60 protein-coding genes and 1 tRNA gene (2 of these 61 only partly in view) are annotated in these 55,549 nt (G+C 64.5%); 23 read left to right on the top strand and 38 right to left on the bottom strand.

Going from position 1 to position 55,549, the window contains the following annotated elements:
* From glp to LC092_RS05520, 5 genes are all read right to left on the bottom strand, one after another.
* Nucleotides 1-689, bottom strand: the 5' portion of a protein-coding gene (gene glp, locus LC092_RS05540; protein WP_224805449.1) for a gephyrin-like molybdotransferase Glp. 523 nt of this gene lie to the left of the window's left edge; only the first 689 of its 1,212 coding nucleotides appear in the window; the start codon lies at nt 687-689; the stop codon falls past the left edge of the window.
* Nucleotides 686-1,174: a cyclic pyranopterin monophosphate synthase MoaC gene (gene moaC / locus LC092_RS05535; RefSeq protein WP_224805448.1), complete on the bottom strand. Its 489-nt coding sequence runs from the start codon at nt 1,172-1,174 to the stop codon at nt 686-688. Before moaC ends, glp begins: the two co-directional genes overlap by 4 nt.
* A 33-nt stretch (nt 1,175-1,207) precedes the next feature.
* Complete coding sequence (gene trpC, locus LC092_RS05530) at nt 1,208-2,017, bottom strand: indole-3-glycerol phosphate synthase TrpC (RefSeq protein ID WP_224805447.1); 810 nt, start codon at nt 2,015-2,017, stop codon at nt 1,208-1,210.
* Nucleotides 2,010-3,038, bottom strand: a complete 1,029-nt coding sequence (trpD, locus tag LC092_RS05525; RefSeq protein WP_224805446.1) for an anthranilate phosphoribosyltransferase — start codon at nt 3,036-3,038, stop codon at nt 2,010-2,012. The genes trpC and trpD overlap by 8 nt, the downstream gene beginning before the upstream one ends.
* A 92-nt stretch (nt 3,039-3,130) precedes the next feature.
* Complete coding sequence (locus LC092_RS05520) at nt 3,131-5,023, bottom strand: SurA N-terminal domain-containing protein (protein WP_224805445.1); 1,893 nt, start codon at nt 5,021-5,023, stop codon at nt 3,131-3,133.
* Nucleotides 5,024-5,256: 233 nt separating this feature from the next.
* On the opposite strand from LC092_RS05520, the gene tpiA reads away from it, so the two are divergent.
* From tpiA to LC092_RS05490, 6 genes are all read left to right on the top strand, one after another.
* Nucleotides 5,257-6,012, top strand: coding sequence for a triose-phosphate isomerase (gene tpiA, locus LC092_RS05515; protein WP_224805444.1), 756 nt, complete (start codon nt 5,257-5,259; stop codon nt 6,010-6,012).
* Nucleotides 6,013-6,112: 100 nt separating this feature from the next.
* The gene (secG, locus tag LC092_RS05510; protein ID WP_224805443.1) at nt 6,113-6,487 is read left to right on the top strand and encodes a preprotein translocase subunit SecG; all 375 of its coding nucleotides are present in this window, start codon (nt 6,113-6,115) and stop codon (nt 6,485-6,487) included.
* Between the two features lie 120 nt (nt 6,488-6,607).
* Nucleotides 6,608-8,236 (top strand): CTP synthase, encoded by a 1,629-nt coding sequence (locus LC092_RS05505; RefSeq protein WP_224805442.1) that lies wholly within the window; start codon nt 6,608-6,610, stop codon nt 8,234-8,236.
* 76 nt (nt 8,237-8,312) lie between these two features.
* A complete protein-coding gene (locus LC092_RS05500; RefSeq protein ID WP_224805441.1) occupies nt 8,313-9,176 on the top strand; it encodes a VOC family protein in 864 nt (287 codons plus the stop codon).
* Nucleotides 9,177-9,250: 74 nt separating this feature from the next.
* Nucleotides 9,251-10,417 carry an efflux RND transporter periplasmic adaptor subunit gene (locus LC092_RS05495; RefSeq protein WP_224805440.1) on the top strand — a complete coding sequence of 389 codons (1,167 nt, stop codon included), beginning with the start codon at nt 9,251-9,253 and terminating at the stop codon, nt 10,415-10,417.
* A 5-nt stretch (nt 10,418-10,422) separates the two neighbouring features.
* On the top strand, nt 10,423-13,605 hold the full coding sequence (locus LC092_RS05490) for an efflux RND transporter permease subunit (protein WP_224805439.1): 3,183 nt from the start codon (nt 10,423-10,425) through the stop codon (nt 13,603-13,605).
* A gap of 435 nt (nt 13,606-14,040) precedes the next feature.
* Here the strand turns inward: LC092_RS05490 and LC092_RS05485 are convergent, their stop codons facing one another.
* From LC092_RS05485 to LC092_RS05385, 21 genes are all read right to left on the bottom strand, one after another.
* A complete protein-coding gene (locus tag LC092_RS05485) occupies nt 14,041-14,367 on the bottom strand; it encodes a hypothetical protein (RefSeq protein ID WP_224805438.1) in 327 nt (108 codons plus the stop codon).
* Nucleotides 14,367-14,897, bottom strand: coding sequence for a 3TM-type holin (locus LC092_RS05480; protein WP_224805437.1), 531 nt, complete (start codon nt 14,895-14,897; stop codon nt 14,367-14,369). The genes LC092_RS05485 and LC092_RS05480 overlap by 1 nt, the downstream gene beginning before the upstream one ends.
* Before the next feature lie 9 nt (nt 14,898-14,906).
* Nucleotides 14,907-15,743 carry a glycoside hydrolase family 108 protein gene (locus LC092_RS05475; protein ID WP_224805436.1) on the bottom strand — a complete coding sequence of 279 codons (837 nt, stop codon included), beginning with the start codon at nt 15,741-15,743 and terminating at the stop codon, nt 14,907-14,909.
* Nucleotides 15,744-15,757: 14 nt separating this feature from the next.
* The gene (locus LC092_RS05470; protein ID WP_224805435.1) at nt 15,758-18,220 is read right to left on the bottom strand and encodes a sialidase family protein; all 2,463 of its coding nucleotides are present in this window, start codon (nt 18,218-18,220) and stop codon (nt 15,758-15,760) included.
* Nucleotides 18,221-18,295: 75 nt separating this feature from the next.
* On the bottom strand, nt 18,296-18,667 hold the full coding sequence (locus LC092_RS05465; RefSeq protein ID WP_224805434.1) for a hypothetical protein: 372 nt from the start codon (nt 18,665-18,667) through the stop codon (nt 18,296-18,298).
* A complete protein-coding gene (locus tag LC092_RS05460) occupies nt 18,621-21,179 on the bottom strand; it encodes a hypothetical protein (protein WP_224805433.1) in 2,559 nt (852 codons plus the stop codon). Before LC092_RS05460 ends, LC092_RS05465 begins: the two co-directional genes overlap by 47 nt.
* A 4-nt stretch (nt 21,180-21,183) precedes the next feature.
* Nucleotides 21,184-23,574: a hypothetical protein gene (locus LC092_RS05455; RefSeq protein ID WP_224805432.1), complete on the bottom strand. Its 2,391-nt coding sequence runs from the start codon at nt 23,572-23,574 to the stop codon at nt 21,184-21,186.
* Nucleotides 23,571-26,333: a transglycosylase SLT domain-containing protein gene (locus LC092_RS05450; RefSeq protein ID WP_224805431.1), complete on the bottom strand. Its 2,763-nt coding sequence runs from the start codon at nt 26,331-26,333 to the stop codon at nt 23,571-23,573. Before LC092_RS05450 ends, LC092_RS05455 begins: the two co-directional genes overlap by 4 nt.
* 3 nt (nt 26,334-26,336) lie before the next feature.
* Nucleotides 26,337-26,930: a hypothetical protein gene (locus LC092_RS05445; protein ID WP_224805430.1), complete on the bottom strand. Its 594-nt coding sequence runs from the start codon at nt 26,928-26,930 to the stop codon at nt 26,337-26,339.
* Complete coding sequence (locus LC092_RS05440; RefSeq protein WP_224805429.1) at nt 26,930-29,062, bottom strand: hypothetical protein; 2,133 nt, start codon at nt 29,060-29,062, stop codon at nt 26,930-26,932. The genes LC092_RS05445 and LC092_RS05440 overlap by 1 nt, the downstream gene beginning before the upstream one ends.
* 3 nt (nt 29,063-29,065) lie before the next feature.
* Nucleotides 29,066-29,710 carry a hypothetical protein gene (locus LC092_RS05435; RefSeq protein WP_224805428.1) on the bottom strand — a complete coding sequence of 215 codons (645 nt, stop codon included), beginning with the start codon at nt 29,708-29,710 and terminating at the stop codon, nt 29,066-29,068.
* Between the two features lie 68 nt (nt 29,711-29,778).
* Nucleotides 29,779-30,219 carry a hypothetical protein gene (locus LC092_RS05430; RefSeq protein ID WP_224805427.1) on the bottom strand — a complete coding sequence of 147 codons (441 nt, stop codon included), beginning with the start codon at nt 30,217-30,219 and terminating at the stop codon, nt 29,779-29,781.
* Nucleotides 30,220-30,278: 59 nt separating this feature from the next.
* The gene (locus LC092_RS05425) at nt 30,279-31,229 is read right to left on the bottom strand and encodes a phage capsid protein (RefSeq protein WP_224805426.1); all 951 of its coding nucleotides are present in this window, start codon (nt 31,227-31,229) and stop codon (nt 30,279-30,281) included.
* A 166-nt stretch (nt 31,230-31,395) separates the two neighbouring features.
* Complete coding sequence (locus LC092_RS05420; protein WP_224805425.1) at nt 31,396-32,313, bottom strand: hypothetical protein; 918 nt, start codon at nt 32,311-32,313, stop codon at nt 31,396-31,398.
* On the bottom strand, nt 32,313-32,669 hold the full coding sequence (locus LC092_RS05415; protein WP_224805424.1) for a hypothetical protein: 357 nt from the start codon (nt 32,667-32,669) through the stop codon (nt 32,313-32,315). The genes LC092_RS05420 and LC092_RS05415 overlap by 1 nt, the downstream gene beginning before the upstream one ends.
* Entirely contained in the window at nt 32,666-34,273 is a 1,608-nt protein-coding gene (locus LC092_RS05410; protein ID WP_224805423.1) for a portal protein, read from the bottom strand. Before LC092_RS05410 ends, LC092_RS05415 begins: the two co-directional genes overlap by 4 nt.
* 8 nt (nt 34,274-34,281) lie before the next feature.
* Nucleotides 34,282-34,503 carry a hypothetical protein gene (locus LC092_RS05405; protein ID WP_224805422.1) on the bottom strand — a complete coding sequence of 74 codons (222 nt, stop codon included), beginning with the start codon at nt 34,501-34,503 and terminating at the stop codon, nt 34,282-34,284.
* Nucleotides 34,503-34,898, bottom strand: a complete 396-nt coding sequence (locus LC092_RS05400; RefSeq protein ID WP_224805421.1) for a hypothetical protein — start codon at nt 34,896-34,898, stop codon at nt 34,503-34,505. The genes LC092_RS05405 and LC092_RS05400 overlap by 1 nt, the downstream gene beginning before the upstream one ends.
* Complete coding sequence (locus LC092_RS05395; protein ID WP_224805420.1) at nt 34,895-36,475, bottom strand: hypothetical protein; 1,581 nt, start codon at nt 36,473-36,475, stop codon at nt 34,895-34,897. The genes LC092_RS05400 and LC092_RS05395 overlap by 4 nt, the downstream gene beginning before the upstream one ends.
* Before the next feature lie 383 nt (nt 36,476-36,858).
* On the bottom strand, nt 36,859-37,527 hold the full coding sequence (locus LC092_RS05390) for a hypothetical protein (protein ID WP_224805419.1): 669 nt from the start codon (nt 37,525-37,527) through the stop codon (nt 36,859-36,861).
* Nucleotides 37,528-37,879: 352 nt separating this feature from the next.
* Entirely contained in the window at nt 37,880-38,143 is a 264-nt protein-coding gene (locus LC092_RS05385) for a hypothetical protein (protein WP_224805418.1), read from the bottom strand.
* On the opposite strand from LC092_RS05385, the gene LC092_RS05380 reads away from it, so the two are divergent.
* From LC092_RS05380 to LC092_RS05370, 3 genes are all read left to right on the top strand, one after another.
* Complete coding sequence (locus tag LC092_RS05380) at nt 38,142-39,008, top strand: DUF932 domain-containing protein (protein WP_224805417.1); 867 nt, start codon at nt 38,142-38,144, stop codon at nt 39,006-39,008. The genes LC092_RS05385 and LC092_RS05380 overlap by 2 nt on opposite strands.
* Before the next feature lie 90 nt (nt 39,009-39,098).
* Nucleotides 39,099-40,145: a methyltransferase gene (locus tag LC092_RS05375; RefSeq protein ID WP_224805416.1), complete on the top strand. Its 1,047-nt coding sequence runs from the start codon at nt 39,099-39,101 to the stop codon at nt 40,143-40,145.
* A gap of 2 nt (nt 40,146-40,147) precedes the next feature.
* Nucleotides 40,148-40,405, top strand: coding sequence for a helix-turn-helix domain-containing protein (locus tag LC092_RS05370; RefSeq protein ID WP_224805415.1), 258 nt, complete (start codon nt 40,148-40,150; stop codon nt 40,403-40,405).
* Between the two features lie 300 nt (nt 40,406-40,705).
* Here the strand turns inward: LC092_RS05370 and LC092_RS05365 are convergent, their stop codons facing one another.
* The 11 genes from LC092_RS05365 to LC092_RS05315 all read right to left on the bottom strand — a co-directional run bounded on the left by LC092_RS05365 (nt 40,706) and on the right by LC092_RS05315 (nt 47,732).
* Nucleotides 40,706-42,553, bottom strand: a complete 1,848-nt coding sequence (locus tag LC092_RS05365; protein ID WP_224805414.1) for a hypothetical protein — start codon at nt 42,551-42,553, stop codon at nt 40,706-40,708.
* A gap of 74 nt (nt 42,554-42,627) precedes the next feature.
* Nucleotides 42,628-43,068 (bottom strand): hypothetical protein, encoded by a 441-nt coding sequence (locus tag LC092_RS05360; RefSeq protein ID WP_224805413.1) that lies wholly within the window; start codon nt 43,066-43,068, stop codon nt 42,628-42,630.
* 113 nt (nt 43,069-43,181) lie between these two features.
* Nucleotides 43,182-44,306, bottom strand: coding sequence for a toprim domain-containing protein (locus tag LC092_RS05355; protein WP_224805412.1), 1,125 nt, complete (start codon nt 44,304-44,306; stop codon nt 43,182-43,184).
* Between the two features lie 3 nt (nt 44,307-44,309).
* On the bottom strand, nt 44,310-44,543 hold the full coding sequence (locus LC092_RS05350) for a hypothetical protein (protein ID WP_224805411.1): 234 nt from the start codon (nt 44,541-44,543) through the stop codon (nt 44,310-44,312).
* Nucleotides 44,540-44,899: a hypothetical protein gene (locus LC092_RS05345; RefSeq protein WP_224805410.1), complete on the bottom strand. Its 360-nt coding sequence runs from the start codon at nt 44,897-44,899 to the stop codon at nt 44,540-44,542. Before LC092_RS05345 ends, LC092_RS05350 begins: the two co-directional genes overlap by 4 nt.
* Nucleotides 44,896-45,630, bottom strand: coding sequence for a hypothetical protein (locus tag LC092_RS05340; protein WP_224805409.1), 735 nt, complete (start codon nt 45,628-45,630; stop codon nt 44,896-44,898). Before LC092_RS05340 ends, LC092_RS05345 begins: the two co-directional genes overlap by 4 nt.
* A complete protein-coding gene (locus LC092_RS05335; RefSeq protein WP_224805408.1) occupies nt 45,627-46,001 on the bottom strand; it encodes a helix-turn-helix domain-containing protein in 375 nt (124 codons plus the stop codon). The genes LC092_RS05340 and LC092_RS05335 overlap by 4 nt, the downstream gene beginning before the upstream one ends.
* Nucleotides 45,994-46,785: a DUF6551 family protein gene (locus LC092_RS05330; RefSeq protein ID WP_224805407.1), complete on the bottom strand. Its 792-nt coding sequence runs from the start codon at nt 46,783-46,785 to the stop codon at nt 45,994-45,996. The genes LC092_RS05335 and LC092_RS05330 overlap by 8 nt, the downstream gene beginning before the upstream one ends.
* Nucleotides 46,786-46,805: 20 nt before the next feature.
* Nucleotides 46,806-47,003, bottom strand: coding sequence for a hypothetical protein (locus LC092_RS05325; protein ID WP_224805406.1), 198 nt, complete (start codon nt 47,001-47,003; stop codon nt 46,806-46,808).
* Nucleotides 46,987-47,541, bottom strand: a complete 555-nt coding sequence (locus LC092_RS05320; RefSeq protein ID WP_224805405.1) for a hypothetical protein — start codon at nt 47,539-47,541, stop codon at nt 46,987-46,989. The genes LC092_RS05325 and LC092_RS05320 overlap by 17 nt, the downstream gene beginning before the upstream one ends.
* Nucleotides 47,538-47,732 (bottom strand): helix-turn-helix domain-containing protein, encoded by a 195-nt coding sequence (locus LC092_RS05315; RefSeq protein ID WP_224805404.1) that lies wholly within the window; start codon nt 47,730-47,732, stop codon nt 47,538-47,540. The genes LC092_RS05320 and LC092_RS05315 overlap by 4 nt, the downstream gene beginning before the upstream one ends.
* 85 nt (nt 47,733-47,817) lie before the next feature.
* Between LC092_RS05315 and LC092_RS05310 the strand changes: the two genes are divergently transcribed.
* The 11 genes from LC092_RS05310 (at nt 47,818) to LC092_RS05260 (ending at nt 52,879) form a co-directional block, all read left to right on the top strand.
* Nucleotides 47,818-48,459 (top strand): LexA family transcriptional regulator, encoded by a 642-nt coding sequence (locus tag LC092_RS05310; protein ID WP_224805403.1) that lies wholly within the window; start codon nt 47,818-47,820, stop codon nt 48,457-48,459.
* A gap of 319 nt (nt 48,460-48,778) precedes the next feature.
* On the top strand, nt 48,779-49,096 hold the full coding sequence (locus tag LC092_RS05305; protein WP_224805402.1) for a hypothetical protein: 318 nt from the start codon (nt 48,779-48,781) through the stop codon (nt 49,094-49,096).
* Nucleotides 49,093-49,470 (top strand): hypothetical protein, encoded by a 378-nt coding sequence (locus tag LC092_RS05300; RefSeq protein WP_224805401.1) that lies wholly within the window; start codon nt 49,093-49,095, stop codon nt 49,468-49,470. The genes LC092_RS05305 and LC092_RS05300 overlap by 4 nt, the downstream gene beginning before the upstream one ends.
* Complete coding sequence (locus LC092_RS05295; protein ID WP_224805400.1) at nt 49,467-49,769, top strand: hypothetical protein; 303 nt, start codon at nt 49,467-49,469, stop codon at nt 49,767-49,769. Before LC092_RS05300 ends, LC092_RS05295 begins: the two co-directional genes overlap by 4 nt.
* The gene (locus LC092_RS05290) at nt 49,766-50,068 is read left to right on the top strand and encodes a hypothetical protein (protein WP_224805399.1); all 303 of its coding nucleotides are present in this window, start codon (nt 49,766-49,768) and stop codon (nt 50,066-50,068) included. Before LC092_RS05295 ends, LC092_RS05290 begins: the two co-directional genes overlap by 4 nt.
* Entirely contained in the window at nt 50,065-50,226 is a 162-nt protein-coding gene (locus LC092_RS05285; protein WP_224805398.1) for a hypothetical protein, read from the top strand. The genes LC092_RS05290 and LC092_RS05285 overlap by 4 nt, the downstream gene beginning before the upstream one ends.
* Before the next feature lie 73 nt (nt 50,227-50,299).
* On the top strand, nt 50,300-50,656 hold the full coding sequence (locus tag LC092_RS05280; protein ID WP_224805397.1) for a hypothetical protein: 357 nt from the start codon (nt 50,300-50,302) through the stop codon (nt 50,654-50,656).
* The gene (locus LC092_RS05275; protein WP_224805396.1) at nt 50,656-50,808 is read left to right on the top strand and encodes a hypothetical protein; all 153 of its coding nucleotides are present in this window, start codon (nt 50,656-50,658) and stop codon (nt 50,806-50,808) included. The genes LC092_RS05280 and LC092_RS05275 overlap by 1 nt, the downstream gene beginning before the upstream one ends.
* Nucleotides 50,805-51,074, top strand: a complete 270-nt coding sequence (locus LC092_RS05270) for a DUF2312 domain-containing protein (protein WP_224805395.1) — start codon at nt 50,805-50,807, stop codon at nt 51,072-51,074. The genes LC092_RS05275 and LC092_RS05270 overlap by 4 nt, the downstream gene beginning before the upstream one ends.
* A 1-nt stretch (nt 51,075) precedes the next feature.
* Nucleotides 51,076-51,534: a hypothetical protein gene (locus LC092_RS05265; protein ID WP_224805394.1), complete on the top strand. Its 459-nt coding sequence runs from the start codon at nt 51,076-51,078 to the stop codon at nt 51,532-51,534.
* A 1-nt stretch (nt 51,535) separates the two neighbouring features.
* On the top strand, nt 51,536-52,879 hold the full coding sequence (locus LC092_RS05260; protein WP_224805393.1) for a hypothetical protein: 1,344 nt from the start codon (nt 51,536-51,538) through the stop codon (nt 52,877-52,879).
* A 132-nt stretch (nt 52,880-53,011) separates the two neighbouring features.
* Here LC092_RS05260 and LC092_RS05255 read toward each other — a convergent pair.
* A tRNA-Lys gene (locus tag LC092_RS05255) sits at nt 53,012-53,087 on the bottom strand.
* 307 nt (nt 53,088-53,394) lie between these two features.
* Between LC092_RS05255 and LC092_RS05250 the strand changes: the two genes are divergently transcribed.
* From LC092_RS05250 to LC092_RS05240, 3 genes are all read left to right on the top strand, one after another.
* Nucleotides 53,395-53,715, top strand: coding sequence for a hypothetical protein (locus LC092_RS05250; protein ID WP_224805392.1), 321 nt, complete (start codon nt 53,395-53,397; stop codon nt 53,713-53,715).
* 386 nt (nt 53,716-54,101) lie between these two features.
* The gene (locus tag LC092_RS05245) at nt 54,102-55,064 is read left to right on the top strand and encodes a TAXI family TRAP transporter solute-binding subunit (RefSeq protein ID WP_412103531.1); all 963 of its coding nucleotides are present in this window, start codon (nt 54,102-54,104) and stop codon (nt 55,062-55,064) included.
* 144 nt (nt 55,065-55,208) lie between these two features.
* Nucleotides 55,209-55,549: the beginning of a TRAP transporter permease gene (locus LC092_RS05240; protein WP_224805390.1), read on the top strand. The gene runs 2,491 nt beyond the window's last position; only the first 341 of its 2,832 coding nucleotides appear in the window; its start codon is at nt 55,209-55,211; its stop codon lies beyond the right edge, outside the window.

Raw genomic sequence — 55,549 nt, 5'->3', positions numbered from 1 at the left:
GCATCGGCTCGATCCTCGGCGATGCCGAGCTGGATCGCGGTCCCGCCATGATCCTCGACGAGCGCCCCGACGCCGATGTGGTTGGAGGCGATGATCTGGTCGGGGCCGGGATCGCCGCCGGGCGGGACCAGTTCGTCGCCGGTCGCAAGGATGGCGACGCGCGGACGGCGGTAGACCGGAAGCGCCGCGTGGTTCATGGCGGCTGCCAGCGCGAGATCCGCGAACCCGAGCGTTTGCCCGGCCGCAAGGAGTGTGTCCCCTTCATGGAAGTCGAGCCCGGCCGGCCGGACGTATCGGCCGTGTTCGGCGGTTTCCAGCGCCGTGATCTCACCGCCGTCGGCGAAGCGTTCGGCGTTTTCCTGAATGAGGATCGTGTCCGCGCCCCGGGGAAGCGGCGCGCCGGTGAAGATTCGCACGGCCTCGCCTGGCCCCACCGCGCCGGAAAAGCCGTGGCCGGCCGGCGCTTCGCCGATCACCCGCAGCCGGGCGGGCACGCTGGCAATGTCGGCGGCGCGCACCGCATAGCCGTCCATGGCGGATGCGGAAAACGGCGGCTGCGTGCGGTTGGCTCGAATGTCGGCGGCCAGGGTGCGGCCGTTCGCGTCGTCCAGAGGGACCGTCTCGGCCTCGAGCGGCGTCACGCCGTCGAGCAGCCGGGCGAGTGCCTCGTCGACGGAAATCAGTGTCATGCCGCGGTCCAGTCGCCGGATTTTCCGCCCGACTTGGACAGAACGCGCACCCCCTCGATCACCATGCCGCGGTCGACCGCCTTGGCCATGTCGTAGATCGTGAGGCAGGCAAGCGAGCAGGCGGTCAGCGCCTCCATCTCGACGCCGGTCTGGCCGGCAAGCTTGGCGAATGCGGTGACCTTCAGTCCCGGCAGGCCTGCGTCGGCCTCGATGTCGACGGCCACCTTGGACAGGGCGAGGGGATGGCACAGCGGGATGAGCTCATGGGTGCGCTTCGCCGCCATGATGCCGGCGATCCGCGCCGTCGCGAGCACGTCGCCCTTCTTGGCGTTGCCGGAGAGGATCATCTCCAGCGTTTCCGGCTTCATCCGGACATAGCCCTCGGCTGTTGCCTCGCGCGTGGTGACGTCCTTGGCGGAGACGTCGACCATATTGGCGGCGCCGGTCTCGTCCAGATGCGTCAGTCTTGCATCGGTGGTTGTCATGGTGCGTCCTGCTCTGCCGGGCGTCAGGCCGGTTCAGTGGGCAATGGCCGGCGTCGGCGAGAGCAATGCACGCGTTGCCGCCGCGACATCCGCCTGTCGCATCAGGCTCTCGCCGATCAGGAAGGTGGAGATCCCGCAGGATGACATGCGCGACAGGTCTGCCGGGGTGAACAGGCCCGATTCGCCGATGACCAGCCGGTCGGAGGGGATCTGCGGCGCCAGTTCCTCGCTGGTTTCCAGCCGTGTCTCGAAGGTCTTCAGGTTGCGGTTGTTGATCCCGATCATGGGCGAGGCGAGCCGAAGCGCGCGCTGCAACTCGTCTGCGTCGTGAACCTCCAGCAACACGTCCATGCCGAGGTCGAAAGCGGTCGCCTCGAGGGTTGCTGCCGTCTCGTCGTCCAGCGCCGCCATGATGATCAGGATGCAATCCGCCCCCCAGGCGCGCGCCTCGAAGACCTGATAGGGATCGTAGAGGAAGTCCTTGCGCAATACCGGCAGGCCGCAGGCGTCGCGCGCGGCGCCCAGATATTCCGGCGCGCCCTGAAACGACGGACCGTCGGTCAAGACGGAGAGGCAGGCGGCGCCGCCCTCTTCATAGGCGCGGGCGAGCGCCGGCGGATCGAAGTCGGCGCGGATCAGTCCCTTGGAGGGGCTCGCCTTCTTGATCTCGGCGATCAGGCCAAAGTCGCCCGTCGTCCGGCGGGCCTGAAGCGCCTTGAAAAACCCGCGCGGGGCAGGGGCGGCGGCCGCCTGGCGCTCGATCTCCGCCTGCCGGATCTTTGCCTTGGCGGCCGCGATTTCCTCGCGCTTGTAGACCTCGATGCGGGCCAGAATGTCAGCCATTGCCATGTCCCTCGTTGGAGAGCCGGACCAGGTGGTTCAACCGCTCCAGCGCCGCGCCGCTGTCGATCGACTGGGCGGCCTGCGCCACGCCCTCGCCAAGCGAGGACGCGTGTCCGGCGACCAGAAGGGTCGCGCCGGCATTCATCAACACCGTATCGCGATAGGCATTCCTGGCGCCTTCGAGCACGGCTTTCAGCGCTTCGGCGTTTTCCTTCGCCTCACCGCCCTTCAGGTCTTCCGGGCGGGACAGCGGCAGGCCGACGTCCTGCGGCGAGATCTCGAAACTGCGGACCTTGCCGTTCTCCAGCGCCGAGACGCTGGTCGGGCCGGTGGTGGTGATCTCGTCCAGCCCGTCGGAGCCATGCACCACCCAGGCGGCCTCGGAGCCGAGCGATGCCAGCACATGGGCGATGGGCTCCACCCAGCGCTTGGCGAAGACGCCGACCATCTGCCGTTTGACGCCCGCCGGATTGGACAGCGGGCCGAGCAGGTTGAAGATCGTGCGCGTGCCGAGCTCGGCACGGGCCGGTCCGACGTGCTTCATCGCGGAATGATGGTTGGGGGCGAACATGAAGCCGAGGCCCACATCATGGATGCAGCGGCTGATCTGCTCGGGCTTGATCTCGATGTTGATCCCGAGCGCCATCAGGACATCGGCGGCGCCGGATTTCGACGACAGCGACCGGTTGCCGTGTTTGGCGACCGGAACGCCGCAGCCGGCGACCACGAAGGCGGAACAGGTGGAGATGTTGTAGCTTCCCGACGCGTCGCCGCCGGTGCCCACCACGTCCACGGCGTTTGCCGGCGCGTCCACGGGCAGCATTTTCGCCCGCATGGTGGCGACGGCGCCGGCGATCTCGTCGATGCTTTCGCCCCGAACCCTGAGGGCCATCAGGAAGCCGCCGATCTGGGACGGGGTCGCTGCGCCCGACATGATGATGTCGAACGCCTCGCGGGCCTCGTCGCGCGAGAGTGGCGTGCCGTCGGCTGCCTTCGCAATCAGGCTCTTCAGATTGCTCACTGGCTCGTCCTTTCAAAGTCGCCCGTCATCGGGGCGAGGGCCGGAAGATCGTCCTATCCGCCGGCCGTCGTTCCGTGCGCGGGCCGGGCGGCTTAGCCGCCGCCCTGACCGATCACAAGGTTGATGTTCGCCTGGTTCACACTGACGCCGAGGGTCGCCTGGCGTTCACTGACGTATTCGCCGAGCACCGAGTTCTGCAGCGCTTCGCCGAGGCGGTCGTCGAGGGCTGCGATCTCGCCGTCCTCGCGGAAGAACGCCGGCGAATTGACCGCCTCGACCTTGAACACGATCCGGGCGCCGTCACTGTCACGCGTCGCCATTCCCGTCGTACCGACGGGGCCGGAGAAGACGCCCTCGATGGCAGCCGCTGAGAAGACGTCGGTCTGCGCGTTGCGGCGCAAGCCGTCCGCCGTTCCGACGTCCAGTCCGCGCTCTTGCGCAACGACGTCGAGCGTCTTGCCGTCCTTGACCTCGGACAGGATTTCGCCGGCCATCGTGTCGAGGCGCTCTGACCGCTGCTGCGCCGTCCAGGCGGCGACGACATCCTCGCGGACCTCGTCCAGCGTGCGGTCGCGGGCCGGGACCACGTCTGTCACCTCGAACCAGACGAACCCGGTGCGCCCGAGCTGCAGCGGATCGGTCTCGATGCCGACATCGCTCTCGAACGTATCGGAAATGAGGTCGGCGGTATCGGGAAGGTCGACCGTGGTTCCGTCCATCGCCTTGCCGGCGGTGTCGAAGGCCGGCGGCGTGTCGAGGGTCAGGGAGAACCGCTCGGCGACCTCGGTCAGCGTCGCGCCGCCGGCGCGGGCATCCTCGATCTCGTCGTGCAGGTCCAGAACCTCGCGCTCGGCCAGCCGCAGCGCGATTTCCTGGCGCAGCGTGTCGGCGACCTCCTCGTAAGGGGTCTTTCGCGCGGGCGTGATCTCCGCGATCTTCAGCACCACCGGCGAGAAGCGGCCGTCGACAATGTCGGAGACCTGGCCTTCTTCGAGGGCGAAGGCGGCGTCGGCGATTGCGGGGTCGATCAGGTCGGCGCGCTTCATCGAGCCGAGATCGATCGCCTCGATGGTCGTGCCGCGCTCCGCGACGATGTCCTCGAAGCTCTTGCCCTCGGCGAGCGCCTGACGCACCGCGTCCGCATCCTCGTCGGACGCGAGCGTCAGCTGCAGGATGCGACGTTCCTCGACCTCGCCGAAGCGGTCGCCTGCCGCTTCATACTCGCGCTTGACGTCGTCCTCGCTGACCTCGCCCGGGCGCGCGAGGCGGTCGGGTGTCATCTGCAGGACGGCGATCTTGCGATATTCCGGCGCGCGGAAGGCGGCGAGATTGTCCTCGAAATAGGTGGTCAGCTCCTCGTCGCCCGGCGGAGGGATCTCGCCGGCGGCCGCCTGGTCGAGCACGATGTATTTGGCGCTGCGCTCTTCCTTGGCGTGCTGGTTGAAGGCTTCGAGCATCGGCTGCGGCGTGGTCAGCCCGCCGCTGATCGCCTCGGCGATCTGCAGCCGCTCCTCCAGCGCCCGGCGCTCCTCGACGAACTGGTCCTCGGTCAGACCGTTGGCCTGGAGGATCTGGACGAGGCGGTTGCGGTCGAACCCGCCGCCCGGCGCCTGGAAGGCCGGGGCCGACTGGATCAGCCGAACCAGCTCTTCATCCGTGACGCCGAGATTGAGATCTTCGGCGGTCTGGTTCAGCGCCGCTTCCGCGATGAGCCGGCCAAGCACCTGTCCGGGGACCCCGAGCGATGCGCCCTCGATCGTCGAAAGCGGGCGGCCGATGCTGCGGCCGATCCGGTCGAGTTCGCGGCGGTAGGCCGTGTCGAAGGCCTCGATGGAGACTTTCTGGTCGCCGACCGATGCCACGCGATCGCCCCCGACGTTGAGCAAATCGCCCGATATGCCCCAGATCGCGAAGCTGATCACGAGCAGGCCAATCAGGAGTTTTGAAATCCAGGACTTTGCGCCAGCGCGCAGAGTATCGAGCATTGCGGAATCCGTCGGTTCAAGGGCGAACAATTAAGAGTGCGGTCACAAGGCCGCATCCGGAGCGGGCGGATCATAGAGACGACGGCGGCGGCGGGCAAGGCGGCGCAACCGGACACGCCACCATCTTGATCAATTGCGGAATTCTGTTAGCACCGGACGTGAATGGCCGGTCGCGCGCCGACGGAAATGCCGGGGAAAGTCGCCGGTCAACCAGAATGAAGACGGGGTCCCGAATGTCGAACGTTTCAAAACCGCTCGTTGCCGGCAACTGGAAGATGAACGGTCTCGGCGCCGCGCTGTACGAACTGATCCGCATCGCCGACGACGTGCGCGCCGGCACGGGATCCGTCGAGGTGGCGATCTGTCCGCCGGCGACGATGATCGCGGCGGCGGTCACGAAGGTCTTCGGCAGCGGCGTGCAGATCGGCGGACAGGACTGCCATGTTGCGGCAAGCGGTGCCCATACCGGCGACATTTCGGCGGAAATGCTGAAGGATGCCGGCGCATCCTACGTCATCGTCGGCCATTCGGAACGCCGCGCCGACCACGGCGAGGACGACGCGACGGTCAACGCCAAGGCACGGGCCGCCTGGCGCGCGGGGCTGACGGCCATCGTCTGCGTTGGCGAGACCGAAGGCGAGCGCAAGGCCGGGGAGGCGCTTGCCGTCGTCGGTCGCCAGCTCGCACAGTCGGTGCCGGACGGCGCGACGCCGGAGGCGCTCGTCGTTGCCTATGAACCCGTCTGGGCGATCGGGACCGGCCTGACGCCGACGGCGGAAGATGTCGCCGAGATGCACGCCTTCATGCGCCGCGAGCTCATCGACCGTTTCGGCGATAGCTTTGCGGCGGTTCGTCTTCTTTACGGCGGATCGGTGAAGGCGGCCAATGCGGCTGAGCTGCTGGCGATCGCCGACGTCGATGGCGCGCTCGTCGGCGGCGCCAGCCTGAAAGCCGACGATTTCCTGCCGATTGTCGCCGCCGCCGGGTAAGGTTTTCACTTCCCGGCGCGCCGATCGCCATCAAGGGTGGAAACCCGGCGCGCCTTGGTGTAGAACCCGGCTCAAATCCGTTCTCAAAGACTGGTCCTCGATGGAAACCGTTATCATCGTCATTCACCTGATGGTCGTGCTCGCGCTCGTCCTCGTCGTTCTTCTGCAGCGCTCCGAAGGCGGCGCGCTCGGCATGGGCGGCGGTGGCGGCGGCGGAATGACCTCGGCTCGCGGCAGCGCCAACATCCTGACACGCGCCACGGCTGCGCTTGCCGTGGTGTTCTTCGCCACGTCGCTCACCCTCGCGATCATCGCCAAGAACGGCGAGCGCCCGGCCTCGATCCTCGATGCCGTGCCCGGCGCGCCGACCGCGCCTGCCGGCGACGGTGGCGAGGGCTCCGGCGGCAACGGCATTCTGGACCAGATCAGGCCCGCTCCGGTGCCCGACGGCCCGCAGGTCCCGCCCGCTCAATAGGGCGGCGCGGCACCTTTTCGCCCCTTCGCATGCCCCGCGACGAACTCGCGGGGCATTTTCTTGTGTGTTAAATACCGACGGGCGTTCGAATCAGCGCTCGCGGCGATATGGTATTTGTCCATGGCGCGATACATCTTCATCACCGGCGGCGTGGTGTCCTCACTGGGCAAGGGGCTTGCGTCTGCGGCTCTCGGTGCTCTCCTTCAGGCCCGTGGCTATCGGGTTCGTCTCAGAAAGCTCGATCCCTATCTCAACGTGGATCCGGGCACGATGAGCCCGTATCAGCACGGCGAGTGCTTCGTCACCGACGACGGAGCGGAGACGGACCTCGATCTCGGCCATTACGAGCGCTTTACCGGTCGTCCGGCAAACAAGCGCGACAACATCACCACCGGCCGAATCTATCAGAACATCATCGCCAAGGAGCGGCGCGGCGACTATCTGGGCGGCACGGTCCAGGTGATTCCGCACGTCACCGATGCGATCAAGGCCTTCGTCCTCGACGGCAACGAGGACTACGATTTCGTGCTGTGCGAGATCGGCGGCACGGTCGGCGACATCGAGGCGCTTCCGTTCTTCGAGGCGATTCGCCAGCTCGGCAACGAGCTGCCGCGCGGGCATGCGGTCTATATCCACCTGACGCTGATGCCCTTCATCGCCTCCGCAGGCGAACTCAAGACCAAGCCGACGCAGCATTCGGTCAAGGAACTGCGCTCCATCGGCATCCAGCCGGACATCCTGATGGTCCGCTGCGACCGCAAGATCCCGGAAAGCGAGCGCCGCAAGCTGTCGCTGTTCTGCAACGTGCGCGAAGGCGCGGTGATCCCGGCCTATGACGTGAAGTCGATCTACAACGTTCCGATCGCCTATCACGAGGAAGGGCTGGACGAGGAAGTGCTCGCCGCTTTCGGCATCACCGGCGCGCCCGCGCTCGACCTCTCCCGCTGGACCGAGATTTCGGAAAATCTCGCCAATCCGGAAGGCGAGGTGACCATCGCGATCATCGGCAAGTACACGGTGCTCAAGGATGCCTACAAGTCGCTGATCGAGGCCCTGGTCCACGGCGGCATCGCCAACCATGTGCGGGTCAACATCGAGTGGATCGAATCGGAGATCTTCGAAAAGGAAGATCCCGCACCCTGGCTTGAGAACGTGCATGGCATTCTGGTGCCGGGCGGCTTCGGCGAGCGCGGCGCGGAAGGCAAGATCGCGGCCGCGAAATTCGCCCGCACTCATGACGTTCCCTATTTCGGCATTTGCTTCGGCATGCAGATGGCGGTGATCGAGGCGGCCAGAAACCTGGCCGGTATCACGGATGCCAACTCTACGGAGTTCGGCGACACGCCCGAGCCCGTCGTCGGCCTGATGACCGAATGGGCGCGCGGCAACACGCTTGAAGTACGCCAGGAGGACGGCGAGCTTGGCGGGACGATGCGGCTGGGCGCCTATCCGGCGACGCTCAAGCCCGGGTCGCGCATCGCGGAGATCTACGAAAGCGAGTCGATTTCCGAACGCCATCGCCATCGCTACGAGGTGAACATCGCCTATCGCGAGCGCCTCGAGGCCGCCGGGCTGACCTTTGCCGGCACGTCGCCGGACGGGGAGTTGCCCGAAACCGTCGAGATCACCGGCCATCCCTGGTACATCGGCGTGCAATACCACCCGGAACTCAAGTCCCGGCCGTTCGAGCCGCACCCGCTGTTCGCCTCCTTTGTCGCGGCGGCGGTCGAGCAGAGCCGATTGGTGTAGTCTTCCCCGGCCGGGAGCCGTCCGAACGCCGACTGGCGACGCATTGAACCGGCAGCACAACAACAAGAGGGGCGCCATGACAGCACGCGGATTCGACCATCTGGTCTGGGCCGTCGAGGACCTTGATGCGGTGGCCGCCGGGCTCGAGGCGCTCGGCTTCACGGTGACGCCGCGCGCGCGTCACCCCTGGGGGACGGAAAACCGTCTGGTGCAGCTCGACGGGTTCTTTCTGGAATTGCTCGCCATTGGCGACGGAGCCGATATTCCGGAGGCGACCGGCGACGTTTTTTCGTTCGGGGCCTTCAACCGCGACTTCTTGAAAGAGCGTCAGGGCGGATCCATGCTCGTGCTGGAGAGCAAGGATCCGGCAGCGGACCGCGCGGCATTCGAGCATGCCGGGCTCCCGGTGTTCGCACCGTTTTCCTTCGAACGCGAACAGGCGCTGCCCGATGGCGGCACGCGCAAGGTCGGCTTCGACCTGACCTTCGCCCGGGATCCGGGGGATGCCGGCAACGGCTTTTTCACCTGCTTTCATCGCTTTCCGGAAAATTTCTGGTCGGCGGCCTACCAGAGCCATCGCAACGGGGTGCGGGCCCTCAAGAGCGTGGTGGTCGTCTGCGAGGAGCCGGCGATGCACCATATCTTCTATTCCGCCTTTACCGGCGAACGGGAAATGCGCGCGACAAGCCTCGGCATCACCATCACGACGCCGCGCGGCGAGCTCAAGCTGATGCCGCCGAGCGCCTACGAACGGCTCTTCGGCGAAACGGTTACGCTGGTGAACGCTCAACCGCGCATCAGCGCGGTGGTGTTTTCCGGCGGCGACCGTGCAAAGATTGAGGCGGACTGCCGCAAGGCGGGGCTGGAGACCCGGTCATCGCCCGAGGGGCTGGTCGTGCCGTCTTCTGCAACCGCGGGATTGTCGCTTGTTTTTCCGTGACATTGCTGTGTAACGTTTTTCGACCATTTTCACTTCTGCGCTCGGTTTGCGAGCGGGGAGACAGACAGGTTTTCATGGAGATCTTCACGATGGCGGCAGCCGGAAACTGGATGCGACCTCTGGCGATTGCCATCGGGCTTTCGGGCGTGCTCGCGGCTTGCAGCCCATCGGAGGAGTCCTCCGCGCCGGCCGCCGCTCCACCATCGGTGACCGTGGCGGCGGCAGTTCAACAGGAAATCCGGCAATCCGCCACTTTCGTCGGTCAGATCGAGGCGGTCGACAACGTCAACCTGATCTCCCGCGTGTCCGGGTTTCTGGACAGCAAGGAAGTCCGGGACGGCGCGACCGCCAAGGCCGGGGAACTGCTCTTCACCATCGAACGGGCGCCCTATGAGGCAGCCCTTGCATCGGCGAAGGCGGAAGCGGCCCGGGCGGAAGCGGAGGCCGCCCTCAAGACCGCCGACCTCGAACGCGACAAGGACCTTTACGAAAAGGGGCATGTCTCCAAGGCCAAGTATCAGGCGACGCTGGCGGCCAAGGAACAGGCCGAGGCGGCGGTCGATGCGGCCAATGCCGCGGTGACGCAGGCGGATCTCAACCTTGCCTATACCGAGATTCACGCGCCCTTCGATGGCCAGCTCGGAAAGACCAATTTCAGCGTTGGCGATGTCGTCGGTCCGTCGTCCGGCCCGATTGCCCGACTGGTGCGCACCGCGCCGATGTACGTCAGCTTCTCGATCAGCGAGAGGGATTACCTGGAGGCCGTTCGCGGAAACGGCAGCGCCCCGCAAAACCTGGACGAGATCGGCAAGCACCCGGACATCCACATCGTATTGCCGAACGGCCAGAAGTATGGCGAGGACGGCGAGATCGTGTTCATCGACAATGCCGTTGATCCGGCGACCGGGACAATCGCCATTCGCGGACAGTTTCCCAACGCCGACCGTCTTCTCGTTGCCGGAACCTTCGTCACGGTCGTGATCGAGGCGGGAGACAGCGCCGAGGAAGTCGTGATTCCCCAGTCGGCGGTGCAGCGGGACCAGACCGGCCCCTTCGTGCTTGTCATCGGCAGCCAGGAGAACGTGGAGCAGCGTCGCGTCGAGCTGGGAGAGCAGGTCGACACGAAGTTCGTCGTGAAGAAGGGCCTTCAGGAAGGTGAACGAGTGATCACGGAGGGGCTGCAGAAGGTTCGTCCGGGTGTTCCGGTCAATGCCGTCCTTGCCGACGACAAGTCGGAGTAGGCCAGATGTTCTCCCGCATTTTCATCTATCGGCCGAAATTCGCGCTGGTCATTTCGCTGGTCATCACGATCGCCGGCGTGCTCGGCTACCTTGCCCTCCCGGTCGAGCAGTTCCCCAACATCACGCCGCCTGTGGTCAACGTCTCGGCAAGCTACAGCGGTGCCAACGCTCAGGTTCTGGAAGAGACGGTGGCTGCGCCGATCGAGGCACAGGTGAACGGCGTCGACAACATGATCTACATGTCGTCGAACAGCAGCAACAACGGCAGCTATTCGCTGAATGTCACCTTCGCCGTCGGCACGGATCCGGACATGGCGACAGTCAATGTGCAGAACCGGGTGAGCCAGGCGACGAGTCAGTTGCCGAGCGAAGTCACGGCCAACGGCGTGACCGTGGAAAAGGCCAGCACCAACATGCTGCTGGTAGTCACACTGTTTTCCGACAGCGACGACCATGACGAGGTCTTCCTGTCGAACTATGCCTCGATCTACCTGAAGGACGCGCTGGCGCGCGTGCCGGGGGTGGGCAAGGCCGAGGTGATGACCGATTTCGCCTACGGCATGCGCATCTGGCTTGACCCCGATCGGATGGCGAGCCTGGGCATGACGCCGTCGGACTTCATCTCGGCGGTGCGCGACCAGAACCTTCAGGTCGCCGCTGGCCAGATCGGCGCGCCGCCGGTGCCGGACGGTCAGCAGTTCCAGTACACGGTGACCGCCAAGGGACGGTTGAGCACGCCGGAGGAGTTCGAGAAGATCGTCCTGCGTACCGGCGCGGATGGCGCTGTCGTGCGCATCGGCGACGTCGCGCGGGTGGAACTCGGGTCGCAGATCTACTCCGCGAACGGGCGGTTCAACGGCCGCCCGTCGACGGTGCTCGCGATCTACCAGGCGCCGGGTGCAAACGCGCTTGCGGTCGCCGAGGGGGTATTGTCGCGTCTGGACGACCTCTCGAAGGCCTTTCCCGAGGACATGCATTACGAGGTTCCCTTCAACACGACGGACTTTGTCGAGAAGTCGCTGCAAGACGTGATCTCGACGCTGATCCTGACGTTTACCCTCGTCGTTGCGGTCGTGTTCATGTTCCTTGGCAACTGGCGCGCGACGCTTATTCCGCTTGTTGCCATTCCGGTTTCGCTGATCGGTACCTTCGCGATCCTGCTCGCCGCCGGCATGTCGCTCAACACGATCTCGCTGTTCGCGCTGGTGCTTGCGATCGGCATCGTCGTCGACGACGCGATCATCGTGGTGGAGAATGTCGAACGCATCATGGCGGACGAGGGGCTTCCGCCCAAGGAAGCGACCGCCAAGGCGATGGGCCAGATCACCACGCCGGTGATCGCAACCACGCTCGTGTTGCTCGCCGTCTTCGTGCCGACGATGTTCATGCCCGGTATCACCGGGCGTCTCTATTCGCAGTTCGCGACCACGATTTCGGTCGCGGTGGTGATTTCCTCGATCAACGCCCTGACGCTGTCGCCGGCGCTCTGCGGGCTGATCCTCAAGCCGCGAAACGGTCCGCCGACCGGTGTCTTCGCCTTGTTCGAAAGCGTCATCGACCGGTTTCGCAACGGTTATGTCGGGGTCGTGTCCCGCTTGCTGCCACGTTCCTTCATCGGCGTCGCTGCCGTGGCGCTTGCCATCGGGCTGATCGCGCTTCTCGGCGGTCGCCTGCCGAAGGGTTTCCTTCCGCTTGAGGACCAAGGCTACCTGATGGTCGACGTGCAGTTGCCCGACGGTGCGGCTCTGCCGCGGACCACAGCGCTGACCAAGGACATCGAGGGGCGGCTCGAGGCGATCGACGGCATTGCGGACGTTGTGACCGTCAACGGCTTCTCGATCCTGAATTCCGGTCTTGCTCCCAACACGGCATTGCTGATCGTCACGCTGACGCCCTGGGACGACCGGCAGTCACCCGAGTTGAGCGCAGACGGTATTCTCGCGAAGCTCTGGCGTGAATTTTCGACCGTTTCGGGTGCCAACATCATCGCCTTCAACGCTCCGCCGATTCCCGGTCTCGGGACCACCGGCGGCGTGGAAATGAAGGTCCAGCAAACAGGTGGCGGTACGCCGCAGGATCTCGCCTCGGCGGTGGGTTCGATGGTTTATTCGGCGAACCAGCGTCCTGCGATCGCGCAGGCCTATTCGACGTTCCGCGCCAATGTTCCACAACTGTTCGTGGATCTCGATCGCAACAAGGCGAAACTGCTCAAGGTTGGTGTCGGCGATGTCTTCTTGACGCTGCAGGCCTATCTCGGATCCTACTATATCAATGACTTCAACCTGTTCGGACGTGTCTACAAGGTCATGATTCAAGCGGAGGGCGCCTATAGGGACAGGCCCGATGACATCGGCCGTCTCTATGTGCGCTCGTCCGACGGACACATGGTCCCGCTGCGTACGCTGGCGACGGTGGAGAACACCCTCGGCCCGCAGATCCTCAGCCGCTACAACATGTTCCGCGCGGCTTCGCTCAACGCGGAACCGGGGGCCGGAACATCGACCGGCGTCGTGATGGCGCAACTTGAAGCCGCCGCGCAGGAAGCCTTGCCCGCCGGCTACAAGTACGAATGGACCGGCTCGGCCCTGCAGCAGCAGGGCACGGGGGCCATCGTGATCTTTGTCCTGCTGCTCGCCATCCTGTTCGCCTATCTTTTCCTTGTCGCGCAGTATGAAAGCTGGACGATGCCGGTGGCGATCCTGATGTCGGTGACCGTCGCGCTTCTCGGCGCGTTTGTCGCCGTGCTGGTGACCGGGCGCGATGTCAATCTCTACACCCAGATCGGCATGATCATGCTGGTCGGCCTCGGCGCCAAGAATGCCATCCTGATCGTCGAGTTCGCGATGGAGGAACGCGCGTCGGGAAAATCGATCATCGAGGCGGCCCGGGGGGCAGCCCACTTGCGCTTCCGCGCCGTGATGATGACGGCGCTGTCCTTCCTCCTTGGCGTGGTGCCGCTTCTGGTCGCCGATGGCGCGGGCGCGGCCAGCCAGCAGGCGATCGGCTACGCAGTCTTCGGCGGCATGTTGTTCGCGACGGTCTTCGGCGTGGTGATGATCCCGGTCCTCTATGTGGTGATGCAGGTCCTGCGCGAGCGGGTGAAGGGCATCTACAAGGGCGCGGATGTGGCCGGCGAGCCGGTGGCGCGGGGCGGCGGTCCGGCGGCGGGCGACGCCGCAAGGGCCTGACCAGGGGCATGACCGGCGTCACGATCCCGGGGACACAAGGCGGGGGCGAGTTCTTGTCCCGCTCCCGCCGTTCGACCTCAGGTGCGGCGCGTGCCGCTGACGCGCGTGCCGCCGATACTCGCTCAGACAAATGAGCCAGACTCAAACGGATGAACCACAACCGGTCGATCGCTGGTGCAGCGGGGCGTGTGGCGTTCTGCGATGGCTGGCAAGGGGACAGGGGCGTGGGCCGGATGCATCACGGACGCGCGCGGTCTGTATGGCTGGCCGCTTTACGGTCAACCGTCCAAAGGATCCGGATGTATCAGGCTTGAAAGTGGTGAGCCGACAGGGGCTCGAACCCTGGACCTACTGATTAAAAGTTATTGAATGTATTAATTATATCAATAACTTACAGAATTTTCTTTTCATAATCACACGCATTCTCGCGTGTGATTACGGCGGCTTGGTGATCGCCGCAAGCAGAGCGTCGAAGCGGCGGGTCGTCTCCTTTCCCTGTTCGCGGATATCGTGTCGCAGGCTCTCCAGCGTCTTGTCGACGCGCTGCAAGTGATCGTCGAGATCGGTCCTGCGCACCATGTCCTCGCGGACGCGGTTGATCCGGTCATGCAGTTTCTCGTCACCGTCCTGGATCATGCGTGTCGACTTCTCGTCGCCGTCTTGCACCATGCGCGTCAGTTGACGGTCGCGCGCGATGATGCCGCCGATCATCACGACAAGCGCCATTGCGCTACCGACAATCCAGGACAGGTTCGCGTCCATTACCGCGTTGCTCCCTCGATCTTCTCGCGCGTGCGGCCCCAGGCATAGACGCCCAGCACACCGGCGCCCGTGCCGTAGAAGGCAATAAGAAGCCCGCTGACGGACGCGACGGCGTTGATGGCCTGCACATCGGAATTCCACACGGCGCGCGTCACGGCCAGCGCCAGCGCCAGGAAGGCCACTCCGTAGAGGATGCCGAACAGCGGGCGCCAGATCCGCGTAAGCAGGCCGGGCGCGGTCTGTTCGGCGCGCATGGTCTGGTTGACCTCGGCCAGCATGACGGCCCAGTCCTCGCGGCGCTCGACTTCGACACGGCCGATTGCCTCCACTGTGCGGGCCGGGTCCTTGTCATAGGCGGTGGCGATTGCGTCGACGGTCGGCTTGGTGCCGATCTCGCGCGCCAGGCTGTCGATGACGACATCGGCGACGGCGCCGCCCGTGCGGCCGCCGACGCTTTCCGCCAGGCGCTTGAGCAGGGGGGCACCGGCGGCGGCGAGGATCGGGACGAGGGCGGCAAGGGTGAGCGACATGAAAGCCTCCTAGAGCGCGTCGATGAAGTCGGAAACGGCCGAGCGGTAGGCGCGGCCGCGCGCGGTGTTGATGCTCCAGCGGTGCAACAGCCACAGCGCCACGGCCCCGGCCGCGACAGCGCCGCCGATCCAGAGCCACGGCGCGAGCTGGTCGAGCATCGCGGGATCGGCCACGGCCGACGGTTCGCCGGTGGCCTGCGTGCCGCAACCGCCGCTTGCGGCCGTGCTGCCGGCGGCACTGCGTCCGTCGCGCTTTGCGACCTTTTCGGCGCGGGATGCCTCGTCCTGCATGGCGCGGCGCAGACCGGCACCGGCATCGGCATCCTTGAGCGCCATCGCCACGGATCGCGCCTCGACATCGGCAACGCGGCGAGTCCAGCCGCGACCGAAGGTCGACCAGTGGCGCAGACGTTGCAGGAACCCCATGCGGATCGCGCACATGCGCTTCACGGCCGCAGGCTTGTTCGGATGATCGCGCGCCTTGCCGACCGTCTCGTGCCCGGCCTGTCCGTCGACCCGCGCGCCAACGGCCTGTTGCAGCCACTTAACGCCGCGCGACGGGCCGCTGTTCACGGCCGCGTCGAACGTGCAGTAGTCGAGCCCGGCCGGCAGGGCATCGGCGGCCACGGCGTTCCAGTATTGCGTGCGGTAGATGTGGGCGACTTCCTCGTCGGTGATGAACCGCACGGATCGCGTGGGCAGCCCCATGCGCCGCCGCCAGCCGTCATAGACCCGCTGCGTCACGCCCTTGTTCGTCGCGCCACCGGGATCGTCCGGATGGTTGACGTACCCGCCTTCGTGCCCGAGCGTCCACGGGAGACAATGCTTGAAATTTGCTGAGGTCATTTCCGTGTCCTTGGCTACGGTGCGAGGCCGATGAACTTCCCGGTGAAGTAGGTGGCAACGGAACTCGTAACCGTCTTGTCGCCTGCGCCCGCTACTTGAACCCAAGCCGTCACGACGTCCCCAGCTGCCAGGTAAATCGACACGTTTGCCTGCCCCGTGTGTGAAGTCGTGCCGGATGAACTGCCGTAGTGGATTGCGATGTCGCCGATGGAGCCGCCGGCCGGCTGGCGGCGGATCTTGGTGATCAGCAACTCGCCGTCCACAATTCCGCCGGTGATGCCGATTGCCACACTGAGATCGTAGTAACCTGACCGGCAAATGAGGATGCCGTTGTCCGCCGACACGTATTCGATGCCGTGCAGATATCCGGCACCAAAGGAAGCAAAGGCAATCTTGGTCAAAGCCGAGCTTGCGATGCCCGTTTGCGCCGATGACAATCCGATACGCCACATTGGAGGCGCTTCGACGATGCGGCGGTAGTTGAAGTGACCCATATGAAGCGCGCTACGACTGTCGTCTCCGCTCACCTCGTCGTTTGTCACGAAAACCATGTGGCCGTCGCCGATGTCGACAACGTCGGGATAGGCGTTGATTAACGACCCCTGAAGACTGATCGGCCGGGGGAATGCGCTCGCCCCCAAGGCAAGCAGGTCACGAGGCCGCGCGAATGTAACCTTGAGCGCATCGGCACTCTTGTCGGAGAGAAAAAGAAGGACCCATGGATCACCCTTGCTGTCGGTCACCACGCGCAGGAGCGGAGCGATATTAGCCCCGGAAACCGATACAGGAACGATCTCAGCCGCCGACCAAGATCCTTGACCGTCCTCAGAGATGTAGAACTGTATGTCGTCGTCGTTGCGGCCCGCCGCGAACCAGAGCAGTGGGTTCACGGCGTCCATAGACGTTTCCGTCGTGCCATCGACACCCGAAGCGCTGATCGGCGCGCGGGACAGATCGGCCTCGCTGCTCCAGTTTTCACCTGCATCAAAGGTCGTGTACTGCCCGACCATGTAGGTGCCCGCGCCGGTCTGATAGTAAGCGGTCACAGAGATTTCCCAATCACCCACCGAGGCAGGAGAGGGATGCACCCGCAAGCCACCGTAGAGCCGTGCGTAGTCGTAGTTGATCGTGTCGATGATCAGCGGCGAGGACCAGGCGCTTTCGCCCGGTTCACGGTAAGTCGATCTGAAGGTTGTCGGGCCGTCTCCGCCGCTGTCGTCAGGCGTTTGCGTGTAGACCAGCAAAAGACGCCCACTTGGCGCCATGCACAAATACGGATCACGAAGATCAAATCCGTCCGGGTTTGCCAGAACCTCGACATTGGCAGGAGATGCGTATCCGGCCCCTGACTTGGAGATAGTCAAGAGCCGGATCGTGCCGTCGGCATCAACTCCATTATCGACAATGCCGTGTGTGGTCGCATCCCGATACGCCACGTAGACAGTTTGGCTAACCCGGTCATACGCGATAGACGCAAAGCCACGGTGCCCGTCGTTATTGTCAAGCAGCTCCTGATGCCACGTATCACCGGTCGCGTCCCAATAGGGGAGGACCGGTCGCGGGGGCGCAATGAATACGTCGTCTCCCAGCTTCGGGAGCGTGACAGAGGCGCCCGCGATCTGTGCTGTGTTGACCGTACCGTCGGCAAGGTTTCGCGTCTTGCGGAGCCATCGGCCGGTTCCGCCTTCGTCGGTAGCGAGAACCGTATCGCCGTCGGCGGTTGCCGTGCTTGCGGCGTCCCAGACGAAGATCCCGCCCGTCGCATCGTCGACCGCGACTGCGGACACGCCATCGGCAAGATCGGCCTTCGCCACGGCTGCAAGCGCCGCCAACGTGGCGACGTTGAAGGACACTGCGAGGTCGGCCCGTACCTCCGCCGCCGTCTGCGCTTCCCACACTTTGTTGTCCGCAGACCGGCGCGGATAGGTATTCGCGACGGCCTCCGCATCGGCCGTGCCTGGCACCATTGCAATCGGCTTTCCGTCAGCGTCGAAGCCGAGGACGCGCGTTGCGCGACCCGCAACGGGCGGAATCGCCGGGAGACTTTCCCCGTCCGGCGCGCGCAGGGTTCGCGCACGATCCGCGTCGCGCAAGCTGGCGTCGGCGCGCGTTTCCTGCAGGACGATCCCATGCTTGGAAACCTCCTTTTCCAGCTCCACGAGATCGAGGCCGATGCCCTTGGCCAAGCCGACGGACCGTTCGTGTAAACGCGAGCCGCGCACGCGGAACGTCGACGTCACCGGGTGGATGGCGTCGAAGGTGACGGAGAAGGTGTCGAGTGCAGCGGCGGAGCTCTTGGTGACCGTGACGGCCGAGGTGGCTGACCATTCCGCATCGCCCGCGTGTTTCAGCTCGACGACGACATCCACCGTATCGAAGATCTTGAAGTCGAACGGCCCGAAGGTGATGCTCGCGCCATCGAATGCGAGCGTGCCCGTCGAACGGATTTCACGCGGAAGCGGGAAGGGTTGTGCCATCGGGCCGGCCTCTCATGATCGTCGTGACCATGATGATGAAGCCGGCCGGACGGCCTTAAGTGTCAGGAGCCGGTGTCAACTAAGTGCTCTCGATGCTTCAAGCAGGAAGAATGCAAGCTCTTTCTGAGCTGCATAAAGGACCATTCCCAGATAAAAGCCCGCAACCACCCCAGCTGTTACGGCAGCAGGTCGCCGCAATCGACCAGTTGCGTTGTTGTTGGGGCCGTATAAAACTCGAAACACCAAAATGCCCCCGCAGACCGGCAACGCCAGTAAGCCTATCGTGACAGCAATCATCAACAACGTGGCGACGAACTTCGCCGGATAGGCAAATAGTAGATCGAAGAGCCAACCGGACATATCTACGCCTTTTTGCAGCGCTGGAGGTGATTGACCTCTTTCACGGAACAGGCGCGATTTCCGGCGCGCGATCTGGCGCTGTGTCACCAGGCTCCCACCAGTATTCTTGCCCGGTGCGCCGCTTGAGGTTGGATTTGCGGGCGGAAAAGCTCTTCGCGGCGCCGGGATCGACCGCCCACTGCAACTGGTCGAGCACCAGCCGGCGATAGGCCCCGCGCGTTGCCCACCAGGACGACAGCACCGGCGTATAGCGGCCGGCGAAATTCACCGCCTCACGGCCCGTATGGGTCGTTTCTCCGCGCGCTGCTTCCATCGTGTTGCCGACCGTCAGGCCGAGCAGATCGGAACCGAAGTTCACGCCCGGCCCGACAAAGGACGAGGCGACACCGCCTCCGAAGCGGTTGGAGCTGGCCGAGGCGAAGTCGCCGAGCAGGCCGAAACCGCCGCCTTGGAAGGCCGCTCGCACCCAAAATTGCGTGTTGCGCGGGTCCATGTCTTCCAGATCCTTGCCGTCGGCAAGTGCCTTGATCTGCATGGCGATGGCGCCGCCCACCGTCAGGCCGATGGCCAGTTGCGCGAAATAGGCCGGCACGGCGAAACGCCCGGAGGAATCGAGCGCCCCGAGCCGCGTCATCGCCTCGATTTGCAGCGTCGTCAAGGACAGGCCGAAGCTTTTGAACTGGAGGCCGAAGTCCGCGAATTCACCGAGCGGCGTCCCGCGCGGCGCACCGCCGGTGATCCAGCTCCGCGCGTTCGGCGTTCCCGACGGCACCGCGCGCTCCGTCCAGCTCGCGATCAGCTCCGCGTATTTCTCCGCCACCAGCCGGTGCGGAATGCGATCCTCGGTGGCAAAATCCGACAGCCGGCCCTCGCTCGCCATGATCGACGATGGCGTCAGGAACCCCGCATCGTCGACCGAGGCGCGCATCACGTCCCAATCGTCGGCCGTGATGCCGAAACCTTCCATGGCCACGCGCAATCGCTCCGGCAGCTCGTCCAGCCGTTCGCCGGCCATGTCCGCGAGCGCCGCATGCCAGCTCCGCGCATGCGCCAGACGACGGCCGGTCGTGATCGGCTTGAGGCCGAAGGCCATCATCGAGCGGTCGACCAGGTACTTCGACCAGTTGGAGCCGAGCACGAGACCAGCGAAGCGCGCTTCCGCTTCCATCACCTGGAGGTATTCGTCCCAGATCGCGCCGTCGCGCATGATCTCCTTGCGCGATTTCGTCGATAGCTGTTTCAGCAGCCCGCCGACATTGCGCATGACCGGCAGCCCGGCGAGTTTCTTCGACATGGCCTCCACGAACGGATCGGTCGCGGCCGCGACGATGGAGGCGGAGCCGAGCAGGGCGGAGTTCATCACGTTCTTGACGTTGGCCGTCAGTGTGGCGACGCCGGCGGCCGCGACCGGTCGTCCGCGCAGATGGGTGTAGAGACCGCGCAAGCGCCATTCCGCGAAAGCGCCCGGCTGCGTGCCGGTCGCCCAGCGGGCCGCGCCCGTCGTCTCGCGCGCGAGCGACGGCGATCCGGATGCACCGCGCGCCACCTCGCGGCGCACGTTCTGGATCATCCATTCCATCATCGCATCCGGGTTCGGCCCGAGCGTTTCCATTGCGGCGATGTCTTTCGCCATCGAATTGATGTGATTGAAGATCGTCTCGATCACGTCGCCGGTGCCGAATTCCGCGTTGTAGCTCTGCCAATGCGCCGGCGACTTCGCCACGAGGATACGCGCGTCCTGGCGCTGGCTGGCGAGCGCGCCCTTGCCGCTGGAGCGCATCGACGGCTCCATATGCGCCCAGCCTTCCGTCGTCACCTGGTCGAACATGCGATCAAGGAAGCGGTCGGCGCCGGCATCGCCGATGGGCTGGCCGGTCAGCGGGTTGATCGACTTGTCGAAATCGAACGCCTCTTTTGCCCTGGCGATCCAGTTGGCCTTGGCCTCCGCGATGCTGCGCGCACCGCCGGCCGTGCGGATCTTCAAGCCGTCATGCGTGTGCGGCAGCCCGAAATCCTCGCGCTTCGCAATCGCGCCGCCGGCGGCGTTGAAGCGCTGGCGCAGGTCCTCGAACACATCCGAAATGGAGTCCGCCAGCGCGGCCGCCGTCTGGTTGCCCGACGCTTCGCCGTGGAGATCCTTCACCAGATCGTCGATATCCGCGAGATTGTGACGTTGCCCGGTCACCGCGCTCCGGCGCCAGTGCCACATGGCTTCGTTGAGCCGGCCTTGCGCCAGCATGATGATCGCTTCGGATCGCCCGCGGATGGACGAATACCCCCGGTAACCGTAGTGCGAGAGCACGCCCATGGCCGCCTCGAAGACGTCCGGCCGACCCTGTTCGTCCCGGTAGCTGGTCAATTCGGTCTTGAGCCGCTGGCGCGCCCGCTCGGTCAGCACCGCGCGCCGGCGCTTCTCTATGGCCTGCATCCGCAGCTCGGTTTCCAGCACTTCTTGCGCCTGCCGTGCCGCCGCCTCGTCGCCGAGCGACATGCGCGCCTCGGCGAAGCGGGCGTCGAAATCGTCGTTGAGCGCCTGCGCTTCCTCGCGGGAGAGCGCGCCCTGTTCGACGGCGGAAATCAGGCAATCCTGAAAGGGCATCGGCTCAATCCTTGCAGCTCTTCACGAGATCGGCCAGATCTTCGTCGCGTGTGGCGCGCGCGGTCAGCTCATCAGCGGTAGTGAATCTCTGATTGCCCTCCGCGTCAACGCCATCGGGCAGCATATCCCACATCGAACCCTGTCCGGCCTCTTCCAGCTCTGCCGCTGTCGGCTCCACCGGCTCCAGCTCGTCGCCCGCGCGCGCCGCCTCCGACGAGCCCGGCTCGACGGTTGCGGCCGGTTTCAGCTCCGGTTCGGGCGGTGCAAGCAACCGGCCAAGTCCGCCCTCGTCGATCATGTCCCGCACGTCGCCGACGAACTTGCGCGCGGCCGGTCCCGGCTTCGCGCCTTCGGCCACCTGGCGCGCCGCAGCCGACAGCGCATCCGAGACCGGACCGCGCGTGCGCGCCATCCGGTCGAGCAGCTCGCCGACCATCTCGGCCGTGGCCGCGCGCGCTTCGTTTCCGCCGGTGTCCAGCCGGTTGCCCGCCGCCTCGATCACCTCGGCGTTGTCGGCAAGCGTCGCAAACAACCGCTTGTCGGAGCGCAGCGCCTTCAACGCGGCATCGAGCACCTTCACGCGCTCGCCCATCAGCGTGCGTTCCATGCGGAACGCGCCGAACATGTCGTTCTGGACTTCCACCTGACGCCCCGAGGACAGGCTTTCCCCGATCAGAAGTCGGGCTTGCCGGTCGGTTTCCGGCGCGAAGCGCTGGAGATCCTGGAGCACCCCGGCATGCAAGGCGGGATCGGTCACCATCTCGCCGACAAGCGCGGCGTGGTTCTCCGGGATCATCCCGTTGACCGTCATTCCGAATGCATCGTCCGACAGGCGCGACAGGCCGATGGCCTTGCGCATCATCGGCCCCGAGACCGGCAGGCTGTCGTCCAGCAGATCCGGGCTGTCGCGCAGAATGCGCGCGGCATCGAGCGGCGATCCGCTTCCCTCCTGCATGTTCTTCTTCGCGGCAAGCGCGCGCACGTCCGCAACACCCCAGCCGTCGGCCTCGCGAAACAGATAGCCGTCGAGCACAACCGCGTCGTCGCCTTCGGACTTGAGCCGTTTTGCAAGTCCCAGGCGCTGGTGACCGTCCGCGACATAGCGCGTGCCGTCGGATCGTTCGTGCACGAACACCTTGCCGCTCGCGGTCGCGTCCCAGGACTGGACGCCGGATAGCCTGTCCGTGACGCCGGTCGCGTCGCCGCCGCCCTTGTACTGATAGGCCGCCGCATCGGTCTCCAGTGTCGCGGGATCGAAGCGGGAGAAGCGTGCGGGCTTGCCCTGTACCGCGACCGCACCGGACGGAGCGTCGGCGGCTTTGTCGAGGATTTGCGCGACATCGGGAGCGCGCGCGGGCTTTTCGACCGCGCCAGAGACCGGCGGGCCGTCGTCCGCGATCTGGTCGACCGCCTCCGTCGCCAGACGGCCAGCCTCTTCCGGTGTGACGCCGGCGGGCGGATCGGCGAAGGCTGCCGCCTCGTCGCGGCCGGCTTCGATAGCCATGTCGAATTCAGTCCGGGTTTCAGGGTCGAGCGCGTCGCGGACCGCTGCGACGTCTTTCGGCGCGGCCCGGCCGGCGCGGATCATCTCGCCGATTCCGGTCATGGCCCCGCCAAGCGCGCCACCAAGACCGGCGGCAAGCCCGACGTTCTTCGCGCCTTCGGCGACACCCGCTTCAAGGCCGGCCTCCGCGCGGCCCATCTGTGCCGGCACCTGCAACACCGTCTCGACGCCTGCGTTGATCGCGGCGTTGCGGCCGAACGACGTCAGGATGCGTCCCGCGATCGATACGGCAGCGCCGCCTTCCGGCCCGCCGACGAACAGCGTGCCGAGCTGGAGCGGATCGCGCAGATAGCCGCGCACCGTGCCGGCAAAGCCGGCGAGGCCGGAGCCGCCGGGGTTGTCGGGATCGGCGTTCACCGCGTCCGCGCGAACCTCGATGTCACGGCCAAGCTGGCGCGCCTGGTCGTCTATCGAAAGCCCGGCGCGGATGCGGTCGGCCTTGTCCGGGTATTGCGTCTGGAGCGCATGCAGGCGTTCGGCGAACAGCCGCTTGCGGGTCGCGACAATGTTCTCGTCAGGACCGCGCGCCTTCAATTCGTCCATGGTGGGCCAGCGCGCCACCCTGAGAGGGTTTTCCAGCTCGACGCCTGTCGCGGCCCGGACGGCTTCAATTCGCTCGTCGTAGGCCCGTCTGCGGCGCTCCAGAAGGTTCGTTGCGTTCTGCGTGTAGGTTTGCGCCTCGTCATTGGCGCGGAAGATCTCCGAGTAGCGCTGGAAATCGCTGTCGCGCCGCGCCCGTTCGCGTTGCTCCATTTCCGCGCGGGTGCGCGGCGCGGCCTCCACGAAACTCTCGTCGCGTCCGTTCGCAGCCTCGGTCAAGAACAGGGTCATGGGCGCCACACTCCGGCCGGAAGCCGGGTGCGAAGACCGGGGATCGCCTCGAAGGACAAGACGAACGGCCGACCGTCCGCGCCACGCACCCACATCGGACTGTCGCCGTCGGGGTCGCCTGTGGCGAACCGGTATCCGCCTTGCGTCGCGACAGGGAAGGCGCCCTTGATCTGCGCCGCCGGATAGGGGCGCCCCTCCGCATCGACCGGCGGGACGGGCAGTGCGCGAAGATCGGTTTCGGTGACAGCATCGAGCACCTGGTCGAAGGCGTCGGCGCGGATGCCGGTCGGAACGAGCACCTTGCGCGAGGACCACCACAGGCCCGGATCGTGATCGGCGAAGCCGCCATACTGCACGTCGCCGATATAGGTCGCGCCCGCCGCCTCGTTGAGCGCGCGTTCATAGACCGGGCGTGCGTCGTCGGACTTGGGATCGATGCCGGCTGCATCCAGTCGCGCGCGGGCAATGGACTCGGCTGCGGCGCGAACGCGCGCGCCCTCGGCGGGATGCAGCGAAAAGGCCGTGCCGATCACCTCGGACGAGACTTCACGCTGACGGTCGCGAGGGACGGCCGGACGCATGCGGCCGTCCTCTCCGGGCCGCGTGCCTTCCAGCACCAGGCGCGCGGCCTCCGGATCGCCGCCGGCGGCGATGATGGCGCCCGCGTGCGACAGCGGCTCGGCATCCTTGCCAAGTTCGCGCAGCATGTCCGGCAGGGCAGGGCCGCCGGCGCTGACCATCCCGGCCGCCAGCGACAATGCCGCGTCCGGATCGCTGTCGATCAGACCGCGCAACTGTTTTGCCTCGCCGGCCCGAAAGTATCGCGCCGGGACGCCGAACCGTTCTGCGGCCACCTCCGCCGCATCCAGGCGGTTCGCGAAAGCGCTGGCGGCATCGGCCGGCGTTGCGGCATCGAACGGAAGCGGCTCGACCGGATCGATGACCCCGAACCGTTCGGCGACGCCGAGCGGATCGGTCGCAAGCTCTTTCTTGTGGCTGTCGAGCAAATCGCGGCCGAAGGCGAGATCGGCACTGTCGACCTCGCCGTCGTCGCCGCGCACGAGATCGGGCAACGCCCGTTCCACGTCCGCGACCGGCTGCGTTCGGATCGCATCCGCCACCTGGAGCCGGCGCAGCGCGGATTTGCCGATTTCCGATCCGTCGGGCGCCTGCGCAAGGTCGAGCTGAAACGCTGCGAAATCGTCACCGCCGGCAGTTTCGCCGGCCGCGTGCCGCTTGGCGAGGTCATCTCCCGCGCGCCGCAAGCGCTTCGAGATCTGCTTGTCTTTCGTGCGCAGGTCGCGTTCCAGCCAGGCAAGCTTCGCGTCGATATCGGCAAACCCCTTGCCGTCGACGCCATCCAGTTCGCCGGCGGCATAATCCGTGCGGATCTGCTCGCGGAGATCGGCGATTTCGTCGGCTGGGCGGTTGTGCCCTTGCGCGACATAGAACCCGGTCATGGTCTCGCGGCGCGAGCGGGTCTTCGCCTCGCGCGCGCGGTCGGCCGTCATGATCCCGCGTTCGACGGCGCTGTCATAGTGATCGTCGATGGCGCCTTGCGTCGACATCAGCCGTTCAAGCCCGCCGTCTTCGTCCGGATCGAAGCCCGCGAGCATCCGCGACTTGGTTTCCTCAACCTCGGCCAGCCGTGTATTGAAGGCCGCGCGGTCGGCTTCCTCGGCCCGCTTTTGCAGCTCCGACCGCGCCTGACGCAGGGCGGCATTGGCCTGTCGGTCGAAGGTGACGGAATAGTCGGCGGCAATGTCGTCGAACACATGCTCGCTCAGATGCGCCTGTTTCAGCTCTCCGAGCGCGGTTTCCAAACGCGCGGGATCGTCCTTGTAGGTCTCCTGCACCGTGGCGATGTCCTCGCGCATGACGGTATCGAGCTGCTGGAGATAGGTGCGCGCGCCGGCGCGGTCATAGGCGGCACCGCGCAGTGTCGCCGATCCGGTCGGCTGAAAACCGCTACCGCTTCCGGCAACCGTTGCCGGCTTTCCAGCGGCAATGGAGCGCGTGTCTCCGGCTTTCGCCATCCAGAGGTTCGCGAATTCGCGGGCGCTCATGTCCTCCCGCCCGCCGTTGAGCCGCACGGCATCGGCGCCGACGAGATCCGCCGCTCGTTTGTCCGGATTGGCGAGCAATTTGGCCGCGCCGCCGCCGCCCTGTTGATGCGCCAGGTACAATTCGCCGCCCGTCGGTTCCCGCCCGAGCGCCTTGCGCAGGATGCCGGCATTGGTCACCGCGAGCCGCGCGGCAGCGTCCGCCGATTTCACCGGATCGAACTTGTCGTCGAGCCCGTATTCCTTCGCCGTGCTGTCGAGAAACTGGAACAGCCCGCCAGCGCTCGATTTCGGATTTTGCGCCCGCGGATTGAAGGAGGATTCCAGCTCCGCGATTTTCAGCATTGCACCGGGGTCGACGCCATGACGCATCGCCGCCTCGCTGACGATGGAGCGGATTTCGCCCGGTGCGTTCACCTGCGCACGCGAAGGTCGGCCGGGCGCTGGCGACCCCGTTCCTGCGAGCGATTGCGGTGCGGAGGCGAGTGCATCGGCCTCACCGCGTCGGGTGCCGTCAAGCACGGCCTCGCGGTCGGCGATCTGGCCCATTTGTCCGGCGAAGCGGAGCATGGCCGCTGACACGCGGGATTCCAGCTCCCCGCCGTCGGCGCGCGCCACGGGCAACAGCCCCTCGGCCAGCAGGGGGCGGGCTTCGAATTTCCGGTATTGAACCGGCGTCCGTTGTTTGTTCACCATCGATCAGCCCCGCGCCATGAGGTTCGCGCCATAACCCAGCCCGGCTGACAGGGCGTCGACAAACCCGCGACTGCGGGCACGCCGCGCGCGCGAGCGGTAATTCGCGGCCCGCTCGGTCAGCCGCGATGTGCGGACCTCCTGGGTGCCGCTGTCGCTGGTCAGCGCGTAATCGGCTTCGCGGAAAGCATCCTTGCGGGCCTGCCCCGGCGTGCCGAAAGACAGGTCGACACTTGATGCCGCGAATGCGACGTCCTGCGAGCCGATGGCCTCCGCCATCTCCCGCTTGATCGAGGCGCGGCGGGAGATGCCTTGCAGGGTTTCCAGCGGCTTTTGCCCTTCCGCGTCGGCGGCGGCCAGATCCAGTTGTTCCGCCTCGGCGTTCCCCGCTCCAATCGCGGACATGGCGCCGAGCACCGTCGCCGTGCCTTGCAGGAGCGAGGACAGCGAAAACCCGCTGGAGGCAGCCGCCGCGCCAAGAACTGGCTTGGCCGCAGGCACAGCAACCCCACCCACCGTGCTTGCAAAAGAGCCGGCACTTGCCGCAGCACCGGTGATCGCTTGAAATCCCGACGTCAGGAGTCCGATTGCAAGTTCCATCAGAGCTTCGCCTCCGGCGTGTAATCGCGCACGCGCAGCCGCCCCGGCCGCGTCTGTGTGATCGTGAGCGTGGGACCGACTGTCATGCCCGGCATGCCGACGACACGGACAGCCTGCGTCTTGCGCGGCATCGGTGCGCCCACCGGGTCGGTTGCCTTGAGCAGCGGGACGTTCTTCGGGGTGCCGCCGTTTGCGCCGACGGCGATACTCTCGCTGTCAATCACATTGATCGTCGCCGAGTGAATGCGGCCGGGCCGCAACAGGATCTCGTCGTTCGGCAGGAGGCGGTAATAGGGCATGCTTTCGTGAACGGGCGGCTGCCACAGGCCAACCTTGACGTCATCGTAGGCGTCACCCAGGTCGATCTTGCCGGCCGTCACGGTAAAGGGGCCGAGAATGAACCCGTCGGCTTCCGCCCACACCTCGCGGCCGCTCCAAAGCTCCAGGCCGGTGACTTCGCCGGCAAGGTCGGTTGTCGTGTCGATGGCCCCCTGGAACAGGTTGACGTCCTGTTCTTCCATCACCTCATGGGTGATCGTCGCGCCGCGCTCCACCGTGACCCAGACCTTGTTCTGTCCGTCGACCGAAAGGCCGCGCACCTTGCCGCCATCCGCCGCGACCCATTCCACCAGGGCCAGAATGTCCTGGTCGAGGATCACAAGCGCGCAGGTGAGCCGCCCCGTGGCCGATGGCAACCACCAGCGCGACGCGTTGTTCTTGCGCACCTTCTTTTGCAGCTTCGAATTGTTGATGCGGTCGACGAGATGCGCCCCGAGCAGGCTTTCCGGCTTGGAGCTGTAGCGTGTCGAGACGTCATCGTAGTTGGCTGAATAGAGCACCTGGCCCTGGTTCGGATCGGTCGACGCGGCCTCGTTGCCGGACACATAGAAAACCCGCCCCTCCATCTCGACCGGCTCCACATGCGGCTGAATGCCGTTGGTGGACGTCCGCACCCAATTCAACGGCTTGCCCTGCTCGATGGTCCGGTTCGAGGCGAACCATTCCGCCTTGTCGGTGAAGACCAGCAGGTATTTGTCCTCGTAGACGGCGTGAATGCGTTCGCTGGTCTGGGTCCGCAGCGCTTCGAGGCGCGCGGCATTGTCGCCCGTCGCCTCGATATTGAGCCGGAAGTACTCGCCGATCTGCGACATCGCCAGTGCGGCCTGCCGCGCCGGCGGCGAATAATAGACGGCGCGATCCTGCGCGAGCGTCATGCCGGCGAACCAGCCCTTGGCATCGCTCACCAGCGGCTCGCCCTCGGTCTCGCCGATTTCGATGTGATAGGAAAGCGCGCTCGCCTCCGAGGTGTTCACGATCCGCGCGTCGACCTGATATTCCGCTCCCGCGAGACTGGCCGAGAACGTGACGCGCAGAACGATGTAGCGCGTCGTCGTCTGATCGCTCTCGTATGTCACAGCGACATCGGCATTCATGCTGGGGAGGCCGCGCAACTCTGTTTGCACGTTGGTCGCCAGGCGGTCGAAGTCCGCATTGACCGCGCTGTCCGGTGCCAGCTCGTCGCCGAGATTGTTGACCAGCTTGATCGCCTTGGTTTCCTCGCCGTCAATCGAAAAACTCAGCACCAGCGCTGAGGCCGCAGAACTCCAGCGAACGCCGACATCCCAGACATCGTTGGTTTTTGTGTAGGTACCGCCGAGATCGACTTCCGGCACGCTGTCGTAAGGCCAGAGATCCTTGACCCAGACCGTATCGTCGGCGCCGTCGCGCACCAGGCGGATCGTCTCAAGGTCCTGGTGAAAGATCCCGACCGTATTCGCTTCGCCGTAGAAGCCGAGCTCCGGCAGCAGCGCCGAGGTGATTTCCGCGATCTCGACGCTCGCGACCTTCACGCGGTCCTGTCGGAAAATGTCGACCCAACCGACCGAGAAGATCAGCGTATAGGAGATCGTCGACGACACGGGCAAGGTGAAGTGCTTGACCGTGGCGGATCGCGCCTCCGCCACGAACGCGGTGCCGGGCATCAACTGGAACCCGGCCTGCGGTACAGGTTCCACGTTCTTGAATTTGAGCCCGGCGCTGTAGTACTGGCGCATGCCGATCTTGCCGGCGAGATCCCGTGAGAACTCGCCGCTGTTGCAGGACGACTTGAGCGATCCGGGTTGCGCGGCCATGGCCTAATAGCTCCCGTGCCAAGGGGAGGTCCGACCACCCGCGCCGGAAATCGGATCGGCGGCGGCGAGCGGATGGCCGACCGGCGCCGCCGCCTTGTTCTGCGCCATCAGCCTGCCGAACATTCCGCCTGTGCCTTCGCGACTCGGCGTCCCGAACGCGCGCGCCATCAGCTCATCGCGCAACTTGCCGTCATGCGTCACGGGAACCGCAAGATAGGCGGCGAGGGCAACTGAAAATGCCGCGCGAAAGGCCGGGTCCCAATGCTCCGGATCGCGATAGACCCGAAAGGTCGCATAGATGGCCTTTTCGTCCGCATAGAGAAAATCGCCCTCGATATCGAACGCGCGCAAGGGCGCGCGATGCGTCGGATGGCAGGTGATCTTGAGCGGATCGCCGATCCGGCCGCCCGGCAGCGCGAATTCATGCGACCAGCCGTTGATCGGTGTCGCCGTGGTGCGGACAAGCTCGAAGGTTTTCTTGAGAAACTTCCAGTCGAACAGGCCGAAGGTGTGATCGACACAGCGCTGCCAGCACAGCTCCACCTGTGCGGACAGATCGTCGTCGCCGTCGATGGAGAACGTTGCGAAAGAGCCGGTTTCGGAAAGCGCCCAGTTCACGATGGTGGATTTGTCGATCACGGTGGACATGGACTGGCTCCGGCAAGGGGGAGGTGGCGAGGCACGGTCGAGCCGTGCCCCGCGCGGCGTGGTCCGGCCTAGGCGCTGGCGTTGATGCCGGCCGCTTCCAGATTGGCGAGGATCGCGTTGATCGCGGTCTGGATCGTGGTCAGCCGGGTATCGACATCCGCCTTGGAGGCGGCGTTCGACCCGGCGCCATCGACGGCCGTCACGGCCGGCAGCGACACATCGGCAATCGTCGTCTGCCCGAGAACGACGCTTTCAAGCGCAACGGTGACGTCGCCGGTTGCGGGAACGGCGACGAAGCGGATCACCGCATGCGACGGCGTGCCGTCCTTGTCGATCAGGGCGAACACGACATCGCCGGGTTTCACCGTCTTGCGGCTGTCGTTGAAGTAGCCGGCAGCAATGGTTTCCGCGAGCGTGTCGTTGGTGGAGTAGACATAGGTATCGGTCTGGTTGGTAAGCCCGAGATCCGAGGTCGCGATGCGCGACAGTGCCTTTTTCGAATGTGCCATGGTTCCATGTCCCGTTTCGTGAGCGATGACCGGCAACGCGTGCGCCGCCGGCGTCCGGATCAGGCCGGCCGCGTGGCCGAGTTGATCGCCTTGAAGCGCAGCTTCACCACCCCCTCGGGAAGAATGCCGACGGCGGCGCCCGACAGACCCACCTTGCCGAGCATCGGCGTTCCCTCGTAGTCGGCGTGCGTGGTGATCGACATGTCGTCTTTCTCCCACTCGGCTTCGGCGCCCATGGCGTCCTTCACCCACATGAAAGTGTCGAGATAGCCGCTGTCGTCGAAGGCGCGACCGTTCGATCCGGTGCCGAACTTGCCGGTGCCCTGGATGAAATACTCGTTCGGCAACGCGAGGATATGGCACCCCTTGATGGTGCGCTTCTTCACCTTCTGCGAGCTGGCGAACGGCAGGTCCGTCGGCCCGCGATAGTCGGCATTCTTGATTTCCTCGTACATTTCGAGCTGGCTCATCCAGCTATGCGGGATCGGCCAGAACGCCATGTTGTCGTCGTCGTCGTTGCCGGCGCCGTTGATGTGATCGATTGCGTCCATCATGTTGAGGATATCGATCCGCGAAGTGCCGTCGCCGAGCGCGAGAGGGGTGGACGGCGCGTCGGTAAGCGTCGACACACCGTCCGCGAAATTCGCGGCCGCCTCCAGCTTGAGGGTATCCTTGCGCCGACGGATTGCGGCCGAGAGCGCACGCCCCACCGCCGCCTGTTCGTTCGGTCCCTGACGGCGTGCGTCCTCCACCCGCATCCAGGCGGACGCCTCGAAATCGCGCATCGACACCTTGATCATGTCGAGCGCAGGATTGGTGTTGGTGATCTTCTGGATCGCGCCGGAGATTTCGTAGGATTCGACGCGGCCGATGACGGGGAATTTCACCTCGCCGGCGCCGCCGTCGCCCTGAACCATCGTTCCGTCGAGATAGCCGCCGCGCGCCTGATAGCGGGCACGAACCATGTCGCGGATCTTCTCGCGATACCATTTGGGTGCTTCAGTGGTCATTGTCGGACCTCATTGATGATCGGTTGGGATCACCCGGAGGCTCGATTAGCCGGACGGTGAGCGGGTCCGGTGAAGGATAGCCGCGCCGCCCAGGTCGCTTCCGCCCGGTGCAGGGACGATTTTGCGGCCGGGCGGAGCGGCTTAAGTGCGCGGCGGTGCGTTCGTCCTATTTGACGACTTCCTGATAAGCCTTCTGGAGCTGGTCGTAGCTCGCCTTGTCAAACTTCGGATTGCCCGGCGTGTTCTCCGGGAGCGCGGCGCGGCGCGCCAGATCTTCGCGCGCATTGTTCCCGCCGGACGATCCGCCGCCCATCGGTTCGGTCGACGTATCGCCGCCCATCTGTCGGCGCATGTATTCAATGAACTGATGCCCCTTGGCGCTGTCGCCGAGCTCCGTCTTCACGTACTCGAAAACGCTCTTGTCGATCTTGCCGTCCTCGCGCTGCGCGATCTGGTCGAGAAAGGCTTCGTTTTCCTGCATGCGCCGGTCAATGGCCTTGCCCTGTTCTTCGTTGGAAAGATGCCGTGCGTCGTCCGGCGTCAGCGCCGCGCGTTCCGCTTCCACGTCCAGAAACGGCTCCAGCGCGCCCATTTCCTGCGCGGCGGCGTAAAGCTCCGTCGTCAGCCGCTGGAAGTCCTTCACCGGCACGCCAAGCTCATGCGCCGTTTTCGACACCCGCTGGAATGCCGTGTCCTCCGAAAGACCCTTGAGGTGCGGCGCCAGCTCTTCGGGAACATCCTCGCCGAAACTGGCATAGGCGCTGGCGTCTTCCGGCGCGCCGCGTTCGGTGTCGCGCTTGCGGTAGCCCTGCACGGCCTCATGCAGCTTGTCGATGGTCTCCTGATCGTTCGACCCGACAAGGTGATCGGGCAGGCCATCGGGCCGATAGATCCCGCCATTGTCGTTGTCACCGTCGCCACCACCGGCGGCTTCCTCGGGCTTGACGCCATCGGCGGGCGGATCGCCTTCGCCACCGCTATTTGCCGGCGGATCGCCCGCGCCGCCGGCTGCGTCACCGCCGCCGCCACCGCTTCCGTCCTCGGGCGCGCAAAGGATCATCTTCTCAAGCCACCACACGAACATCACTTCTTCTCCATTAGGGTTTGACCGTGGGCGATGGCGGCGAGCACCGCTTCGCCGACGCCGTTGATGCCCTGACGTTGTGCTGCGTGCAGGGCGGTTTCCTGAAAAGTGGCGCCTGTCGGTCGGAACGGCGCTCGCAGGGTGATATCCATCAGCCACTCGACGATCTCGCGCGAGCGCGGGTCCTTCGCCAGGATCGCGAGATTTCGCGCGACCTGATCGCTCGGCTGCATTGGCCGGTCCGCAAGATGCGGTTTCATCAGGTCAGACAGACCGTCCCAGCCGGCGCCGCCGGCCGCATCGAGCATCTGGTCGAGAGGCTGGGCCTGACGCCCGCCGAAAATCGGCTCGCTCATGCCGCCATCCTTTCTTCCGCTCCGGCCGCGTCGGCGATCATCTTCGGCGCCTGTTTCGCCGCTTCCTGGGCGAACATCTGCGCCATTTGCGCTTGCTGCCGCTCCCGGATCTTTTGCTGGATCGCGGCCTTTTCCGTTTCGTTCGGGATCAGATCCTTGTCGATCTGGAGGCCGTCGCCGACGCGCTCCATGATCTTGTCGATATTGGCGTAGAGCTCGACGCTGTCCGGTCCGGCAACCGCGCCGGCGAATTCCAAATAATTCGCGATCAGGGCGAGCCGGTCGGCATTCAGTGCGGCGGCCATCGGCGACTGAACCTTGATCGACACCAGCAGCTCGTCGATTGTCATCGGCATCTGCGAGAACAGGCCGAAATCATAAAGGATTTCCGAGACGCGAGGTGCGATCACCGGCATGATCTCGCGCACGAGCCGACCGAAGGCGCCGATGTGCACGTCCGCGCGCTGGCGAAGACGGGCCGCGATCTCGGACGCCGCGCGCGGGGTGCCCTGGTATTCGGGCAAACGCTGGTCGAGAAGCGCTTCGCGGATCTGCTCTTGCAGGTTGCCGATCAGCATCTTGGCGATATCCATCCGGCCGCCGGCCGGATCGATCCGCTGCACATCGGGACCGAGCACGCCGCCGGTCGCCGACATCGGCCAGAACTCGCCGGGACCGAGCCGCGCCGTGTCCGGATTGAACGTGCCGCCGGCGCGATAGCCCCAGATCCCCATCATCTGGATCGCGGCGGATTTGAGCGCGATTTCCTGCGCCTTGTTGACGGTCTTGATCGAGGGCAGGGCGGTCAGAACGACACCGCGCCCGTACGCCTCGCCCGGAACGCGGTAGTAGCGCGGCACCGCAATCGGCTGCGTGCGATAGCGTTTCGTGACAACCGGCTCGGTCGAGTTCTCCAGATAGCCGGTAAACTCCCATCCGGCGCGGCGTGACGGGCCGGCCATGACGAACACCTGGTAGAATGTGACCTCTTCGCTGCCCTTCGTGCTCCGAGCCTCCTCGCGCCAGTTTTCCGGGTATCGCCCTTCCGGGTAGGCGGACAGGATCTGGTCGCGGGTGAAAATCTGCTTCCACGAGATCAGGACGACGCGACCGTAGGCGTCGCACTCCAGGGCGATCTGGTCGAAGGGTATCGAGCCGAAGCGCACCGGCTCGTCGGAGGTGCCCTTGATCGGGATGATCGCGCCCGTCCCGACCGAGAGGTCGATGCAGGTTTCGTGGATCGCCGTATCCCAGTCGCCCGCATGGAAAAACGGGTGCATCAGCTTGGCTTGACGCTCGACAACCCGATTGTAGGTGGAGACGCCGCGCGGCCCGATGGCCATGGCCGCCACCGGCCCGGTCTCATAGGTGAACGGTGGCTGGCCGGATGGGAAGAGATCGCGCTGGAGGTTTCCGGCAAAATGCATCGTCGACGTCGGCGCGGTCATGTCGAAAAGGAAATCGCCGCTGCGCTTCGAGTTTCCGGACCCGCCGGGCCGCCGCTGCGGAATCGCGAAATCATAGGCTTCCTGATAAAGCGCATCCCATGGCGTTCGGTTTTCCCACGCCTTTTGGGAACGTTTCTTGACCCGCTGAAATTCCATGTCGGTGGTCACTCCCCGAGCTTGGAGGGGAGAGACGCCTTGTTCTCGTCCATGAACAGGCGGCGACCGCGCGGCGGGCGACGGCTGCCGCCGGATCGCGCATCGGCCCGGTTCGCTTCGGCGAGTTGCCGGTCGTTGGCAATCTGGCGTTCCTGGCGGCTGCGTTCGGCCGCCGCTGCGGCGCCACCGTCGCCACCGCCGCCGAACAGAGCTTTAACGACGTCATTCATCACAGCCTCCAGAGATAGACCCAGCATCCGGGCGTTCGCCGATCCGGAATGAAACCGGTCAGGCGCGCCATGCGCTCGCCCGGCCGATGACCGGGGCGCACATGGGTTTCGACCCGCTTGCCAGTGTGGGCGATCTCTTCCAGCCTTAACTGCGCAAGGCGAACCAGCGCGTGCATGTGCGTACGCGCCTCCGGCCGCAGCGACAGGCAGAATTCGAGGCATCCTTCGCGGCACGGCCAGAAATAGGCCACCGCGAGCAACGTATCGCCGGCGTGGATCGAGACCGTATCGCCGCCGCGCCGCATGTACAGAACCGCCTTGCGCACCCAGCGGGTCGGGCGCGCACAGGACAGGCAGTCGTCGCGCAGCGCCGGGGAGCGCGTGGTGAGCGTCACCACAGCTTGACCTCGCTCAAGCGGTCGCGGGACTGCCCGGATTTGCGGCGCGCACGCAGGCCGACAACGTTGTCGCCGCGCCCGAGCTTCGCGGCATCGTCGATCACGCCGTATCGGCCGCGGTGGCCCAGGCAGATGTATTGCAGGGCGTCATGCGGGTGCGAGTAGTTGTTTTTCGCCACCGCCAGAACATCGGTCTGCCCGGCGCTTGCCTGTTTGGTCAGCTTGTAGTGCGCGGCGAAACCGCCGATGATCATGTCGCAACCGGGATCGACGATCATGCGTTCGGTGTTGCCGTCGATGGGCCGGCCGAGATACCAGCGTACCGCCTCCTGGCGAAGGGCCGGTTCGTTCGAGGGTGCCGGCTGAATGTTGAGGTTGAGCGCCCGCCCGACCGTTTCCATGAATGACAACTCGCCGGCCTGCCTGTCCGCACCCCAGAACGCCGACGGATCGCCATAGGCTTCGCTGATCGGAAAGCCCGGAAAGCGCGATAGCAAGACCTCCAGGATCATTTCGGAGAACCGCGACGCACCGGTGCCGGGTTGTGCGCAGATCTCGCAGAGAATCCGCAGTTGCCCGTTCGGCATGAACTGCACGATCACGGCCGCCGGCGACCCGCCGGCGTCGATGCCGATCCCCAGCGGGATACCCTTGACTGGCGTAATCGGCGCATCGGCCTTGTGGCGCTGCAAGGCAAATTCCGGATAGACCGGCTTCCCGTCGAGCGCATAGCCATACTCGCCGTGCACCATCCGCCGCACGATGTGCTCTGCCTGTGTGGCCTCCTCTAATTCGTAGGACGAACGCGGCTTTCCGACCCGGTTTTCGGCGTTTGGCGACAAGCCGGACGGCTGTCTAAACATATTAAAGCCGCGTTTTTTTTCTTTCTCGCAGAACCGATAGACCCAATTGTCGACATCGGGCGGATTAAGGTCACACATCACCATGCGCGGCAGCACAATTTCGCCGGGTTGGGTAGTTAATCCCATTTTTTGCATAACTAGGCGGCCGTCCTGCGACACTCTTTCCAGCTCCGAAGGCGCGATATCCGTCACCTTCGGGTAACGGCCCGTCCGCTGGAACAGCAGGCCGGGCACTCGCTCGTCGATCATGTCGGCCTCGTTGATCCACCCGTAGGTGATTTCGTAGCCCTTGATGTATTGCTCGACGTTGTGATCGCCGATCGCGCCGGTTTCCATCGTGTAGTCGACGATGACTTCGCCATATCCCGGCCGTTTGGCGCGCCATTTTAGGCGATGTTTGACGGGGCGGTCCTGCCCGCCCTCATGGTGGACTGTCCAGGGATGCGAGATCGGGAAAGCTTCATACCAGGAAGAAAGCGCAGTGCGGGAGAAGTCGCGGTAGGTGTCGCGGATACAGGCCACCTTGACCCGGACCACGCCGTCACGGCAGACCGGCGCATATTGCGCGGCCATAAGCGGTCCCTTCATCACGCAGCATACGGTCTTTCCCGAGCCCGCAGGCCCCATGATCAGGTCAATTGGGCCCCGCGCATTCAGAAACCGCGCGCCGACCGGACCCGGCGGTTGATAGTGCTGAACGTCGATCCCCAAGACCCAAACCCTTCACCCGCCGCCGGCGCGCGTCCCGCGCCCGGCCTCGTCGGATGAGAGTAATTTCGCGCAGCTGCCCTTGAGTGCGGTTGGCAACAGGCAAGCGAAAACGGTCGTGTGTGTGAGGCGCGACACCCCGGGGGGAGGGTGCCCGCGCGGTTTTTGAAAGCCGGTCGGGGCGGATGGCGGTCGGAGGCGAGGGCACCCCCCATTCATCCGGGATACGCCACCGCGCGGCGAGGGGTTGCCGGCTCCAGGTGGAAAGGCCGCAGCGGGTCCGGCTGATTTTCAATCAGCGGCACCGACTTAAATTCGCTATGCATTTCATATGCTTGGCAATCACATGTGACCACCGCTCGCGTTGTCGCACGATGGTCGGAAACCTAAGTATCTGAATTGTCTTGCTTTTTCCTGACTTCGCCGGTCAGGCTCATGATGCCATCGGGCGCACGCTCGCCGGAGCCTTCCGACTGGTGAATGACCATCACGCCGAAGCGCTGTTCGGTCTGGATCGTCTCGGTCGGCCGCTTGCTCTCGAAATAGGGCATCAACGCTTCGTTGGCCTTCATGATCAGCGCCAGCGCATCGGCCGGCGTGCACGCGCTTTCGACCAGCTCGCCCGCATGCGGCCCTTTCGTCGGCCTGTACGGCTGCGACAGCTCGCCCGCGAGCTGGTGCGGATCGGCGTTCGCCAGGTCGGCGAGGTTCAGCCCCGGATGGCGGTAACCCAGCTTCAACAGGTAGTCCCGGAACGCCTGGTTCGCCTTGTTCTTCGAGCCTTTCGGCCTCCCGCGCCCTTTGGCGGCCCGGAAGGTTTCCGCGACATGCTCCACCGGACCACCGAAAAGGCACGCCTCATCATCAAGCAATGAAGGCTGGTCGGGCGCTTCGTCCGGCTCGATCATCGCGGCCAGGTCATCGAGCGCGGCCTGTGCGGTCGCGGCCGTGTCGCCGATCTTGGCCGCGCGCTCTTCGTCCGGCTCGATTTCGCCCGGCCGGTGTGCCCCTTCCAGCGTCTTTTTCGGGTCCTGGTCGGCGCCGTCGTCCTGCATCGGTCTAGATCCCCATTTGTTTATTCCGGTTAGCTCGACGGCCGGCGCGACGCGCGGTCTTAACCGCAACCTAACCGTGATATGCCAATGAAATCAGGAATATAATTCTACAGGTTAGGGGTTATGAGGTTAGATGAGATCGCGTGTATGCACACGCGCGCGCGTATGAACCTTACTAACCGCGCTAACCGCCTAACCATCAATCCATCCTCATGATTTCATTGAATTAATCGGGTTATGTCGCATCTAACCGCGTCTAACCGACGCTAACCACCCGCACCCGTCGGCGGAAGAAATCGACCGTCGCACGCCTCGCCCTGCCTTAAGTGCCCGCGCCGGACCGGCGATAGCTTCACGCATCGGCCGCAGGCGCGCGAAAGCGCGGCAGAGGCGGGCGGTTCGGGTCCGGCGCGGGCTCCGTTTCTCTGCCATCAGGGCGGGGGAAAAGGTTAAGTGCTGCGGTCGATTTTTGGCGGAAAACGGGCGGGGGAACGAGCGCGACGGCATGAAAATAAAACCAATGGCAATATTTTTCTTGACTACATTTGATACCATTGGTTATAAATTTATCGTCAGCAGCGCCAGTGAGGCGCACCAGCAAGGGGATATTGACCATGTCGATTTACGCAAACACCGCTCGTTTCGATGGCGCCAAGGTTCTTGGTGAGGATGAGTTGCGCCGCCTGGCGCCGTCGGTCTTCGCCACATCCGCCCACGAAAGCCGCTCCGACCGTTTTCAGCCGATCCCGACAATCGAGATCCTGCGCGGCCTGATGGCCGAAGGGTTCATGCCGGTCGGCGTAAAACAGTCTCGCAGCCGCGACGCAAGCAAGGTCCACTTCACCAAGCACATGCTGCGGCTGCGTCGCATCGACGAGGATAGCAGCCTGCGCGTTGGCGATACGGTCTGCGAAATCCTGTTGAAGAACGCGAATGACGGTTCCAGCGCTTACGATCTGATGGCCGGCCTGTTCCGCATTCGCTGCCTGAATTCGCTCGTGGCGCAAACGGGCACCATCGACAGCGTGAAAGTCCGGCATTCTGGCGACGTGCAGGGCAAGGTGATCGAAGGCACCTATCGCGTCATGGAAGAGGCGCAAAAGGCGCTGGCGGCGCCGGCGAGCTGGGCGGGCGTGGAGCTGGCGCGGGACGAGCGCATGGCCTTCGCGGAAGCGGCGCATGTGCTGCGGTTCGGCGACGCTGACGGCAACATTGACACGCCGATCACGCCTGAACAACTCCTTAGCCCCCGGCGCCGCGACGACCGTGCGGCCGACCTTTGGACCACGTTCAACGTCGCGCAGGAAAACGTCATTCGCGGCGGGCTGCGCGGTATCACCCGCGATGCCAACGGCCGGCGCCGGCGCGTCTCGACCCGCGCGGTCAACGGGATCGACCAGGACGTGAAGCTGAACAAGGCCCTTTGGATCCTCTCGCAGCGCATGGCGGAGATGAAAGGCGCGGACAGCCTGGCGGCCTGATGCCCGGCAGTGCGGCCGCCCAGGTGGCGGCCGCATCCCCGGCATCAGACCGACTGAGCGCCATTGAGGCGCGCCGAGAGGAGATAGCCGATGACACCTGATCGCATGCGCGAACTGGCAGACAACCTTCAAAGCCAGATTGACAACAAGTTTGCAGACCGGAATACAAACACGCCCCGGCGGCAGCGGCAGGCGGCATCGGCCGCGTTGGATGGGCTGCACCTCGAGCGGACCCAAAATGCCCTGCGTTGGCTGGCGGACGCTTCGGAAGCTGGCACTGTGCCGGCCTGTCTCGCGAACATTCGCACAAAAAAAGCCCTGCATGATCTGACGCGGGCCAAAATCAACCGGTCTGGAGGCTACTACGACGCCGGCTTTGAGACCGGTGAGCCTGCATGTGACAGCGAGGCCGCGCATGTACTCTGGAAGGCTCTAGCCGCCAACCAAGAAGAGCGGCGCAAGGCCGAGCGGCTTCGGCGCGCCCTCGACGATGCCCGCTTTGCCGGTATCCCTGGTTATTTTCCGACGCCTGCGTCCTTAGCGGCTGACATCGTGGCGACTGCTGACATCAAGCCCGGCGATACGGTTTTGGAGCCGTCCGCCGGTTCCGGCGCCCTGCTGGACGCGGTACTGGCGGCGACGCCGGCAGCCCGCATCACGGCTTACGAGGTCTCGCCGCGCTTGCGCGAGGTTCTGGAACTGAAAGGGCACGGGTCAGCGCTGGCCGGCAGCGATTTTATGGACGCGATCCCCGCGCAGGTGTTTGACCGCATCGTCATGAACCCCCCATTTGAAAACGGTCAAGACCTGGAGCATGTGCGCCGCGCCTTTGGGTTTCTCAAGCCCGGCGGCCGGCTTGTGGCGATCATGTCCGGAAGCACGCTGAGCCGGACAGGCCGCCGATGGGACGATTTCCGCGATTGGCTGGAATGCGTGGACGGATATGCGGAAACCTTACCCGACGGATCATTTCTCAAAAGCGGGACCAGCGTTGCCGCAATCCGCATTGTCGTGGATGCGCCCGCTAAGGTGGCCAAGCCGTCACCGACGGAACTAACTCGATGCGGCTTGCAATATGTGATACCGGGGTGCGAAAAAAGGGAAACTGAAACGCTCGCGCAGATGGACCTTTTCTAGTCATGACCGACACCATGTCACCGACCGAAATTCAGAAGGCCCGGGTTCAGCTCGGGCTTTCCGTCGCTGACATGGCACGCATGCTGGGCCATTCGGATCTACACCAGCGCCGATTGGAAAGCGGCGAGGACGTTGAGATGCATCGTCAGGCGCGGCCGACAACTGTTCGACTGCTGCGCGCTTATCTGGACGGTTACAGGCCGGACGATTGGCCGATGGAAAGCAAGCCCGGACTCGCCGCAAAACGTCAATCGGCCTAGTTTTTTCTGTAGAATTCCCATCTCATAGGCCATTGCCAAGATACCAGATCGCGCGTTCGCCCTGTCCAGGACGCGCTGTCGTACATGTCAGTTCGCAAGATTTGATTTAGACCGGACTCGACCCACACGCATTTCGGTCGCCAGTCCCAGGACAGACCGAAAATCAATCGCCAGCGGATGCACATTGTCGGTGCGTCGTCGACCCGGCCGATCATGAGTTTCAAGCTTGCCGCAAACCGCCGCAGATCGTCTCGGCCGGCATAGATGCCCAAGAAACGACTTTCCCAACAGATCATCGCTTCACCCCTCGGCCCTCGGCATCGCCGCGTCATAGGCGCCGAGGTCGATCAACAGGCAGAATTTCGCGTCCCGATTGATTTTCACCGTGTGGAACCGTTGCTCCAGACCGCGCAGGACGATGTGCGATGGTGCCTGCTTGAGCGCTGTCCACCAGCCGCCTTCGTAAAAGTCCGTGTCCTGAAAGATTTTGGTGAGCGCCGGGTGACTTCTTGGAATTGCAATGTGAGGCCCGATGGCCGGATCGCCCGCCTTTCGTAGGCCGAGGCCCGCCAGCGCCAGCCTTTCACGGGCGTACTGCAGATCGAGCGCGCTGCGTTCGAAATCAGCGATGATTCCACCGACCGTCAAACGGTCGCCGCCCCGATGAGCATCTACCGGCGAAGCCAGCAGGTGCGCGATGCACTCTTGCCACTTCTCGACCTGTTCGGCCCGTTCTGCTTCCGTGGCCGCGCGGATGACCTCCGCCAGCGCAGCCTGGTCGGAAACTTCCAGCCCGATATCCTCTAGCGCTTCCGGGCCGACCAGCAGTTCGGCCGCAGCCAGCAGCGTGCCGTAGGTGTCCATTGCGCGGGCATCGAATCCCGCCATGTGCAACGTCTGTTTCCAGTCTGGCAGGGTACGCGCGCGGAACTCCTGCCAGCCGTCCATGATCTGGCGCAGAAGCATGCGGCCGTCGGTGTCGCGCACCACCGGCTCGCGGCCGTGGCCCTTGTCCAGCTTGCGCAGGTTCAGCGTCGCCATGCGCGTGCGATCCTGCACGCCCATCGGGGGAGGGATGATCGCCGAGAACATGAAGCACGATTGCGCCTGAAACGTCGTTCCTTCGTGGTTCGCGCCGCCGCGCGCCATCTTGCCGCCCGACGACGCGAGCCGCGCCAGCTCGATAATCGAGGTCGACTTGGAGCTGTTGCGCTTGGCCTCCAGCTCGTCGACCGTCACCGGCAGGCTGTCCTGCTTGACGTGCTGATAGATGCCGGCCGCCGTGGTGTCGACCAGCGCGATCAGCGCGTCGCCCAAAATGCTTTGAACCAGTTTGTGCAAGGTCGACTTGCCGACGCCGGCCCCGCCGCTGGTGAAGACGATAGGCCGCCAGTCGAGCGCTCCGCCCATGAACGCGCAGGCGATCCAGCCGAGGAATAAAACCGGGTCGAGATAGGGCCGCTCCCAGTTCCATGTTCGAAGATCCTCCAGGATCGATTGCGCGGGGCTTTGCTCGCGATCGATCGATGTTTCCCAGGGCCGTTCGATGTCGGGCGCGCGCGTGTACAAATACCCGTCATGCTCGGACGGCCGCGCGGTCTCCAGCTTGCCGGTCGTGTCGGCCATCCAGAGCCATTCACCGGAATTCCAGATGAAGTTGCCGGCATCGGCCATCCAGCCGCCCCGGCCGCGCACGCGCTTTTCCGGATCGAACAGGCCGCGCCGCTTGCCCTCCGAGACAAGACAGATCATGGCCTTGTCGCGCTCCACGCGGTCGACCTTGTAGATCGGTTGACCGTCCTCGTTTGTGCCGGTTTTCTTGAAAGCCGGCCAGGCCCAATAGGCATAGTTGATTTTCGGCGCGAACAAGCTGGTCAGAACGTGCATGTCCCATCGCTCGACCGCGTGGAGCTGACCGCTCGCCGACCGGCAATAGGTGGTGACGCCATTGTGGCCGAGGACTTCGACCGGGCAATTCGGTGGCATCCGGTCGAACGGCGCGCCGTCCCACTTTCCCGGACCGATTCCCTCGCGCGGCAGGTTCGGATCGGGATCGAGGATTTCCTCGCGCTCCGAAAGCCGACGCGTTGCCTCGATAAAATGGGCTCGGGTTGCCTGTCTGCCGACCTGTGTGCGCCGCTTTGCCATTGTCGCCCGTAATCCTTGAGAAAAAGCCGCCGGCAGTCGAAACCGCCGGCGGCACCCTCCAGCCGCAACCGGCCTTAGCGGCCCTTGGCGGTCTCCGTCAGCGCCAGCGGCGCCTTGACCAGTTTCAGCGAGAGATCGCGCGGATCGGGCTTTGCAGCCTTGGCCGCCAGCTCCGCGTCGGTCGGGGCGGGCGGTTCCGCCTCGCGCAGGTGCCGTTCGGCATGGGCGAGCACGTCGCGGAACACCCGCACCTTGAACCGCAGCGTGTCGTCGCCGCCGCGCGCCTTGCCGCGCATGGAAAGCTGCGTCACCACCGCCTCGTCGCTCGCGTCCGGTGCGCTGCGCAGGAAATCGGCCATGCACACGGCCTGGTCGGCGAGTTTTTCCGGGTCGGGCTGGGGCGCATCCTCGCCAATCAACCCGCGCACGGCCGAGCGCGTCGCCCGAAAGGCAATCCACAGCGCATGGTCCCCACCGAACAGCGGCGGGCCAGCGGGCAGGGGCGACGCGTTCAAAGTTGCCTTAGGCGACGCCTCAACGAACGCTTCACCGGATACAGCACCAGTCCAGACCTTTTCACCGCTTTTCTCCTGACCTTTCGGCTTTGCATTGGCCTTCCTCTTTCTGGTCATTCCACGTCTCCTTTTCCCAGGTCGTTGAAGTCCGATCCCGCATGCGGCTTCATCAGATCCAGCGGCTTGCCGCTGTCGCCGAGTTGTTCCAGCGTGCGGTCGAGCTGCTGTTGCGCCTGCGGTTTGTCCCAATCGTTTTCGCCGGCAACGATCACGCAGGACACAAAGTCGAAATTCACCGGCACATTGCCGATCCCGCTGATCGACCCGGCTGCGGCGACCCGCGCTTCCGGGACATCCATCGCGATCTGCAAGCCGGTCTCGATGCCTTCGGAGAGGATTAGCGGTGCCGGACGGGTCGCTTCCCAGGGCGGCACGCCTTCCGGGCCGTGCGAGAGCCACACGGCAGCTCCTTTCGTCGCGGCTTTCATCAGCCGCGGGGAATGCTTTGGGCCGAGGTCCGCCTTGAGCGGATGGAGCGGGTCCAGAAAGGTGACGTGGCAGGCCCGGAACTGACCGAGTGGCGTGCGCATCGCGGCGATGATCGCGGGAAACGCCGGACCCGGCCGCGTCTTGACGCGCCGCCCGGTCGCCTCGTCGACCGACCATTGCGCCAGCGTCCAGTACTCGACCTCCGGAGCAAAGCGCAACGACGTGCGGTCGCGGTGGCGGATCGCGCCGAGATCAATTCCCCGATGCGCCAGATACTCCCGTGCGTGTTGCTCGACGGTGGAACCCGCCCCGTCCATAAACCCGCGTTCGAACAGCTTTTCCGCCTGTCGGCGCTGCCATTCGGCCGCTTGCCGTGCTTTCTCGTCATCCTCTTTGGCGCGCGCCTGCGCGGCGATGGCGAAGGAGCGGCGCTCCGTTACCGTCATCTTTTCCAGACCGAGGAAGTCGCGCGCCCATTGCAGCGCACCCTTGAAATCGGTCTGGTGCAGGTATTCGATCAGCCCGATCACATCGCCCTTGTCGCCGGTCCGCCAGTCCTTCCAGGCGCCCTTGTCGCGATCCAGTCCGACCTTGAGCTCCGGCGTCTTGCGATGATCGCCCGTCACCGGATTGTTTGAAACCCACAGCCGGCCCATGCGCCGGCCATCCGGCAGAAGGCGACGGCACAGATCCTCGATCTTGTCCTTGAGACCCTGCTTGATCTCTTCCAGCTCGCGGCGGTCGCCCATGGGTCAGTGCCCGTCCCGGCCGTCAAGGCGGAAGGGGATTCCCACCGCATCCTGTGCCGCATCGACATGGACCAGAACGCGCATGAACAGCTCGAAGGTGCCGACGCGCGCGTTGGCGTGGTCCGGCGAGCAACTGACGAGGACCTGGCCCATCTGGTCGGCCAGCGCTTCCAGCACCTGGCGCGGATCGCGGCCGGCACAGAGCCGGTTGATTTCAGCGAACAGATCGTCGCTCAATTTGCCCTCCTGTCGCCGCGTTGGCGCATGACGCGGGTTTCCCGGCGCGTGCGGATCGGAACGCGGCGTTTGTTGTGTTTGTACACCGTCACCACTTGCCCGCTTTCGATCCTGCAGACGTAGCCGTTGCAGCGCAGGGATGACGCGCCCATTTTCAGCGCGGGGACACATTCGGGAGGCAGCACTTTCCGCCGCAATGCGGCGATGCAGATGCCCGTTTCCTTTTCGAATGCGTCAAGCACCAGGGTCGGATCGTCCGTTCCCGCAGCGGCGTAGAAGGGCGCCAGCTCGACGTTCTCGACGCGCTCCAGATACCGCAGTACCGCGTGCTGAGTGACCGGATACTTGCTGGTCATCGCGTCAGCCTCTCCAGCCCACGCATGACGGGATGTGTCTTTGGAAGATCCGAACAGCCGCCGAACCGCAGCACGTCGTCGTCGCGCGACAGCGTTTGTCGGCAGGGCGGAATGAAGCGGAGCAGGGGCGTGTGCTCCGCGATCAGCGGGGAGGGGCTGTCGACCCACACGAACCAGGCGTAGCTCGTCGCCGTTCTGGCGTTGATCGCCCATCGGCCGGCGACCATCGGCACCCGCTCGACAAACTGGAACACCGCCGTCGGCGGCCGGTCACGGAACAGCGTCGCATAGCGCGTCCTTCCCTCTATCCAGTTGGAGCGCACCAACGCCGCGACGATGGCCGGCCGATGGGATAGCGCATGCCGGACGAAGGCCGCCGCCTTGTTGAACGGCGGGTTCATGATGATCGCGTCGTCGACCCGGTGGTCACCGGGCTCCGTGTCGAGGAAATCTTGAACCGTATCCTGTCCGTAGGGGTGGACGTCGCTTTCATGAACGGTCGAGAAGGTCTCGCGCAGCACGCCGCTCATGTGACCCGCGCCGCAGCACGGGTCCCAGGCGGTTTCCATTCGCCACTGGTTTCTGCCAAGGGAGATGCGCGGCAGAAAATCGAACAGCATCAGCATCAAGGCGCGCGTGGCCCACGGCGGCGTGGGAAAGAAGTCCAGCCCGTCGGGTGCCGGCAGCCGGCGGTTCATCACGGATCTGGAGGTGAGCGTGTGGAGGGTCATTCCGCTGCCTCGCGATCCTGCGTGTGAAAGCGGCCACGAACAGCAGCGTCCATGCACCAGCCACGCCCCCAGACCGTGCTGATCTCGATGCCGAAGGGCGCGACTTTCTTCCTCAACTTGCAGACGAAAACATCCACGATCTTTGGCTCTGCCTGATCCCGCCCGAGATCATCGTAGAGCGCTGCCAGGATTGCGGTTCTTGTTGCCAGTTCGCGCTTGATCAGCACCCCAAAAACCCTTGCCTCTTGGGTCGTTAAACGGAATTCGACCGGCACGGGAACGTCCGCGAACAACGCCTCTTCGAGATCCTGTATCCGCGCGCGCAGACGCTCGTTCTCGTTTTGCAGTTCCTCGTGGTCGAGACTATGCACGGCGCTTCTTCCTCGTGTTCCGGTAGAGCACGACCGTCAGCGCTTTCCATTTCGGCATGCGGTGCGCGGTGCGCAGCTGCGCCACTTCGGACCAGCGTTCCGGGGACATGGAGCGGATTGTCGCGGCAAGCGCTTCCGGCTCAACCGTGCCGGCGTACTCGTCCTCATGGATGATCGCGTCGATTGCCTTGATCATCTCCATCGAGACAGGGGCGAGCCCAGCCGCGACACAGATGTCCAGAACCTTCCGAGCACCGAGGGGGAAGCGGCGTTTTACCAGTGCCCCCAGCGCCGCGATTGCCAGCGTGTCGCCGACGTTGAACTTCCCCATCGCGGGCGGATTGCGAAGAACCGTCACGCCGGCGCGCGCGCAGACATTCGCCACGTCTTGCGCCGCTTCATCGCCGGCCGCGAGCAGCGAATGGTGGAGCTGCATCGGTGTTACCGCAACACGATCACGGTTGTGGCGGACGAAGGCCGCCGCACGATCCTCGGTCGTCGGCGCAGGCACGACGACGACGGGAATGGTTTCGATCCCTGGGTGCGATGCCGCCGCGACGGCCGTATGCTGACCGTCGAGAACATGCAATGCGCCATCGACCTCCACGGTGATCGGCGGCTTGAACGCGCTCCAGCTCCATTCGCGGACGATTTTGCGGATCAGCGTGACGGATCGCTCGGACAGGCCGCGCTGATACTTCTCGTCGACATGCAGCGACGACGGGTCCACGTCCCGAAAATCCGGGCGATGGATGCCGGGCGTCGCCGGCACGATGTCCGGCATTCTCAAGGGTTTGATCGGTCTCACCGTTCATCCCTCCCGGCACGGCACATTCTGGCGGCGCGGCCCATTTGATCCGCTAGGAACCGCAGCTCCGCGTCGGTCGGTTCGCGGTTGAAGGTGAACACAAGCGCTTGCGAATTCTCACCATCGCGGCCGGCGCTGATGCAGCTCAGCGGATCGGCGACCTTGCGCCGCAGGAGATCAACGATCTTCGACACGACCTGCCTCCTTTCGACCGGATGCGGCGAAGTTCATCACGCTCTCGATCTGGCCAATCAGCGAGCTGTCGTCGTCATCGTCCCGCGTGTCCTCGACGGCATTCACCGCGAGGCTGACCGCCGCCGCCGTCATGCCCGAAACCCGCGCCAGATCGGCCTGCGACACGCCGAAACAGACGTTGGCAATGTAGAGCGCGCGCCGCCGGACCCGCGCGGCCGCAAGCCAGGCGGGGTCGGACGTCGCCCGCCGTGACGGGTCATGCGCCAGCACGTCAAGCGGCATGATCTGTTCGCCGCGCGCAGCCCATAAGATCGCGATCAGATAGGTGATTGTGTGGGGGTTCAGCGCGCGCTCGCCCATCCGTTCGAGCAGACAGAGCGCAAGCTGTAACCGCACGATGGTCCTTTGCCGAGGCTGGCTCTCCTCCACGAGTAGGCGATGGTAGTGCCTAAGGGTCACACCCGCAGCCTGACAAAGCTGGTTCATTGTGAACCCTTTCGCCACGCGCCGCGCCTCGATCTCGGCATGCCACGTCATTGCACTGTTTCACGCTCTTTGCGGATTTCACAAATCGCGTCCGTCAGCTTTTTCAAGGAGCTTTGCCGTGGATTGACCTTGCCGGTGCGCCATTGGCTGTAGCTGGTCGGTTGCACGTTTGCCTTTTTGCAAAGGTCCCATGCAGAAAGTCCCAGCCGCTTCCGCGTGCATTCAATCTCGTCGAACATCATGGATTGCGTTCCCGCGAATTCAATTGGCAGTGATTCGCAAACATGATATGCGTTTACGCAAATCAAGGGAAGGCGCATTGGTATCGTGTTGCACGCCGCACCCCATAAAATGTGGCCCATGGAAAAGACATGGGACATGCGCGATTGGATCGCGGCCGTAGCGCGTCATATGAACCTGACGCCGTCCGAACTCGCCCGACGTTCCGGCATGGCGCCGTCGACGCTCACCCGTTTTCTCAACGATCCGACAAAGAAGTCGACGATCACCGAACGCTCGATCCAGCAGGTCGAGGGTTACACGGGTGTATCGCGCCATCGCTTGCCCGGACAGGCGCTGCCGCCGGGGTTGGCCGAGCCGGACGCCTCGCCGCTTGGATCGGAAGACGGGGAGCTGAAGTCCTGGTGTCGCACCGCGATTGAAGAGGCTCGCAAGGGCCGTAATGGTGTCGACCCATGGGTGATGCGCGGGCGCGCTCTCGACCTGGAAGGCGTGCTTCCGGGCGACATTCTGCTGGTGGATCTCAATCGACGTCCACAGATGGGCGACATCGTTTGTGCGCAGGTGCTCGATTACACCAGCGGCGTGGCCGAAACGGTCTTCCGGCTGTTTCAGCCGCCCTACCTTGTTGCGCACTCGGCAAAGCTCGGCGCAGTCCGACCGGAGCAGGTTGACGAAACCCGCGTATCCATTCGCGGTGTCGTGGAAGGCGTGATACGCCCCTTCTGACGGGTCGGGCACTTGTGAAATGTCATGATTTTTGGTCCGTGTTGGCACTGTTGGAATGTCATGACATTCGGCCGGCCTTAGCGCTGTTGGAATGTCATGACATTTTTCGGCCGGACGGATAGTCGTTTCGCGCATTGCAGCCAGTGCAATCTGGGTTGCATCTATCAACTTATCTCCCTCAAAAATTGAAGTGTCGCCGTGTCAGATTTTGCGCAGGCGCGCAAACCCTTGTGCGCGGAAATGCAAATCATGTGATTTTTTGTTTGCAAAATTTGCGTAAACGCATATCGTTTTCGTGTCACTCGACAGGGAGCGAGAAATGGACAGCACGCAAATTCACCTTCAGCCATCAATCATGATCGGCATCGACGAGCTGGCGCGGGAGCTGGGCGTCACCGTCACCTACCTCAAGCGCACATGGCCCCGGCTTCATGAGACCAAGGGCATGCCGCGCAAGCATGCCGCCGGCTGGGTCTGGCCGCGCGCGCTGACCACCGCCTGGCTCATGAGCCAGACGGCCGCGCTGCCGGCGCAGCAATCCAACGACAACGATCCGGAGCAATCGGCGACCGCCCATCAAGCGCAGGTCGACGCGCAGCGCGCAGCGCTCCACGCACGTTATGGAGGCCGGGCATGACCGAGCATGTTCATTTCGACGTCAAGGCTATCGCAGCGGAACTCCATTCTCAGCTGGAGTTGGTGACGGCGGCGAGCCTGAAAAGGGCCGAAACCGAAAAGGATCGGGAGTTCATCTCCGCTCAACACCGCTTTCAGCGTGCCTTTGTGTCCGTGCAGCTCACAATCGTTGAGTTGGCGAATGAGGGCGTCGAACACGAGATCGTGGAGCAAGCTTTTTCGAGTCTTCTTGCGGTCCAGGTTGGGGGCAAGCTGAAAGAGCAGGGACCCGGCTGGTACGAGCAGTTCATGACACGTCTGAATGACCAGCTTTGCGACCGGAACCACACGGGAGCCTCCGTCGAATATCGGCCCGTTCAGGGAGGCCGGGCATGACCGTGACCATGAGAAAACCGGGGCAGGCCGACGCGCTCGTCAACGACGAGATCGCCGCGCTCAGCCCGGCGCAGCGCAAGTTGCTGGCGTCGATGATCGGCAAGCCGTTCACTCGCGTGAAGAATGGCTGGAGGCGGCCGGGAGATCGCAGCCTTGTGACGCTGGCGACAATGGATCGGCTGCTCAATCGCAAGCTCGTCACCAATGTGACACCGACCGGACAGGCCGCGCTCACATGGCACGGGAAAGTCGTCGCGCAGGAAATCCGCGACCGCAAGAAGAAGGCGAAAGGCTCATGATCCCGGAGAAGCTGGAGAGCTGCCCGAATTGCGGCTGCAACGACGCGCAATCGTGGCATTACGATTTTCAGCGCTGCGATGCCTGCGGTCACGGGTTCAGCACGGAAGCCCTGATCGGCCATCCGGTGCCGTCGCCGCCGCGCATGGCACCGGACGCGAGCTTCATCGCTGATCGCGTCCAGGCCGAAGCTCTTATGTGCTCGGCCGAACGCGAACTCCTCAAGGCTCGGCAGGGCTTGGACAATGCGGCGGCGCTGATCGAGGCGTCGATTGTCCGGCTCAAGGCGTTGTCGCGATGATCGACCTTTTCGGAACATACGACGCGGCGCGCCTCATCGGCGCCGGCCTCGTCGTCGCCATCGTCACCGGTCTTGCGGCCGTGGCGATCCGGGCGGCACGCATCCAGGACAGGGTGTTGCGCCGGTCCGGTCGCGTCAGAGGCCGTGGCACGCCCTGACGTTTCCTCCCTGTTGGACCTCGCGGGCGGCCTGTGTGTTGCGTCGTCGCCCGCGCTTTTTTTGGAGGGGCGCATGCTGCTCGACGCAATCACACTCGCGCTAAAGGTGTTTGTTTACTTGGTATTCGCGCTGCTTGTCGTGACGCCTGTCGTCTCGCTGGTCGCGGCGAACTTCCGGCTTTGGCGCGGGCACCGGGAGGACAACAGCCTTGCCGACGCCCCGGCGGGAAGCTGGCAGGGTCTGCCGTTCGACAGGATGGATGCCGCGCTGGTCAAGCCCTTCGTTCACGATCTGGAGGACATGACACCGGAGCGCATTCGCGAAGAGTGGCGCGACGTCCAGGAGAAGCTGCAAGAACTGGAGAGCTGGTCCGAGGCCCTGCACGCCTGGGCGCGGCTCCGGAACATCGATCTGAATGGAGGGCAATGATGGCCGACCGCACGGCATCAAAGGTGAAAAACTTCAAGGATCTCGCGCAAGCGATCCAGCCGCGCACCGCGCCGGCGCGACCGCCGAAGCCGGAGATCAGACCAGTGCGTCCGGCCGAATTTTTCCTGTCGAACAGATGGAGGTTTGCATGACCGAGACAGGCACGAACAATGGCGGCATCGCCGGCGACCAGCTCCGCGCGTTCATCGAACGCATCGAGCGGCTGGAAGAGGAAAAGAAGGTCATCGCCGACGATATCAAGGACGTCTATGCCGAGGCCAAGGGCAACGGCTTCGACGTCAAGATCCTGCGACAGCTGATCGCGCTTCGCAAGAAACAGCCGCATGAGCGCGAGGAAGAGGAATCGATCCTTGACCTCTACAAACATGCGCTCGGGATGGTGAGCGGGAGCGAGTGAGATGTTTCTGACAATCGATCTCAACAAGTATCTTCCGTCGGACGAGGCAGTCAGGTTCAAGGCCCGTGAATTGATCAAGCACTATCATGATCAAGGGATATGGGATGGTCTGATCGCTCAAGGCTGGACTCCGCCTCGCGCTGAAATACAGAAGCTTGCCGAAAAAATGCAGCATGAGGAATGGCTGGACCCGACGAGTTACGATCTTGCAAATGGTCTGGTGCAGGTGCTTTGCGAGGTCACTCAACCGACGACCAGCGATTTTCCTCGCGCATGCGAAATGCCGATCTCTTCGGGAGATAAAGGTGTGGGCGAGCTGTTCGTCAGTATCGGCTTTCGTGACGATCCGGGAAACTGGCTCGTCGCGGGATGGGACATGATGCAAGACTGCTGGACCGATGCCCGCTGCTACCTCGTCAAGGGGTGGCAACCGATGGCTTCGACTGGCGGGAGCGAGTGACATGCGCAAGCGGCAACTGAAAATCCCCTATGTCTCCTGGCGCGACGGGCGCCCGCGCTTCTCGCCGGGGCCGAAGATGCGTGACGCCGGCCATGCGCCGACGGATCTCCGCCATCCGGTTGACGGCCGCATCGACCCGGCCGAGCTGATGCCGGGCACCAGGAACGAGGGCGAATGGTTTTCGGCCGGCGAGGCGACGGACTGGTCGGCCGCGTTCGCCAAGCGGCTGGAGACCAAGCCGGCCGCGCAGAAGAGATCCGCGGGCCGGCCGCGCGCGGCCGCGCCGCGTGTGCGCTACTCTGTCCAGAAGCTGATTGACGACTGGCTCGCATCGCCGGCCGTCACCGAGGATCTGGCGGAGAAGACGCGCTATGACTATCGCGCGAAATCCCGCGTCATCGAGCAGGCCGCGCCCGACATATGGGGCGCAGATGTCGACGCGCTCGACCAGACCATTCTCTATGGTCTCTATGAGGACCTGCGCATGCAGCGCGGCCTGTCGACGGCGAACGGCGTGGTGCGCGTGATGTCGGCCGCGATCTCCTGGGGCCTGCGTCGCGGCAAGTTCCGCCTTCTGAAAGCCAATCCGGCAATGCGTCTCGGCATGAAGACCCCCGCGCCGCGCGTGCGCTTTGCCACGCGAACCGAGCTGCAAACGCAGATCGACGTTGCCGATGCGGTCGGCCGGCCGGAGATGGGCGACAGCTTCGTGCTCGCCGTCTGGTCCGGACAGCGCCAGGGCGACCGGCTGGAGCTGACGATGCGCGGAAAGATCCGCGACCGGATCGTGCTTCGGCAGCAGAAGACCGGAGCTATCGTGCAACTGCCGGCATCGCCGGAGCTGACGCGCCGGCTCGATGGCGCGGCCGCGCGTCGCCGCGCTGCCGGCATCGTCGACACGCATGTGCTTCTGTTCGAAAAGACTTGGGAGCCGTTCAAGCCGGATCACTACCGCAAGATCTACTCCGAGATCCGACGCATCGGCGTGCATGGCTTATGGCGCGAGACGACAGGCGAGGGCGGATCGCGCCTTCTGTGCCCGTCGAACGAGCGCTTCAAGCATCTGCCGGTCGACAATGGCCGAATCGAAGGCCCGCCCGTCGTTGCCCCATGTCCGTCGCTGGCCAGCTTTTGGGAGATGGACTTCCGCGATACGGCCGTGACCTGGCTTGCGCTCGCCGGTGCGACGATCCCGGAGATCGCCGCCGTCACCGGTCACTCTCACGAAAGCTGCACGCAGATCCTCAAGCACTACCTCGCGCAGCATCCCGAAATGGCGTCATCGGCCATCGCGAAAATGATCGCCTGGTACGACGCGGACGGGGAAACGGAGATTGGTCTGTGAGGAACGTTTTCGGAACCTGTGTGACGTGTGACGGCAAGCGAAAGTCACAAATAGTCACATGTTCCGATTTCGTTCATGGTCGCCACTTTCACAGAATAACTGAATTGCTGAATTTTTTCAGTTGCTTGAAAGTGGTGAGCCGACAGGGGCTCGAACCCTGGACCTACTGATTAAAAGTCAGTTGCTCTACCAACTGAGCTATCGGCTCACTCTGCGCGATTGTCTATCCGGTCGCGCCACGCGTCGCAATACCGGATTGGGCTTTTGGACCGCTTTTCCAGAGTTGGGGGCCGCAAGCCTGTGTCGCGGCGCGGATGACATGCGTCAGCCAAGGCTGACGCAGCGCCCCCGCCATTTACGCTTTGTGGACAACTCTGTGGTGGTATAGGATTCCAGGTGGCGATGGATGACGTTGCGTCACGCGTTCGCGCGGCCGCGCAAGTAACTGAAAACGATCATTCGTTTCCAGGGCCACGATGCAGCCGGCGAATGTCGCGGTTGCAACAATGGGTGGAATGATGCCGGACAGCTCGACGGACGAACCAGACCGTGACGGCGACCCGATGGGCGGAGCTGCCGGATTCGAGTTTCTCAAGGGGCACATCGCCGCGACGATGGCGCTGATTCACGGCCTCATCGCCCAGAACGCGCTCGACCGTCATGCGCTGGATGCCTTTTTCACCAACTACCTCTCCGAACTTCCCCATACGCGCGAGACGCTTGCGTTGCGGCTGGTGATCGACCAGTGGCGACAGGGCCTGCGGGACGGGCAGGACGAGCATCAGCTTCGCCGGCATTTCCTCGAAGTCATTTCCGGCGGCCGGCAGGGCGAATAGCTCTGGATTTGCAGGTCTGCCGCGACGATGGCCCGCGCGCTCTGTCGCCGGGACGGTGTCTCCACGCGTGCGTTCACCTTCGGGAAAGGGCTTGGAAAAACGAGTCTTTTCAGTCTAACCTAGCGGCGACCGCACAAGCGCGGTCGTGCGGGGGGCGGTTTTTCGTGCCCAGCAACGGGTTTCGAGACGAACGCAGTGCGCGAGGCATTTCGTCCGCAGGGTCCGGTCGGAAGGTCGCAAGATCTTCGGTCGCCTGCGTGGCCATCGCCGGCCGTGATCGTCCCGGACAATCGACCCGTCGTTCCCCCGGCCGATCTGCTCGGCCGGCGGCATTCGGGTCGCAACAGTCAATCTGCAGCCAATAAACGGGAGGCATTGCAGTGAACATTCTCAAGACGACGGCGCTCGGTGTTGCGCTGGCCGGAGGTCTCGCCTTTACCGGCGCGGCCCAGGCCGAAACCTTCATCACAATCGGTACTGGCGGTCAGACCGGCGTGTACTATCAGGTCGGCGGCGCCATCTGCCGGCTGGTGAACCGCGGGTCGGCGGAGCACGACATCAAGTGCACGCATACCACCGGCGGATCCGTCGCCAACATCAACGGCATCCGTGCCGGCGATCTCGACATGGGTGTCGCCCAGTCGGACTGGCAGTATCATGCCTACAACGGCACGGCGCCGGACACGTTCCCTGACGGCAAGTTCGAAGAGCTGCGCGCGGTGTTTTCCGTGCATCCGGAGCCGTTTACGGTGGTTGCGCGCGCCGATTCCGGCATCGAGACCTTCGATGACCTGAAGGGCAAGCGCGTCAACCTCGGAAATCCCGGCTCCGGCGCCCGCGCGACCTTCGAGGTCGTGATGGACAAGATGGGCTGGTCCGTCGACGACTTCGCGCTCGCTGCGGAGCTGAAGTCCGCCGAGCAGGCCGCAGCTCTTTGCGACAACAAGATCGATGCGATCGTCTTCACCGTCGGCCATCCGGCCGGCACCATCAAGGAAGCCACGACGTCGTGCGAATCCAAGCTGATCACCGTCGACAACGACGTGATCCGCAAGCTGGTCGACGACAACGCCTTCTATGCGATGGCGACGATCCCGGGCGGCATGTACACCGGCACGGACGAAGACACGACGACCTTCGGTGTCGGCGCCACCTTCGTTTCCTCGACCAAGACCTCGCCCGAGGTGATCTACGAGGTGACCAAGGCGGTGTTCGAGAACTTCGACCGCTTCAAGAAGATGCACCCCGCCTTCGCCAACCTGAAGGAAGCCGACATGATCAAGAACAACCTGTCGGCCCCGCTTCATGAAGGCGCGGTGAAATACTACAAGGAACGCGGCTGGATGTAATCCGGACGCAGCCGGCGCGGGAGGGGACCCTTTCCGCGCCGGTTGAGTTTCCGGGTGCCTGACGCTCAAGCGTCGGGCACCCGACGACTGCCCGGCGACGCAGGGGCAGTGACCTGTGACGACGCGCAACTGGGGGGCAGCGCAATGACCGACGAACCTGCAAAGGGCCAGTACAGCTCGTCGGAGCTGGACGATCTGGTCGCTTCCGTCGACACGGGCGGACGCAATCCGTCGAATTACAATGTTGCGCTGCTGATTTCCGGCCTGGCGCTTGCCTGGTCGCTGTTCCAGATCTGGATCGCCTCGCCCTTGCCCTATGTCTTTGGCGTCGGCGTGTTTTCGGGCCGCGAAGCCCGGCCGATCCATCTGGCTTTCGCGCTGTTTCTCGCGTTTCTCGTGTTTCCGGCGTTCCGCACGTCGCCGCGTCGCTATGTGCCGCTGTACGACTGGCTGCTGGCAATCGGTGCCTCGTCCTGCGCGCTCTA

The organism is Stappia stellulata (assembly GCF_020176715.1).
Lineage (GTDB): Bacteria > Pseudomonadota > Alphaproteobacteria > Rhizobiales > Stappiaceae > Stappia.
This window is presented reverse-complemented; position numbering and strand designations above follow the sequence as displayed.

Excerpts from the sequence above, each read along its gene's own strand:
- moaC (WP_224805448.1), bottom strand. The coding sequence starts at position 1,174 with ATGACAACCACCGATGCAAGACTGACGCATCTGGACGAGACCGGCGCC.
- trpC (WP_224805447.1), bottom strand. The coding sequence starts at position 2,017 with ATGGCTGACATTCTGGCCCGCATCGAGGTCTACAAGCGCGAGGAAATC.
- LC092_RS05520 (WP_224805445.1), bottom strand. The coding sequence starts at position 5,023 with ATGCTCGATACTCTGCGCGCTGGCGCAAAGTCCTGGATTTCAAAACTC.
- tpiA (WP_224805444.1), top strand. The coding sequence starts at position 5,257 with ATGTCGAACGTTTCAAAACCGCTCGTTGCCGGCAACTGGAAGATGAAC.
- secG (WP_224805443.1), top strand. The coding sequence starts at position 6,113 with ATGGAAACCGTTATCATCGTCATTCACCTGATGGTCGTGCTCGCGCTC.
- LC092_RS05505 (WP_224805442.1), top strand. The coding sequence starts at position 6,608 with ATGGCGCGATACATCTTCATCACCGGCGGCGTGGTGTCCTCACTGGGC.
- LC092_RS05500 (WP_224805441.1), top strand. The coding sequence starts at position 8,313 with ATGACAGCACGCGGATTCGACCATCTGGTCTGGGCCGTCGAGGACCTT.
- LC092_RS05495 (WP_224805440.1), top strand. The coding sequence starts at position 9,251 with ATGGAGATCTTCACGATGGCGGCAGCCGGAAACTGGATGCGACCTCTG.
- LC092_RS05490 (WP_224805439.1), top strand. The coding sequence starts at position 10,423 with ATGTTCTCCCGCATTTTCATCTATCGGCCGAAATTCGCGCTGGTCATT.
- LC092_RS05485 (WP_224805438.1), bottom strand. The coding sequence starts at position 14,367 with ATGGACGCGAACCTGTCCTGGATTGTCGGTAGCGCAATGGCGCTTGTC.
- LC092_RS05480 (WP_224805437.1), bottom strand. The coding sequence starts at position 14,897 with ATGTCGCTCACCCTTGCCGCCCTCGTCCCGATCCTCGCCGCCGCCGGT.
- LC092_RS05475 (WP_224805436.1), bottom strand. The coding sequence starts at position 15,743 with ATGACCTCAGCAAATTTCAAGCATTGTCTCCCGTGGACGCTCGGGCAC.
- LC092_RS05470 (WP_224805435.1), bottom strand. The coding sequence starts at position 18,220 with ATGGCACAACCCTTCCCGCTTCCGCGTGAAATCCGTTCGACGGGCACG.
- LC092_RS05460 (WP_224805433.1), bottom strand. The coding sequence starts at position 21,179 with ATGCCCTTTCAGGATTGCCTGATTTCCGCCGTCGAACAGGGCGCGCTC.
- LC092_RS05455 (WP_224805432.1), bottom strand. The coding sequence starts at position 23,574 with ATGACCCTGTTCTTGACCGAGGCTGCGAACGGACGCGACGAGAGTTTC.
- LC092_RS05450 (WP_224805431.1), bottom strand. The coding sequence starts at position 26,333 with ATGGTGAACAAACAACGGACGCCGGTTCAATACCGGAAATTCGAAGCC.
- LC092_RS05445 (WP_224805430.1), bottom strand. The coding sequence starts at position 26,930 with ATGGAACTTGCAATCGGACTCCTGACGTCGGGATTTCAAGCGATCACC.
- LC092_RS05440 (WP_224805429.1), bottom strand. The coding sequence starts at position 29,062 with ATGGCCGCGCAACCCGGATCGCTCAAGTCGTCCTGCAACAGCGGCGAG.
- LC092_RS05435 (WP_224805428.1), bottom strand. The coding sequence starts at position 29,710 with ATGTCCACCGTGATCGACAAATCCACCATCGTGAACTGGGCGCTTTCC.
- LC092_RS05430 (WP_224805427.1), bottom strand. The coding sequence starts at position 30,219 with ATGGCACATTCGAAAAAGGCACTGTCGCGCATCGCGACCTCGGATCTC.
- LC092_RS05425 (WP_224805426.1), bottom strand. The coding sequence starts at position 31,229 with ATGACCACTGAAGCACCCAAATGGTATCGCGAGAAGATCCGCGACATG.
- LC092_RS05420 (WP_224805425.1), bottom strand. The coding sequence starts at position 32,313 with ATGTTCGTGTGGTGGCTTGAGAAGATGATCCTTTGCGCGCCCGAGGAC.
- LC092_RS05415 (WP_224805424.1), bottom strand. The coding sequence starts at position 32,669 with ATGAGCGAGCCGATTTTCGGCGGGCGTCAGGCCCAGCCTCTCGACCAG.
- LC092_RS05410 (WP_224805423.1), bottom strand. The coding sequence starts at position 34,273 with ATGGAATTTCAGCGGGTCAAGAAACGTTCCCAAAAGGCGTGGGAAAAC.
- LC092_RS05405 (WP_224805422.1), bottom strand. The coding sequence starts at position 34,503 with ATGAATGACGTCGTTAAAGCTCTGTTCGGCGGCGGTGGCGACGGTGGC.
- LC092_RS05390 (WP_224805419.1), bottom strand. The coding sequence starts at position 37,527 with ATGCAGGACGACGGCGCCGACCAGGACCCGAAAAAGACGCTGGAAGGG.
- LC092_RS05380 (WP_224805417.1), top strand. The coding sequence starts at position 38,142 with ATGTCGATTTACGCAAACACCGCTCGTTTCGATGGCGCCAAGGTTCTT.
- LC092_RS05385 (WP_224805418.1), bottom strand. The coding sequence starts at position 38,143 with ATGGTCAATATCCCCTTGCTGGTGCGCCTCACTGGCGCTGCTGACGAT.
- LC092_RS05375 (WP_224805416.1), top strand. The coding sequence starts at position 39,099 with ATGACACCTGATCGCATGCGCGAACTGGCAGACAACCTTCAAAGCCAG.
- LC092_RS05370 (WP_224805415.1), top strand. The coding sequence starts at position 40,148 with ATGACCGACACCATGTCACCGACCGAAATTCAGAAGGCCCGGGTTCAG.
- LC092_RS05365 (WP_224805414.1), bottom strand. The coding sequence starts at position 42,553 with ATGGCAAAGCGGCGCACACAGGTCGGCAGACAGGCAACCCGAGCCCAT.
- LC092_RS05355 (WP_224805412.1), bottom strand. The coding sequence starts at position 44,306 with ATGGGCGACCGCCGCGAGCTGGAAGAGATCAAGCAGGGTCTCAAGGAC.
- LC092_RS05345 (WP_224805410.1), bottom strand. The coding sequence starts at position 44,899 with ATGACCAGCAAGTATCCGGTCACTCAGCACGCGGTACTGCGGTATCTG.
- LC092_RS05340 (WP_224805409.1), bottom strand. The coding sequence starts at position 45,630 with ATGACCCTCCACACGCTCACCTCCAGATCCGTGATGAACCGCCGGCTG.
- LC092_RS05330 (WP_224805407.1), bottom strand. The coding sequence starts at position 46,785 with ATGCCGGACATCGTGCCGGCGACGCCCGGCATCCATCGCCCGGATTTT.
- LC092_RS05320 (WP_224805405.1), bottom strand. The coding sequence starts at position 47,541 with ATGACGTGGCATGCCGAGATCGAGGCGCGGCGCGTGGCGAAAGGGTTC.
- LC092_RS05315 (WP_224805404.1), bottom strand. The coding sequence starts at position 47,732 with ATGATGTTCGACGAGATTGAATGCACGCGGAAGCGGCTGGGACTTTCT.
- LC092_RS05305 (WP_224805402.1), top strand. The coding sequence starts at position 48,779 with ATGGACAGCACGCAAATTCACCTTCAGCCATCAATCATGATCGGCATC.
- LC092_RS05300 (WP_224805401.1), top strand. The coding sequence starts at position 49,093 with ATGACCGAGCATGTTCATTTCGACGTCAAGGCTATCGCAGCGGAACTC.
- LC092_RS05295 (WP_224805400.1), top strand. The coding sequence starts at position 49,467 with ATGACCGTGACCATGAGAAAACCGGGGCAGGCCGACGCGCTCGTCAAC.
- LC092_RS05290 (WP_224805399.1), top strand. The coding sequence starts at position 49,766 with ATGATCCCGGAGAAGCTGGAGAGCTGCCCGAATTGCGGCTGCAACGAC.
- LC092_RS05285 (WP_224805398.1), top strand. The coding sequence starts at position 50,065 with ATGATCGACCTTTTCGGAACATACGACGCGGCGCGCCTCATCGGCGCC.
- LC092_RS05280 (WP_224805397.1), top strand. The coding sequence starts at position 50,300 with ATGCTGCTCGACGCAATCACACTCGCGCTAAAGGTGTTTGTTTACTTG.
- LC092_RS05275 (WP_224805396.1), top strand. The coding sequence starts at position 50,656 with ATGGCCGACCGCACGGCATCAAAGGTGAAAAACTTCAAGGATCTCGCG.
- LC092_RS05270 (WP_224805395.1), top strand. The coding sequence starts at position 50,805 with ATGACCGAGACAGGCACGAACAATGGCGGCATCGCCGGCGACCAGCTC.
- LC092_RS05265 (WP_224805394.1), top strand. The coding sequence starts at position 51,076 with ATGTTTCTGACAATCGATCTCAACAAGTATCTTCCGTCGGACGAGGCA.
- LC092_RS05260 (WP_224805393.1), top strand. The coding sequence starts at position 51,536 with ATGCGCAAGCGGCAACTGAAAATCCCCTATGTCTCCTGGCGCGACGGG.
- LC092_RS05250 (WP_224805392.1), top strand. The coding sequence starts at position 53,395 with ATGATGCCGGACAGCTCGACGGACGAACCAGACCGTGACGGCGACCCG.